Here is a 56,949-nt window from a genome sequence, read left to right as displayed (position 1 = left end):
ACGACGAGACTCGCCTCGAGGCCTTCGCGGAGGCCGATGAGGTAGTTGCCGAGGGGGAAGGACGTCATAGCGCGGCTCCTGACAGGTAAGGCTTGCCTAATCAAGGTAGCCGGGCCGGGTCGTGCCACGCAACGCCGGTCCACCGTGCCGCACCTCACGCCGCGGGCGGGACGCCTGCGAGAAGCGCCGGAGGGGATCGCGCGTGCCCCAGGCCAGAGTCGAACTGGCGACCTTTCGCTTAGGAGGCGGCTGCTCTATCCACTGAGCTACTGGGGCGTCCGCGGCATCTTGTCACGGAGGCGTCCTGGCGCGATCTTCAGGCGCGGCACAGGTGCGCGTGCCAGAATGACCCGGCCCCGGGTGCGCCCGCCCGCAGGAGCCTGCCCGTGAACAGTGGAGGAACGCCCGTGTCCGACGTCGAGACCGTACGCCCCGAGAAGGGTCGTTCGCGTCGGCGTCGCATCCTCACGCGTGTCGCCATCGGGTTCCTGGTGCTGGCGCTGGTGGTGGTCGGCTTCCTCGTCTTCACCTACAACAAGCTCGAGAACAACATCAACGCCATCGCGCCCGACCTCGGCGACAACCGCCCGGCGCAGGTCGAGGTGGAGGGACCCGAGGAGCCGCTCAACGTCCTGGTCATGGGCTCCGACGACCGCAGCGGCACCGACATCGGCGGCGAGACGCCCGGGCTGTCCGACACCACGATGCTGCTGCACCTCTCGGCCGACCGGAGGCGCGCCTACGGCGTCAGCCTGCCGCGCGACCTGATGGTCCAGCGCCCCGCCTGCCCCGGCAAGAACGGCAAGACGATCCCCGCGGGTCTCACCCAGTTCAACGAGGCGTACGCCGACGGCGGCCCCGCCTGCACCGTGCGCACCGTCGAGGCGATCACCAAGGTGCGCATCGACCACTTCGTCGTCATCAACTTCGCCGGGTTCAAGGACATGGTCAACGCCGTCGACGGGGTCAAGGTCTGCGTGCCCAACGAGGTCAACGACACCATCGGCAACATCTACCTGCCGGCGGGCACCTACAAGGTCAACGGCAACCAGGCGCTCGACTACGTGCGCGTGCGCCACGGCCTCGGACTGGAGAACGGCGACATCGGCCGGATGAAGCGCCAGCAGGCCTTCATCGCCGCCATGGTGGCCAAGGTCGTCAGCCGCGGCACCCTGGCCAACCCGCTGCGCCTCTACCGCTTCCTCGACGCCGCCACCAGCTCGCTGACCACCGACCGCGGCTTCGCCAAGCTGCGCGAGCTCGTCTCGCTCGGCACCTCGCTGCAGGACATCGGCCTGGACAACATCGCCTTCGTGACGGTGCCCAACGAGGAGTACCAGCCCGACCCCAACCGGCTCCAGCTGGCGCCCGAGGCCACCGGCCTGTGGCGCAAGATCCGCTTCGACAAGGCGCTGGGCAGCTACGGCGCCGACGCGCTCGTCCCGGGCCGCAAGCCCGGCGAGCTGCCGACCGACGGCGCCTCCGGCTCGCCGTCCGCGTCGCCGTCCGGCTCGGCGTCCGCCTCGCCCAGCCCCACGACCACCCCCGACCAGGCGGCCGCGCGCGCCGCCGCCGAGGCCGCCCGCAAGCAGGCCGCCGAGGACGCCGGGCTCTGCGCCTGACCCTCGCCCGACGAGGCGCCGCCGGGGGTGACCCCGGGGGCCTGGAGCCGGCGCGGCGTACACTCGAGGGGATGGGAGTACCCACGAACGCCTCGCCCGACACCGCCGCGTCGAGTTGCCGTCACCGGATCGTTATCGGATCATGTCGGCCGTGAGGATCGTTCTGACCGGCGGCACCGGCGTGATCGGGCGGGCTGCCGTGCCGTCGCTGCTGGCGGCCGGGCACGACGTCCGGCTCGTCACCCGCTCGGCGCGCGCCGACGCCGTCGCCCACCAGCTGGGCGTGCGCTCCGTGCGCGGCAACGTGCTCGACCTCGACAGCCTCGAGGCCGCCTTCGCCGGGGCCGACGCGGTGGTCAACCTGGCCAGCCACGTGCCCGTGGGCCACAGCGCCTTCCTCGCCAGCGCCTGGCGGCGCCAGGACCTGCTGCGGACCGCGGGGGTGCGCCACGTGGTCGAGGCGGCCCGCCGCGCCGGCGTACGACGGGTGGTGCAGGAGGGCGCGAGCTACCTCTACGCCGACCAGGGCGACGACTGGATCACCGAGCAGAGCCCGCTGGAGATCACGGCCATGACCGAGCCCGCCGCGGTGGGGGAGTCGCTGGTCCAGGACTTCAGCTGCGGCTCGCGCACCGGGGTCGTGCTGCGCTTCGGCACGATCGTCGGCGACGACCCGCAGACCCGCTACTGGCTGCGCGCCGTGCAGGCCGGACGCCGCATCGGCATGGGCCACCCCGAGGGCTGGTCGCACGTCGTGCACACCGACGACCTGGGCGAGATCGTGCGCTGCGCGCTGCACGCCCCCAGCGGCGTCTACAACGTCGGGGCCGAGCCGGTGCAGCGCCACGAGCTGGTGCAGGGGTACGCCGACGCGATGGGCGTGGAGTCCCGCTCCTTCATCGGCCCGGTCGGCCGGTGGTGGATCGGCCCGCGCTTCGAGCCGCAGGCGCGCTCCCTGCGGGTGTGCTCCGACCACTTCGCCTCGATGACGGGCTACCAGCCGCACCGCCCGAAGTTCGACGCGGGCTGGTTGGACGCCGCCCTGCAGCGATGCACCAGCGCGAGCCACTGACCGCCGCGGAGCGCGAGGCGCGACGCCGCCGGCTGGCCGAGGTGTTCGGCGACGTGCTGCCCGAGCAGACCCGTGACGACCGGGTCGAGGTGGAGCGCACCGAGACCGCCGAGGACCGGCTGCGTCGCGACGTGCCCCCGCACCACGGCCCGGTGGGCTGAGCCGACCGGACCGCGGGCGGGCCGGTCAGACCGAGCTGGTGCCGCCGGGAGGGGTGCCGGGGCGCGTCGAGCCGCCGGCCGCGGTGGCCTGGGCGGCCAGCAGGTCGCGGATCTCCTCGAGCAGGGCGATGTCGGCCGGGGTGCCGGGGGCCTCGGCGGGGAAGTACTTCTCCTTCGCCTTGGTGTAGGGCAGCACCACGAAGAAGTAGACGATCGCGGCCAGCAACACGAAGGAGATCACGGCGTTGAGGAAGGCGCCGAAGCTGTTGGCGGTGTTCTCGAAGTACTTCGACGCCGTGTCGGGCAGCAGGGCCGTCAGCCAGTTGGTGAACGTCGTCACGACGGCCCCGAAGGCCGAGCCGATGATGACCGCGACCGCGAGGTCGATCAGGTTGCCGCGCAGGATGAAGTTCTTGAAGCCGTTCATGTCGCTGGGCTCTCCGTTCCGAGGGCGGGGGGGCGCGGGATCGGCCCGCGCACGAGGCTAGTCCCTCCAGACGGGGATGAGAATCGACGTCGCCGCGCGTGCCGCGACGTCGGCGGCCTCCCCGTCGGGCACGGCGACCACCACCAGTCGTCCCGAACCGCCCGCCACCCCGCCGAGACCTGCGGAGGCCCGCGGCACGGCGACCACCGGCACGTCCTCGACGAGCAGCTGCGGCTCGCCCCGGCCGTCGGGGTCGGCGACCACGAAGCTGACCCGGTCGCCGACGCGCAGCAGCGAGACGACCTCGCCGTCGGTCACGCGCAGCGGCACGGCGGTGCTCCCGGGGTAGCCGCGCAGCAGACCGCGGCGCACGACACGCAGGGTGGTGACCGTCTCGCCCCGCGCCACCGGGGCCGCCAGCACCCGCCCCACGACCTCGCGCGGGTCGGTGACCGCGTCGTCGGGCACCGCCTCGGGCGGCAGCTCGCGGGGCGCGAGGTCCGACCCGGTCAGCACCACCCCGCCCGGCAGCGCGCGTCCCGCCGTCCACACCGCCACGGTCGGCGCAGGTGGCGGCGAGGCCACCTCGAACCCGACCAGCACCGCCGCCGCGGCGCACAGCGCTGCCAGCGACCGCCGGTGCAGCAGGACCCGCCGGCGGAGCCGGCGCAGGGGAGCGAGCAGGCGGGCGAGGGTCATGGCCGCGACGCTAGGCGGCCGCCGCGATCCGTGCGTCGCGTCGTCCACAGGCCCTTCGAGACAGGACTCCGTCCTTCCTCAGGGACCGAGGGGCGTCAGGCCGGCTTGGAGTCGCTGCTGCTCGAGGTCGAGGCGGTCGAGGAGCTGCTGCTGCCCGAGTCCGAGGAGGACGAGGTGGACGACGTGGAGCCGGAGTCCTGGGCGGCGGGCTTGGAGGGGGTGCTCGACCCGGTGCCGCCCTTGGACTCGCTGCGGCTGTCGTTGCGGTAGAAGCCGGAGCCCTTGAACACCACGCCGACGGCGTTGAAGACCTTGCGGAGCTTGCCCTCGCACACGGGGCAGACGGTCAGGGAGTCGTCGGAGAAGCTCTGCACCACCTCGAAGAAGTGGCCGCATTCGGTGCAGGAGTACTGGTACGTGGGCACGGCTGGATCCTCCGGGGAAGTCACACGGACAAGGGGTCGGCACTCGTCGACGTCGCGGCCAGATGCTACGGCACAATGCTCCGAGTGACGTCCCCGAGCCGCCCGGCCAGCACCGTCGCGACGTTCCGGGGCTGGCCCGGGTGGGCACGCGCCACGACGTACGCCGTCGCCGCCCTGGTGCTGCTCGTCGTGGTCGCCCTGGTGGCCACCCTGGCGATGCTGCGACGCCCGCTGCCGCAGACCGAGGGCACCCTCACCGTGCCCGGTCTGTCCGCCGACGTCGAGGTGCTGCGCGACGACCACGGCGTCCCCCAGGTGTACGCCGACGAGCCCGGCGACCTCTTCCTCGCCCAGGGGTTCGTGCAGGCGCAGGACCGGTTCTACGAGATGGACGTGCGTCGCCACGTCACCGCCGGCCGGCTCGCCGAGCTGGTGGGGGAGCGGGCGGTCGAGTCCGACCTGGTGGTGCGGACGCTGGGCTGGCGCCGCGTGGCCGCGCAGGAGTACGACCTGCTGGCGCCCAGCACCCGCAGCTACCTGCAGTCCTACAGCGACGGGGTCAACGCGTGGCTGCGCGGCCGTCCCACCACCCAGCTGTCCGCGGAGTACACCGCGCTGGCGCTGGGCGGGCTCGACTACCAGCCCGAGCGGTGGACGCCGATCGACTCGCTGGCCTGGCTCAAGGCGATGGCGTGGGACCTGCGCGGCAACATGCAGGACGAGATCGCCCGCACCCGCCTGGCCGTGAACCGCACGCCGGAGCAGGTCGACGAGCTGTGGCCGCGCTACGACTACGACCGGGCGCCGATCCTGCCCGACGAGGACGTCCCGCCCGCCCGCCCGGCGCCGCGGGTGGCCCCCGGAGCCGGCGGCGGGGGCGACGGGAGCCGTGCCGCGGCCCTCGACGCGGTCGCCGCGAGCCTGGAGCAGGTTCCTCACCTGCTCGGCACAGGTGACGGCCTGGGCTCCGACAGCTGGGTGCTCTCGGGCGAGCACACCGTGACCGGCCAGCCGCTGCTGGCCAACGACCCCCACCTCGGGGTCTCGCTGCCCGGGGTCTGGACCCAGGTGGGGCTGCACTGTCGCACCGTCGACGAGAGCTGCCCCTTCGACGTCTCGGGCTTCAGCTTCGCCGGCATGCCCGGGGTGGTGATCGGCCACAACCGCGACATCGCCTGGGGGCTGACCAACCTCGACCCCGACGTGAGCGACCTCTTCCTCGAGAAGCTCGAGGGCCGCACCTACCAGTACGGCGACCAGCAGCTCCCCCTCACCGAGCGCGACGAGACCATCCGCGTGGCGGGCGGCACGCCCCGGCTGTTCACGGTGCGCTCCACGCGCCACGGCCCGCTGCTCTCCGACGTCTCGGCCGAGCTGTCCAGCGTGGGCGCCAACGCCCAGGTCGGGCCGGAGGCCCCCGAGCGCGGCAACGGGTACGCCGTCGCGCTGGCCTGGACGGCGCTGACCCCGCGCCCCACCGCCGACGCGATCTTCGCCCTCGACCGGGCCGCCGACTGGACGCAGTTCCGCGCGGCGGCCGAGTCCTTCGCGGTGCCGAGCCAGAACCTGGTGTACGCCGACCGGCAGGGCAACATCGGCTACCAGGCGCCGGGCGCGATCCCGATCCGCAAGGGCGGGCGCGACGGCCGCTACCCGGCCGCCGGCTGGGACCCCGCCGACGACTGGACCGGGCGCACCATCCCCTTCGACCGGCTGCCGAGCCGGCTCAACCCCGCCGAGGGGTTCGTCGTGGCGGCCAACCAGGCGGTCACCGGGCCGTCGTACCCCTTCCTGCTGACCGACGAGCCCGACCACGGCTACCGCAGCGAGCGGATCCGCCGGCTGCTGACCGCGCGTCTCGCCGACGACGCCCGGCTCGACGTCCGCGACCTCGAGGCGGTGCAGCGCGACACCCGCCACCCGATGGCGCCGGTGCTGGTGCCCTACCTGATGCGCCAGCTGATGACCTCGCAGTACGACGCCGACGGCCAGCGCCTGCTCCTCGACTGGGACGGCCGCCAGGAGGCCGGGTCGGCGGCGGCCGCCTACTTCAACGTGGTCTGGCGCACCGTGCTGGAGGAGACCTTCCACGACGACCTCCCCGAGGCGCAGTGGCCCGACGGTGGGCAGCGCTGGGTGGCCGTGGTGTCCAACCTGCTGCGCCAGCCCGACAGCCCCTGGTGGGACGACTCCCGCACGGAGGGCGTCATCGAGGACCGCGACATGGTGCTCGCCGCGTCGCTGCGCGCGGCCCGCGACGAGATCACCCGCCGCGAGTCGGTGCGGCCCGAGGACTGGAGCTGGGGCCGGCTGCACCGCCTCGACCTCGAGAACGCCACCGTCGGCCAGAGTGGCTTCGCCCCGCTGCGGTGGCTGTTCAACCGCGGGCCGTGGGCGGTCGGCGGGGGCGGCACCAGCGTGGACTCGACCGCGTGGGACGCCGCCGAGGGGTACGACGTCACCACCGCGCCGTCGATGCGGATGGTGGTCGACCTCGCCGACCTCGACGACTCCCGCTGGGTGACCCTGGGCGGCGCCTCGGGCCACGCGGCGTCCTCCCACTACACCGACCAGGTCGACCTGCTGGTCGAGGGCCGCTCGCTGGCCTGGCCGTTCAGCCGCGACGCCGTCGAGGCCGCGACCTCGGACCGGCTGGTGCTACGCCCCTCCGGCGGCGAGGGGTAGCCGCACCACGCCCTCGTCGGTGACGACCGCGTCGACGGACAGGTCGTGGGGCTCGGCGGGCACGGCGTCGAGCAGCTCGCCGCGGTGGAGCAGCACGCAGCGCAGGGTGCCGGCCGGGACCCGGGCCAGCGCCCGGTCGTAGGAGCCGCCGCCGCGGCCCATCCGGGTGCCGTCGCGCCCGACCGCCAGCCCGGGCACGAGCACGACGTCGGCGCCGGCGACCGCGTCCGGCCCCAGGGCGGCGGTGCCCGGCTCGAGCAGGCCGCGCCGGGCCGAGCGCAGGTCGCCGGACCCGGCGTACGGCGCCCAGTCGAGGTCGCCGTCGGGCTGCAGCAGGGGCAGCAGCACCCGGACCCCGCGGTCGTGGAGCCGGTCGAGCAGGGGACCGGTGCCGGGCTCGTGGCCCACCGAGACGTACGCCGCGACGGTCGCCGCGCGGCGTACCTCGGGGAGGTCGAGGAGGTGGTCGGCGCTGGCCCGGGCGCGCTCGCCCAGCTCCAGCAGCCCGATCCGGCGCCTCCCGGCGAGCAGCTGGTCGCGCAGGGCGAGCTTGGCCGCCTTCACGGTCCCTGTGTGGTCGAGCACCAGGTGAGCCTACGATCGGGAGCATGAAGTCGAAGGGACTCACGCAGGCCCGCGAGAAGATGACCGCCGAGGGTGTCGACCCGGTGGCGATCGAGGTGTTCTCGCACTACTACCGCCAGCTCGAGCACGGCGAGACCGGCATGATCGCCGAGGACACCATCGAGCCGGTCGGCATGGACTCCCTCGCCGACGTCGAGGTGGCCGACGACGTGGCCGCCGAGGCCATCGGCGCGACCGTCGTCATCAAGCTCAACGGCGGGCTCGGCACCTCGATGGGCATGGAGCGGGCCAAGTCGCTGCTGTGCGTGCGCCGCGGGCTGTCCTTCCTCGACGTCATCGCCCGCCAGGTGCTCCACCTGCGCCGCGAGTACGGCGCCACGCTCCCGCTCGTGTTCATGAACAGCTTCCGCACCTCGGCCGACACCCTGGCCGCGCTGGCCCGCTACGACGACCTCGCCGTCGACGGCCTGCCGCTGGAGTTCCTCCAGAACAAGGAGCCCAAGCTCCGCAAGGACGACCTGACCCCCGTCACGTGGACCAAGGACGCGGCGATGGAGTGGTGTCCGCCCGGCCACGGCGACCTCTACACCGCGCTCGTCGGCACCGGTCTGCTCGACCGGCTCATCGACCAGGGCTACCGCTACGCCTTCGTCTCCAACTCCGACAACCTCGGGGCGGTGCCCGACGCCCGGGTCGCCGGCTGGTTCGCGAGCAGCGGGGCGCCCTTCGCGATCGAGGCGGTGCGGCGTACCCCCTCGGACCGCAAGGGCGGCCACTTCGCGCGCCGCAAGGCCGACGGCCGGATCGTGCTGCGCGAGACCGCGCAGACGCCCGCGGCCGACCAGGAGGCGCTGCAGGACCTCTCGCGCCACCAGTTCTGCTCCACCAACAACCTGTGGTTCGACCTGGAGCGGATGCGCGCCGAGATCGCCCGCCGCGAGGGCGTGCTGGGGCTGCCGCTGATCCGCAACGAGAAGAACGTCGACCCGGCGGACAGCAGGAGCCCCGAGGTCATCCAGGTCGAGACGGCCATGGGCGCTGCGATCGAGGTCTTCGAGGACTCCACCCTCATCGAGGTCACCCGCGAGCGCTTCGTGCCGGTCAAGACGACCAACGACCTGCTGGTGCTGCGCTCGGACGCCTACGAGCTCGGCCAGGACTTCGTGCTCGACCAGCAGGCCGCCGAGCTGCCCTTCGTCGACCTCGACGCCGAGCACTACAAGCTGGTCGGGGACTTCGACAAGCGCTTCGCCGCCGGCGTCCCGTCGCTGCGCGAGGCCGAGTCGCTGGTCGTCCACGGCGACTGGAGCTTCGGCGAGGGCGTCAAGGTCACCGGCCGGGCGACCCTCGAGGGCCAGCGCGGCCGCGTCGACGCCGGCTCCACCCTGGGTGAGGCGAGCCCCGCCCGCACCCGGGACCGAGGCACCGGCGACTAGATTCGCGCCATGGCCACGGACCCACCCCGCCCCACCGACGTCGCGCCGCTGTCCATGGAGGACTACCGGCGCCGGGTCCTGGAGCAGATCACCCCGCTGACGCCGTCGCAGCGCCCGCTGCTCGACGCCATCGGCCTCCCCCTCGCCGACGACGTGGTGGCCGAGGTGGCGCTGCCGGGCTTCGACAACTCCAGCATGGACGGCTACGCCGTGGCCTTCGCCGACGTCGCCGAGGCCACCGCCGAGCGTCCGGTGCACCTGCCCGTGGTGGGCGAGATCGCCGCCGGGCAGACCACCATCCACAGCCTCACCCCCGGCACCGCGGTCCGGATCATGACCGGCGCGCCCGTCCCCGCCGGCGCCACCGCGGTGGTGCCCTTCGAGTGGACCCACGAGGAGGGCCGCGAGGTCGTCGTCGCGCAGGCGCCCGACGAGGGCCAGCACGTCCGGCGCGCGGGCGAGGAGGTGCAGCGCGGCGACGTGCTGATGCGCCGCGGCCAGGTGATCGGCACCCGCCACGTCGGGCTGCTCGCGGCGCTCGGCAACGGCAGCGTCACCACCGCCCCGCGCCCCCGCGTCGTCGTGATGTCGACCGGCTCCGAGCTCGTCGAGCCCGGCAAGCCGCTGGCGGGCGACCAGATCTACGACGCCAACAGCTTCCTGCTCGCCGCGGCGGTGCGTGCCCACGGCGGCATCGCCTACCGCGCCCGGGCGACCACCGACGACCCCCGCGAGTTCGCCGACGCGCTCTCCGACCAGCTGCTGCGCGCCGACCTGGTGGTCACCAGCGGCGGGGTCAGCAAGGGCACCCACGACGTGGTCAAGGAGGTGCTGCGCGAGCTCGGCACCGTCGACTTCCTCGAGGTCAAGATGCAGCCCGGCAAGCCGCAGGGCTTCGGCGTCGTGGGGGAGGACCGCACCCCGATCTTCACGCTCCCCGGCAACCCGGTCTCGGCGTACGTCTCCTTCGAGGTGTTCGTCGCCCCTGCGCTGCGCCGGCTCACCGGCCAGGCCGGCACCGACCCGGTGCTGCGCCCGGCCGTGCTGACCGAGTCGGTCCGCTCGATGCGCGGCAAGACCCAGCTGCTCCGGGTCGCGGCTGAGCACACCGGCGGCCAGCTGCGGGTGACGCCGGTCGGCGGGCCGGGGTCGCACCTGATCGCGGGGCTGGCCCAGGCCGACGGCCTGGTCGTCCTGGCCGAGGACGTCGCCGCCGTCTCCCAGGGCGACCTGGTGCCGGTGCTGCTGCTCGACCGGCCGCAGGAGGGCCGGTGAACGGCCCGGTGAGCAGCCCGGTGGGCGACCGGCTCACCCACGTCGACGAGCACGGCGCGGCCCGCATGGTCGACGTCTCCGAGAAGCAGGTGACCGCCCGCAGTGCCACCGCGAGCGGCCGGGTGCTGGTCTCGGCGCAGGTGGTGGCGCTGCTGCGCGGGGAGGGCGTGCCCAAGGGCGACGCGCTCGGGGTGGCGCGGGTCGCCGGCATCATGGCCACCAAGCGCACCCCCGACCTGGTGCCGCTGTGCCACCCGCTGGCGGTCTCCGGCGTCACCGTCGACCTCGAGGTCCTCGACGACGCGGTCGTGATCGCGGCCACCGTGCGGACCACCGACCGCACGGGCGTGGAGATGGAGGCGCTCACGGCCGTGTCGGTCGCCGCGCTCACGGTCGTCGACATGGTCAAGGCCGTCGACAAGGGCGCGGTCATCACCGACGTCCGCGTGGAGGAGAAGACCGGTGGCAAGAGCGGCACGTGGCGCCGTGGCTGAGTCGCTGCAGGCCGCCGTCGTGGTCGCCTCCAACCGCGCCGCGGCCGGGGTGTACGACGACACCACCGGCCCCCTCATCGTCGAGGCGCTCCGGGCCGACGGCTGGGACGTCGCCGACCCCGCGGTCGTGCCCGACGGCGACCCCGTCGGCGAGGCCGTCCGGGCGGCGATCGCGGCGGGGGCGCGCGCCGTGCTGACGACCGGTGGCACCGGCCTGACGCCCACCGACCGCACCCCCGAGGCGACCCGCCCGCTGCTCGACCGCGAGGTGCCCGGCATCGCCGAGGCGATCCGCGCCCACGGCACGGCCAAGGGCGTGCCGACCGCGGCGCTCTCGCGGGGTCTCGCGGGGGTCTCGGGCCAGGCGCTCGTGGTCAACCTCCCCGGCTCGCGCGGCGGGGTCAAGGACGGCCTCGCGGTGGTGGTGCCGCTGCTGCGCCACGCCGTGGAGCAGATCGTCGGGAGCGACCACTGAGCCCCGGCTGGCCGGCCGTGCTGACCTCCGGGCGGGTGCGGCTGCGGCCGCTGACCCAGGCCGACCGGCACACCTGGCGCCGGCTGCGCCACGCCAACGCCGCCTGGCTGGGCCCCTGGGACGCGACCGCACCCTCGCAGACCCAGGTCCAGCCCCGCTCGTTCGCCGCGATGGTCCGCACCATGCGGCGCGAGGCGCGGGCCGGGCGGCAGCTGCCGTTCGTGGTCGAGCACGACGGCCAGTTCGTCGGGCAGCTGACCGTCAGCAACGTGGTGCGCGGGTCGGCGCAGTTCGCCTCGATCGGCTACTGGGTCGACCAGGGCCACGCCGGCCGCGGCATCATCCCGCGCGCGGTCGCCCTGGCGGTCGACCACTGCTTCGGCCCGGTCGGGCTGCACCGCGTCGAGGTGGCGATCCGGCCCGAGAACGCCTCCTCGCTGCGGGTGGTGGAGAAGCTGGGCTTCGAGGAGGTCGGCTACGCCCGCCGGTTCCTGCACATCGACGGCGACTGGCGCGACCACCGGCTGTTCGCGCTGACCACCGAGCAGGTCCCGGGCGGGCTCCTCGCCCGGCTCGACGCCCGGGCGTCCCCGGGCGGCACCCCGCCCCTCGGCCCCTGAGGAGGGCCGCCGGGCCCGTCTCGAAGGGCAAACCACACCCGTCACACGAGTGAACTGGCGACACACCGCCCCGGGTCCGGTTCGCCGCCTCCGCCCGCTCGTATCGTCCTGCCTGTGGACCTGTCAGCTGTCATCTTCGTCGTGCTGGCCCTCGCGTGGGCCGTCTATCTGATCCCCAAGGCGCTCCAGCACCACGACGAGGTGGCCGGCGAGCGGCTCGAGGAGGGCCACACCGAGAAGGTGCGGATCCTCACCCGTCGCCGCCACACCGACGCGTCCGCCACGACGCCGGCCCACGACGAGGTCGACACGGTCGTCGAGGTGTCCTCGGAGGACACGGTCGTGCGCCGCCCGGTCGTCGAGCTGACCCCCACCGCCCGCGCCGCGCGCAACCGCCGCCGGGTGCTGGGCGTCCTGCTCGGCGCGCTGGTCCTGGTGGCCGTGCTCGCCGGTGCCGCGGTCGTCCCGTGGTGGTCGCTGGCGGTCCCCGGCGTCCTGACGCTCGCCTTCCTCGTCATCGCCCGGCTCTCGGTCAGGGCCCAGCAGCGCCGCCGCACGGCGCCCGTCCGGACCGCCCCCGTCGCCGTCCCCGAGGTGGCCCCGCACGTCGAGCCCGCGGCCCACGCCGCCCCGCAGGTCGAGCGGCCCACCCCTGCCGCTCGCCCCGCGTCGCCGGTCGCCCGACCCGCGACGGTCGAGCCCGTCGAGGTCCCCCTCGACATCGACGCCGAGCTCGAGCGGCTGCTGTCCTCCGGGACCAGCCCGGAGGAGCGCGTCGAGGTCGAGGCCGCCCTGGCCGACGACGGCTCGCTGTGGGACCCGCTGCCGCTCACCCTCCCGACGTACGTCGGCAAGGCGACCGCCCGCCGCACCGTGCGCACCATCGAGCTGACCGGCGTCACCAGCTCGGGCCACGACGAGTCGGACACCGCGCTGGCCCGCGAGGCCGAGGAGCAGGCCGAGCAGGACCGCGCCGACTCCGAGCAGGCGCGCAGGGCCGCCGGCGCCTGACCCGATTCGGGACCTGCGGGGTCCCGGTGGTAACTTCTTCCTCGCGCTCGCGGGCGCACTGGGGCTGTGGCGCAGTTGGTAGCGCGTCTCGTTCGCAATGAGAAGGCCAGGGGTTCGAATCCCCTCAGCTCCACCAGACCGACCCCCACCGGCACTGCGCCGGTGGGGGTCGTCGCACGTCCGGGGTCGTGGGTGCCACCGGGCGCCCCGGCGCCCTCTCACCCACACGACCAGGTCGGTGCGGGGTGCAGCGGGTCTCAGCGTGGCGCGCCGGGTCCGAGCAGTCCGACGGCGGCCAGGGCGCAGCCTGCGGCGAGGGTGGACAGCGTGGCGACCAGGCCGACCCGGGCCAGCTGCCAGGCCAGCGGGGGCAGCCGCAGCGAGCGGCGACCGATCCGGTGCGGGGTGACGGCCAGCCAGATCGAGGCCACGAGCGCGAGGGCGCCGCAGCCGACGACCGTGACGGTCAGGGCGTGGGTGGTGGGCATGGGGCCCCTCTCCTGGAGTGGACGCGGCCCCGGAGCCGCGACGACCGGTTACCGCTCGAGCGCGACTCATGCTGCTGTGGCCCAGCCCGCGCTTGCTAGCCTCTTGTGCCAGGGCCGGCCGAGCCGGTCCCCGGACGAGGGAGCCGTACCCGGAGCGCGACAAGACGGCCACGAGGAGTCGTCATGTCGTGGTGGGTGCTGGTCGTGTCCGGTGTGCTGGAGGCCGTCTGGGCCACGGCGCTGGGGAGGTCCGAGGGGTTCACCCGGCTGCTGCCGTCGGTGGTCTTCGGCGTCGCCATCGTGGCGAGCATGGGCGGCCTGGCGTACGCCATGCGCGAGCTGCCGGTCGGGACGGCGTACGCCGTGTGGGTGGGCGTCGGCGCCTCGCTCACCGTCGCCTGGGCGATGGCCACGGGGGAGGAGCCGGTCAGCCTCGTGCGCGTGCTGCTGATCCTGGGCCTCGTCGGCTGCGTCGTGGGCCTCAAGCTCGTCCACTGAGGCCGACCCGGCGGTCGCGTCAGCGGGGGTAGGTGGCGGCGAGGTCGCGGCGCACGACGCGGCCGCGGGCGACCAGCTGGAGCACGACGGCGGTGGTGACGGCCTGGCCGGCCATCAGCCCGAAGAGCACCAGCACCTGGGCCGAGGCCGCCTCGAGCGGGGTGCCGCCGCCGAGCAGGACGCCGACGAAGGCGCCGGGCAGGGTGACCAGGCCGACGGTGCGGGTCTGGTCGAGGCCCGGGAGCAGCGCCTCGCGCGCGGAGGGCTGCACGACCTCGAAGGCGGCCTGCTGCTGGGTGAGACCCAGCGCCAGGCCGGCCTCGTAGGAGCCGAAGGCGCCGCGGAGCTCGTCGCTGGCCCGCCGGCCGGTGAGCGTCGCCGCGGTCATGGTGCCGCCGATGACGATGCCCGCGACCGGCACGATCCCGGCCCCGTCGAAGGGCACCACCCCGGAGCCCAGGCTCAGCGCCAGCACCGGGAGCGCCCCGGCGGCCACGGCCAGGGCCAGCCACGGCACCTGCCGCGCCGGCACGTCGATCCGACGGGCCGAGGTGGCCACGGCGACGGCGTACATCACCGCGACCACGAGCAGCGACCAGCCGACCGAGCCGAGCGCCGCCGCGATCACCAGCGAGACCACGCCGAGCTGGACCACCGCGCGCACCCCCGCGGTCACGTGGTCGCGAGCGACCCCGAGCCCGGCCAGCAGCGAGACGACCACGCCGAGCACCAGCAGCGCCAGCAGCACCAGGGCGAGGCGCCAGTCCGGGGCCGGGGCGGTGGTGGCGGCCAGCGCGGGTCCGGGGCCGTGCAGGAGACCGGTCATGGGGGGAGCGTGCCAGGTGGGTGACCCGGGCCAGGTCTGGACCAGTTGTCTCGGCATGTGTCGTTGACGGGTCGCCGCTGCGGGTGCTGCTCACGGTGCGTCTGCGCAGCGCGCTGCCGCAGATCATCACCGGCATGCGGCTCGCCATGGGCGGGGCGTGGACCAGCATCGTGGCCGTGGAGCTGATCGCGGCCGACAGCGGGCTGGGCTACCTCATCAACAACGCCGGCGTGAACCTGCAGACCTCGCTGGTGCTCAGCGGCATCGTGTCGATCTCCATCCTCGGCATCCTGCTCGACGCCCTGCTCCGGCTGCTGCACCGCCGGGTGGACCCCACCGGTCGCTGAGGGGAGGCGCGCCCGCACGGTGGGGCGGCGACGATGGGGTACGCCTACCCCTGCCGGTCGCCATCGGGACGGCCGGCCCGGCAGACGGGGGAGACCCATGACCCAGACCGAGGCACGCAGGGACCAGGGGGACGACGCCCACGAGGGCGCCCTCAACGGGCTGATGCTCGCGGTGGCGGTGGTCTCGGCCGTCAGCGGGCTGCTCTACGGCTACGACACCGGCATCATCTCCGGGGCGCTGCTCCAGATCTCCGAGGAGTTCGACACCGGCAACGGCCTCGAGCAGTCGATCGCGGCCGGGATCCTGCTCGGCGCGGTCATCGGCGCGCTGGTGTGCAGCCTGCTGTCCGAGCGCTGGGGCCGGCACCGCACCATCCTGCTCATCTGCTGCGTGTTCGTGGCCGGCAGCCTGCTGTGCTCGATCGCGCCCAGCGCCGTGCTGCTGGCCCTGGCCCGGGTGCTGCTCGGCTTCGCGGTCGGAGGCGCGACCCAGACCGTCCCGATGTACGTCGCGGAGATGGCGCCGGCGCGGCTGCGCGGCCGCCTCGTGCTGTGCTTCCAGCTGGCCATCGGCGTCGGCATCGTGATCTCGACCCTGGTCGGGGCCACCGAGGCCGTCGACTGGCGGATCTCGATCGGCGCGGCGGCGGTGCCGGCGCTGCTGATGCTGCTCCTGCAGCTGCGACTGCCCGAGAGCCCCCGGTGGCTGGTCAAGCGCGGTCGGCGCGACGAGGCGGAGGCGGTGCTGCGGCGGGTCCGACCCGACGGCTACGACATCGCCACCGAGCTCGAGGAGATCGTCGAGGTCGAGGAGCGCAAGCAGGAGACCCGGGCCCGCGACCGCGGCTGGAGCGGCCTGCGCCGGCCGTGGGTGCGCCCGGCGCTGGTCGTGGGCTGCGGCGTCGCGGCGTTCACGCAGCTGTCCGGGATCGAGATGATCATCTACTACGCCCCGACGATCCTCACCGACAACGGGTTCTCGACCACCGCGGCCCTGCGGGTCAGCGTCGCGCTGGGCCTGACCTACCTGGTGATGATGATCGTCGGCCTGGCCATCGTCGACCGGGTCGGGCGTCGGCGCCTCACCCTGGTGATGGTGCCGGGGGCCGCCGTGGCGCTGTTCGTGCTCGGCGCCTTCTTCGTCACCGGCAACGCCGGCAAGGACAGCGTGCCGTTCATCGTCGCCTGCCTGGTCGTGTTCATGTTCTTCAACGCCGGCGGGCTGCAGCTGATGGGCTGGCTCACCGGATCGGAGATCTACCCGCTCGCGGTCCGCGGCGCCGGCACCGCCGCCCAGTCGGCCACGCTGTGGTCGACCAACCTGCTCATCACCCTGACCCTGCTGACGATGATCGACCTGCTCGGGGTGGGCCAGGTGTTCTGGCTCTACGGCCTGTTCAACGTGGCCGCCTGGGTGTTCGTGTGGCGCCGGATGCCGGAGCTGACCGGGCACAGCCTGGAGGACATCGAGTCGCGCCTGGCCGAGGGGAAGTTCGCCCCGTCCGACTTCGCGGGCAGCCGCGCCGGCTGAGCCGCCCGCGGGTCGCCACCACCGCCCCGTAGGTTCGGGGCGTGGCGACGACGACACGAGCACCCGGCAGCCCCACCACCGACCGCTGGGTCGGACCGACGACGGCGGGGGTGCTCAGCGCCCTGCCGGGCCTGGCGCTGATGGCGGCAGGCTACTTCCACCCCGAGCGCCTCGACGAGGGCACGGCCCACCGCTGGTGGACGCTGCACGTGCCCGGGATGCTGGTCTTCCCGCTCGTGGGGGTGGCCCTGATGTGGCTGTTCAAGGGGCGCCGCGACCCGCTGGCCGTGGTCGCGGTCCTGGCGGCCTTCGTCTACGCGATCTTCTACAACGCCCTCGACATCCTCAGCGGCATCGGCGCCGGCTGGGTGACCTCGCGGCTGCCCTCGGGCGCCGCGCGCCCCGACGAGGTGCGCTCGATCTTCGCGATCGGCACCCCGCTCGGCGAGATCGGCTCGTGGGGACTGCTGGTGGCCGCGGTGGTGGTCGCGCTGGACGCCCTGCTGCGCCACCGGCTGGCGGGCCTGCCCGGGCTGCTGCTCGTGCCCGGCGCGGTGCTGCTGCACCTCGACCACATCTACTGGCCGCAGGGCGCCCTGGGCATCGGACTGGTCGGCCTGGCGACCGGCTGGCTGGCGTACGTCGGCCGACGGTCCGGGTCCGTGATGTCAACTCATCGGGGATGAAGGATCAATCTGATCTAGTCCAGAAGAACTATGTCCGTTTTGCTGGCGGCGGCGTACGGTAGGTCACATCGGGGGTTCACCGGGGAACGTGGGAGGACGTCACCATGGGAGCAATCGCACCGCTGTCAGTGCTGCTGATGGGTCTGCTGGGTCTGGTCGTCGTCGCGGGAGCGCTGCTGCGCATGTCCGTGCTCGAGCGCCGGCTGCACGCACCTGTCTCGACGGTCGTCGCGCCGGTCGCGCAGGAGCCCCTGGCGGGCGCTGCCGCCGCCTGACCACGGACCGCCGCACCCCTCGGGGGCGGCCGTCCCGCTCAGCACCCTCCGCCGCTGGTCGGACCCGACACCCGGGTCAGATCCAGCGGCGGAACCACATCCGGTCCAGCCACTGGCCGTTGGTGAGCAGCTCGTCGGTCCAGATGGGCCAGAACCACGCGAACGCCAGCGCCGTCAGGCCGACCACCCCGCCCGCGACCGCGGCGCCCACGAGGCGCCTCCGGCGCGGCGCGCCGGGGCCACCGACGACCGCCCCGACGGCCAGGGTCAGCGACAGCACCAGGAACGGCAGCGAGACCGACGCGTAGTAGCTGAAGATCGGCCGGTCGTCGTAGCGGAACCACGGCAGCCAGGTCGCCGCCAGCCCGACCAGCACCAGCACGTGGCGCCAGTCGCGCTTCGCCACGCCCGCGACCACCGACCAGAGCGCGGCCAGCGTGCCCAGCCACCACACGACCGGGTTGCCGAGCAGGAGCACCTGGCGCAGGCAGGTCGAGCCCGCCGCGGCCGCACAGCCCTGCGACCCCGGCGCGATGTCGAGCTCGGTGGAGATGCCGACGGGGCGGTTGAGCACGAACCAGCCCCACGGGCTCGACTGGTAGGCGTGGGTGGCGTCGGTGAGGAACTTGGTGTGGAACGAGTAGACGTCGTGGTGGTAGTGCCACAGCGACCGCAGCGACTGCCACAGCTCGGGGAAGAAGCCGGTGGCGTCCTTCTCCAGGTAGCTGCCCCAGTAGGGGCCGTACTGCGTGTCCGAGAGCGCCCGCTCGTAGACGTCGGCGTGCAGCAGCCAGCCGGTCCAGCTGACGACGTAGAGCACGAGCGGCAGCGCCACGACGTACAGCAGGGCCGGGGCGGCGTCGACGACCGCCGACTTCAGCAGCGCCCACCGGACCCCGAAGGAGCGCCTCGCCCCGGCGTCCCAGGCCCACATCAGCAGGCCGAGGGCCGCGAGCGGGAACAGCGCCGTCCACTTGGTGGAGATGGCGGCGCCCCACATCAGGCCCGCGGCGAGCCGCCAGGGCCGCCACAGCAGCAGCGGGCCCCACGCGCCGGCCCGCAGGCGGGCGCCGTCGAGCCGCTCCTCGACCAGGTCCGCGAGCCGCGCCCGGCCCCAGTCGCGGTCGGCGACCGTGCACGCGACCGCGCAGAGCACGAAGAAGGCGAGGAACACGTCGAGCAGCGCGAGCCGCGACAGCACCAGCTGCTGGCCCTCCAGGCACAGCAGCAGCCCGGCGAACAGGCCCAGCGCGGTCGAGCGGGTGAGCCGCCGCGCGAGCCGGACCATCACCATCACCATCAGCGCGCCCACGATCGCCGAGGAGATCCGCCAGCCGAAGGGCGTCATCCCGAAGGCCGCCTCGCCCAGCGCGATGATCCACTTGCCGAGCTCGGGGTGGACCACCATCGACGGGTCGCCGGTCCACACCCCGGTGGTCTGCCCCGACAGGATCAGCTGGTCGGCGCCGTCGACGTAGGTCTGGGCGTAGCCGAAGTGCAGCAGCGACCAGGCGTCCTTGGCGTAGTAGGTCTCGTCGAAGGAGAACGACCGCGGCTTCGACAGGTCCCACAGGCGCAGGAACAGCGCCAGCAGCGTCACGGCCAGGGTGCCGGTCCACGCCAGCACCGGGTCGCGGTCGCGGGCCCGGAGCCGCGCGCGCAGCGAGGCGCGGGGCACCGGGCTGGTCGCGGGGGCTGCCTCGCGGTCGAGCAGGGTGCTGGGGAGGCTCACGCTGCCCAAGGCTACGGCTGCGATGATCGACCGGTGAGCCAACCGGACCTCCCTCGTGCGGGTGTCGCCGCGACCGGCGTCCTCATCCTGGCCGGCACGCCGATCGGTCGCCCCGAGGACGCCTCGCCACGCCTGGCCCGCGAGCTCGCGGAGGCCGACGTGGTGGCCGCGGAGGACACCCGGCGGCTGCGCCGGCTCACCTCCGACCTCGGCGTGGAGCTGACGGGTCGGGTGGTGTCGTACTTCGAGGGCAACGAGCACCTGCGGACCCAGGCGCTGGTCGACGCCCTGCTGGCGGGGGAGCGGGTGGTGCTGGTGACCGACGCCGGCATGCCGAGCGTCTCCGACCCGGGCTACCGCCTGGTCGCGGCCGCGGTCGAGCAGGGCGTGCGCGTCACCAGCCTGCCGGGGCCGTCGGCGGTGCTGACCGCGCTGGCGGTGTCGGGCCTGCCGGTCGACCGCTTCTGCTTCGAGGGCTTCCTGCCGCGCAAGGGGGGCGAGCGCTCGCGTCGGCTGGCCTCGGTCGCCCGGGAGGAGCGCACGCTGGTCTTCTTCGAGGCGCCCCACCGCACGGCCGCGGCGCTCGCCGCGCTGGCCGAGGCCTTCGGTCCGGAGCGCCGCGCGGTGGTGTGCCGCGAGCTGACCAAGACCCACGAGGAGGTACGCCGCGGCACGCTGGCCGAGCTGGCCGCGTGGGCCGACGACGGCGTCCGCGGCGAGGTCACCCTGGTCGTGGAGGGCGCCGCCCCGCCCGAGGCCGTCACCGACCCGGTGGCGCTGGCCGCCCTGGTGGAGGTCGAGGAGTCGACCGGCGTGCCCCGCAAGCAGGCCATCGCCGAGGTCGCCAAGCGCTCCGGCGTGCCCAAGCGGCTGGTCTACGACGCGGTGCACCGCCCGTGAGCGCCGCGACCGCCGGCCGGGTCCCCGAGGGCCGGCCCGGCCTGCCCGAGCCGCTGCCGCACCCGGTCGTGGACAACCACTGCCACCTCGACGTCACCCGAGGCGAGGAGGAGGCCCTCGCGGTCGCCGACGCGCTGGCGCTGTCGGCCTCGGTCGGGGTGCCGCGCGTGGTGCAGGTCGGGTGCGACCTCGAGGGCTCGGCCTGGGCCGTGGCCACCGCCGAGGCCCACCCGCAGGTGGTGGCCGCGGTGGCGCTGCACCCCAACGAGGCGCCGCTGCTCGCGGAGCAGGGCCGCCTCGACGACGCGCTGGCCGAGATCGAGCGGCTGGCCCGCAGCAGCGACCGGGTGCGCGCGGTCGGCGAGACCGGCCTCGACCGGTTCCGCACCGGACCCGAGGGCACGGCCGCCCAGCAGCACTCCTTCCGGGCCCACGTCGAGCTGGCCCGCCGTCTCGACCGCACCCTGGTGATCCACGACCGCGACGCCCACGACGACGTGCTCCGCGTGCTCGACGAGGTCGGGGTCCCGGACCGCTGGGTGATGCACTGCTTCTCCGGCGACGCGGCGTTCGCCCGCGCCTGCCTGGACCGCGGCGCCCACCTCTCCTTCGCCGGCACCGTCACCTTCAAGAACGCCGCGTCGCTGCGCGAGGCGCTGCGGGTGGCGCCGCTCGACCGGGTGCTCGTGGAGACCGACGCGCCGTACCTGACGCCGGCGCCGCACCGGGGTCGCACCAACGCCAGCTACCTCGTCCCGCTGACCGTGCGGGCCATGGCCGAGACCCGCGGCGACGACCTCGAGGAGCTGTGCCGAGCGCTCGACGCGAACACCGAGACGGCCTTCGGTGGCCCCTGGGGCTGATGGGGTGGGTGGGGCGTCACGTCCACCTCGTGGACCCCGCCCCCCGGTGTGACGCGGCCGACGTCGGTTTGCTAACGCTCCCGCGCGCCACCTAGGGTCGACGGCTGATGGCCGGGAGCGGGACTGCTGCTGCAGCGCTCGGCATGCGTCCCAGGGGGTCCGCCAGCACCAGCGTCGGTGCGATCGCGCGGGGGGACGACGCCGCCCGTGGTCCGGGAAACGCGAACACTGGAGAACTGTGCGCGCACGCCTCGAACACCTCAGCAAGAGCAAGACCCTTCTCGTCGGACTGACCCTCGCGGTCGTCCTCGCCCTCGTCGGCACCGCCACGGCGTACGCCGCCATGAGCCGCACCGTGACCCTCTCGGTCGACGGCCAGCGCAGCGAGGTCCGCACCTTCGCCAGCTCGGTCGGCGACGTCCTCGCGGCCGAGGGCATCGAGCCCGGCCAGCACGACTCGGTCGTGCCCAGCGTCGACACGCCCGTCAACGACGGCACCGAGATCGCCGTGCGCGTCGGGCGTCCGCTGGCCCTGAGCATCGACGGCGAGGAGAAGACCGTGTGGACCACCGCGACCCAGGTCTCGACCGCCCTGTCGCAGGTCGGGCTCCGCATCAGCGGCGCCGCCCTGTCGGTCAGCCGCAGCGCCACCATCGACCGCTCGGGCATGGCCCTGTCGATCGTCACGCCCAAGAAGGTCTCCCTCAAGGTCGGCACGAAGAAGGCCGTGCGGCACGACGTGCCCGTCGCCACCGTGGCCGACCTGCTGCGCGAGACCGCCGCCGACGTCGACCGCGACGACCTCGTCCGCCCCTCCCGCAGCGCCGCCCTCGAGGACGGCGACCGCGTGGTCGTGGTCAAGCGCGCCGTCCAGACCCAGCGGGTGCCCCGCCAGGTCATCGACGCCGGCACCGTCACCCGCGAGGACGACTCGATGACCGAGGGCGAGACCCGCACGGTCCGTCCCAGCCGCGACGGCGTCCGCGACGTGACCTACAAGAAGTTCTGGCGCAACGGCGAGGTCGTGCGCACCACGGTCGTGAAGTCCCGCGTGCTGCGCGCCCCGGTCGACGCGATCGTCCGGGTCGGCACCAAGCCGGCCGCGCCCGCGACCCCCACCGCCAGCGTCGGCGGCGGCAGCGTCTGGGACGCCATCGCCGCGTGCGAGTCGGGCGGCAACTGGGCGGCCAACACCGGCAACGGCTACTACGGCGGCCTGCAGTTCAGCCTCGGCACCTGGCAGGCGTACGGCGGCTCCGGCCTGCCCAGCGCCAACAGCCGCGAGCAGCAGATCGCCATCGCCGAGCGCGTGGCGGCGGCCGAGGGCGGCTACGGCGCCTGGCCGCACTGCGGGGCCGGTCACTGACGGCCTCTACGCTCGTCCCCGTGACGACTTCCTCCGCCGGACCGAGACTGCTCGGTCCGGCGGAGGTGCGTCTGCTCGCGGACGGGCTCGACCTGCGCCCCACCAAGCAGAAGGGGCAGAACTTCGTCATCGACCCCAACACGGTGCGGCGGATCGTGCGCGACTCCGGCATCGGGGCCGACGACGTCGTGCTCGAGGTCGGTCCCGGACTGGGGTCGCTGACCCTGGCCCTGCTCGAGGTGGCCCGCCGCGTGGTGGCGCTGGAGATCGACCCGCTGCTCGCCGGCCTGCTGCCCGCGACCGTGGCCGAGCGCGCCCCCGACCACGCCGACCGCTTCGAGGTGGTCCTGGCCGATGCCCTGCGGGTCAGCGAGGTGCCCGGCCCCGCGCCCACGGCGCTGGTGGCCAACCTGCCCTACAACGTCTCGGTGCCGGTGCTGCTCCACCTGCTCGGCCTGCTGCCCTCGCTGGAGCGCGGGCTGGTGATGGTGCAGTCGGAGGTGGCCGACCGGCTGGCCGCCCGCCCCGGCTCCAAGATCTACGGCGTGCCCTCGGTCAAGGCCGCGTGGTACGCCGACGTCCGCCGCGCCGGCGCCGTCGGTCGCAACGTGTTCTGGCCCGCGCCCAACGTCGACTCGGGGCTGGTCGCCTGGACCCGTCGCGAGCCGCCGACCACGGCGGTCACCCGCGCGCAGGTGTTCGCCGTCGTCGACGCCGCGTTCGCCCAGCGGCGCAAGGCCCTGCGGGCCGCGCTGCGCACGCTCGCCGGCTCCGCGGAGGCCTCCACGGCCGCCCTGGCGGCCGCCGGCATCGACCCCCTCACCCGAGGCGAGCAGCTCGAGCTCGCCGACTTCGTCCGGATCGCAGAGGCCCTGGCCTGATGGCACCCACCGCCGCACCCGTGACCGTGCGCGCCCCGGCCAAGGTCAACCTGGTCCTCCGGGTCGGCCGGCCGCGCCACGACGGCTTCCACCCGCTCAACACCGTCTACCAGGCGATCAGCCTCTACGACGACGTCCGCGTCGAGGACGCCGGGCGCTGGCAGGTCAGCGTCACCCCGCTCGGCGACGTCGACTGCTCCACCGTGCCGCTCGACCAGCGCAACCTGGCCGTCCGCGCCGGGCAGGCGCTCGCCGCCCACCACGGGCTGCGGCGCGCGGCCTCGATCGAGATCGGCAAGGGCATCCCCGTCGCGGGCGGCCTCGCCGGCGGCAGCGCCGACGCCGCCGCGACCCTGGTCGCCCTGGACCGCCTGTGGGACCTGCACACCCCCGACGACGAGCTGCTCGCGCTCGCGGCCGAGCTCGGCAGTGACGTCCCCTTCTCGCTGCTCGGCGGCACCGCCCACGGCACCGGCCGCGGCGAGCAGGTCGTGCCCGTCCCCGACGCCGGCAGCCACTGGTGGGTCGTGGTGCCCGACGCCACGGGCCTGTCCACCCCCGCGGTCTACCGCGAGTTCGACCGGCTCCACCCCGACGTGCCGCTCGGCTCCCACGTGGCCGACCCCGTCGGGCTGCTCGCCGCGCTGCGGGTCGGCGACGTCCCCCGCGTCGGCGCGGCCCTGACCAACGACCTCGAGGAGCCCGCCCTGAGCCTGCGACCCGAGCTGGCCGAGCGCTGCGCGCTCGTCCGCTCCCACCACGACGGACCCGTCCTGCTGTCCGGCTCCGGCCCGACGCTGCTGGCGCACGCGTGCAGCCACGAGGCCGCCACCGCGACCCGGCTGGCCCTGCTCGAGGCAGGCGTGCCGGTGGTGCACGTCGCGACCGGCCCCGTCGCCGGCGCCCACGTCGTGGAGCTGGCCGGATGAGCCAGCGCGCCAACCTGGTCAACCTCGAGCGGGTCACCAAGTCCTACGGCGTCAGGATCCTGCTCGACGAGGTCAGCCTCGGCGTCGGGGAGGGCGACCACGTCGGCATCGTCGGTCGCAACGGCGACGGCAAGACCACGCTGCTCGACCTCATGGGCGGCCGCGCCGAGCCCGACTCCGGACGCGTCTCGCGCACCCGCGGCCTCCAGGTCGGCTACCTCTCCCAGCGCGACGACCTCGACGAGGCCGCCACGGTGCGCGAGGTCGTCCTCGGTGGCCGCGCCGACCACGAGTGGGCGGCCGACCCGCGCTCGCGCGAGGTGGTGGCCGAGCTGCTCGTCGGCATCGACCTCGAGCGCACGGTCGCGGGCCTGTCCGGTGGCGAGCGGCGGCGCTGCTCGCTGTCGCACCTGCTGCTCGGCGAGCACGACCTGCTGCTCCTCGACGAGCCCACCAACCACCTCGACGTCGAGGCCGTCGCGTGGCTGGCCGGCTTCCTGCGCGCCCGTGCCGCGTCGCGGCGTACGTCGGCGATGGTGGTGGTGACCCACGACCGCTGGTTCCTCGACGAGGTCTGCACCACGACCTGGGAGGTCCACCCCGGGGCCGACGGCGCGGGCGTGGTCGACGCCTACGACGGCGGGTACGCCGCGTTCGTGCTGGCCCGCGCCGAGCGCAGCCGTCAGGCGGCCGCCTCGGAGTCGCGCCGCCAGAACCTGATGCGCAAGGAGCTGGCCTGGCTGCGCCGCGGCGCCCCGGCCCGCACCTCGAAGCCGAAGTTCCGCATGGACGCCGCCAGCGCCCTCATCGAGGACGAGCCGCCGCCGCGCGACCGCCTCGAGCTGCAGAAGTTCGCCACCCAGCGGCTGGGCAAGGACGTCGTCGACCTCGAGGACGTCGACCTGGTCCGCGGCGAGCGGCGGCTGCTCTCGGGCGCGACCTGGCGCCTCGGCGCGGGCGACCGCGTCGGCGTGGTCGGCGTCAACGGCGCCGGCAAGAGCTCGGTGCTGGCGCTGGTCGCCGGCGACCTGCAGCCCGACCACGGCCGCGCCAAGCTCGGCCGCACCGTCTCGCTGGCCCACCTGACCCAGCAGGTGCCGATCGAGGACCCCGAGGCGCGGGTGCTGCCGACCATCGAGGGTCTCAAGCGGATCACCCGCACCGCCACCGGCCAGGAGCTGACCGCGAGCTCGCTGCTGGAGCGCTTCGGCTTCACCGGCGACAAGCTGACCGCCCGCCTCGGCGACCTCTCGGGCGGGGAGCGGCGCCGCTTCCAGCTGATGCGGCTGCTGATGTCGGAGCCCAACGTGCTGCTGCTCGACGAGCCGACCAACGACCTCGACATCGAGACCCTCAACGTCCTCGAGGACTTCCTCGACGCCTGGCCCGGGACGCTGGTCGTGGTCAGCCACGACCGCTACTTCCTCGAGCGGGTCACCGACTCCACCTGGGCCCTGATGGGCGACGGCACGCTGTCGATGCTGCCGGGCGGCATCGAGCAGTACCTCGAGCACCGGCGCGCCGGGGGAGGGGCGCCGGTGTCCGTGGCCGGCGTCGGCACCGCAGCCGGGTCCGGGTCCGGTGCGGCTGCGCCGGGGTCGGCTGGGTCGGGCGCGGGGTCGGGTGCGGCGTCGGCCGCCGGCTCCGGTGACGAGCGGTCGCTGCGCAAGACCATGGCGCGGGTCGAGAAGCAGCTGGCCCGGATCGACGCCCGCGAGGCCCAGCTCCACGCCGAGATGCTCACCCACGCCCAGGACCACGCCCGCCTCACCGACCTGATGGCCGAGCTCACCTCGGTCACCGCCGAGAAGGAGGCCCTCGAGCTGGAGTGGATGGAGGCGGCGGAGCAGGTCGGGTAGCTGGGTCAGTTTCCCCGGTCGACCGGGGAAACTGCCCGCGGAGCCGGGCAAAGCGGACGTCGGCGGGCAGTTTCGGCCGCCCAGCGCGCCCGATTCGTCCGTACGACGCCCCGCCGGCTCGACCCCGACGGTCAGCCCAGCGGGGCCATCAGCTGCTTGAGCGCCAGCGCCAGCCGGTCGCGCTCGGGCGCCGGGATGACGCTCAGCAGCCGGCGCTCGCTGTCGAGCAGCGACTCGAAGGCGCCGTCGACGCTGCGCTTGCCGGTCGCCGTCAGCCGCACCAGCACGCCGCGTCGGTCGCTCGGGTCGGGGCGCCGCTCGACGAGGTCGCGCTCGACGAGCCGGTCGACGCGGTTGGTCATGGTGCCGCTGGTGACCATGGTCTGGCGCAGCAGCGACCCCGGCGTCAGCTCGTACGGCGCGCCCGCCCGACGCAGCGCCGCCAGCACGTCGAACTCCCACGGCTCGACGCCGTGCCCGGCGAACGCTTCGCGTCGCAGGCCGTCCAGCAGCCGGGCCAGCCGGGCCACCCGGCTGAACACCTCGACGGGGGCCAGGTCGAGGTCGGAGCGCTCGCGCCCCCAGGCGCGCACCAGCTCGTCGACCTCGTCGTGCTCCACGTCGGGACTGTAGCGCGAGAATCTGTGCTCGCAAGATTCTCGATGTCGAGATAACTTGGGGCGATGGCCTTCAGCTGGGACCCCGCCCGCTACCTGGGGTACGCCGACCACCGCGCCCGCCCCTTCCACGACCTGCTCGCGCAGATCGGCGCCGAGGACCCGTCCCTGGTCGTCGACCTCGGCTGCGGGGCGGGCAACCTGACGGCGCTGCTGCCGCGCCGCTGGCCCGGCGCCCGCGTCCTCGGCAGCGACAGCAGCGAGCAGATGGTCGAGGCCGCCCGCGGAGCGGTGGGCCCGGGCGTCGAGCTCGAGGTCGGCGACGTGCGTGACTGGCCCGACCGCGGTCTGCGCCCCGACGTGCTGGTCAGCAACGCGGTGCTGCACTGGCTGCCCGACCACCTCGACCTGCTGCCCGGCCTCGCGGGCACGGTCGCGCCCGGTGGTTGGCTGGCCTTCCAGGTGCCGGGCAGCTTCGGTGCTCCCAGCCACACCCTGGTGACCGAGCTGGCCGGGCGGGCGCCGTACGCCGCGCACACCGGCGAGGTGGCCACCATGGCCAGCCACGACCCGCAGACCTACCTGCGGCTGCTGGCCGACCTGGGGTGGGAGGTCGACGCGTGGGAGACGACGTACAGCCACGTGCTGACCGGCGAGGACCCCGTGTTCGGCTGGATCAGCGGCACCGGGCTGCGGCCGACCGTGCAGGCGCTGCCGCCGGAGCTGCGCGAGCAGTTCGAGGCCGAGCTGCGGCCGCTGCTGCGGGCGGCGTACCCCGAGCACGGTGGGGTGACCGTGATGCCGTTCCGCCGGGTGTTCGTGGTCGCGCGACGTCCCTGACGGGGCCGGCCGGGCGACCAGGCAGGATGCCCCCGTGCCCCTCTCCTTCTTCGTGCCCGCCCCCGACCCGGACGCCGGCGCCGTGGTCCCCACCGATGCGGCGTGCAGCCTGTGGAGCAACGACCACCTGCACGGCGTCGCGGTCAGCGGGCTGCTGGCGCGGGCGGCCGAGGCGCAGGTCGCCGACCTGGGCCGCGAGGACCTGCGGCCGGCGCGGTGGACGGTCGACCTGTTCCGCCCCGCCCGCCGCCGGGTGACGCGGACCCGGGCCAGCGTCGTGCGGGCCTCCGCGCGGCTGTGCCTGGTCGACGTCGTGATGGAGCAGGACGTCCCGCCGGAGGAGGGCGGGTCCGACGGCGGCGTCGAGACGGTGGCCCGGGCGAGCGGGCTGTTCCTGCGCGTCGGCCACCCGGCGCCGGGCAAGGTCTGGGAGCCCGACGACGCCCCGCAGCCGCCGCCGCTCGACCTGGCGCCGCCGACCGACCGGCCGCGGCTGCCGCTGTTCCGCAGCGAGGGCGTCGGCTGGCACTCGTCCTTCGCCGAGCACCAGAACGCCGGCCGCAAGGCGACCTGGCAGGTCGGCGTGCCCGTCGTCGCGGGGGAGCGGCCCTCGGGCTTCGTGGCCGCCGCGTCGATCGCCGACGTCACCAGCATGACCACCAATTGGGGCGACGGCGGCATCGAGCAGATCAACACCGACATCACGCTCACGCTCGCCCGTCAGCCCGACGGCGTCGAGATCGGCCTCGAGGCCCTCGACCGGGTCTCCGCCAACGGCATCGCGGTCGGCACCGTGACGGTCTTCGACCGCCGGGGCCGGCTCGGCACCGCCGTGGTCACCTCGGTGTCGAACACCCGCCGCACGGTCGACCTGACCGGCAGCGACCCGGCCGAGGACACCCGGCTGCAGCGCGGCGTCTGAGCGGCGGCCGGGCGGTCGTACGCAGCGCCGCGCTGGGCGGCGTACGGACGAATCGGGCGGCCTGGTCGGCCGAAACTGCCCGTTCGTGTCCGTTTCGCCCGGCTCCGCGGGCAGTTTCCCCGGTCGACCGGGGAAACTGCCCGCCGCTGAACGGCCCCCTACGCCACCCTCCGCGCCGACCGCACCCAGGCATCCCGGGCAGCGACGCCGATGTCGGAGTTGTCGGTGAAGAACCCGTCGATGCCGGTGTCGAGGAACGCCTTCACCTCGGCGGCCATGTTGCCGGGCGCGTTGGGGTCGGTGCCCTGCTGGAAGTTGGCGGCCATGAACTGGTTCTCCCGGCGCAGCGTGAACACGTGCACCAGCAGGCCCTGGCGGTGGGCGTCGGTGACCAGCGCGCTGGGGGCGCCGACCCGGTTGTTCGCGTCGCGGGGCAGCACGAGGTCCTTGTTGGGGCCGATGCCGTCGGCGTACCGCGCGATGAACCTCAGGCCCGCCGGCTTGGTCAGGTCGGCCCAGGTGCGGGGGTCACCCTCCGCGACCAGGTCGTACGGCGCGCCCGTGGCGTCCATGAGCTGGATCAGCGGCAGGTCGGTCTTCTTGTCCAGCTGGCGCAGGTTGCGGGTCTCGAAGCTCTGGAGGAACACCTTGGCGTTCCTGCGGTCGAGCCCGTGGTTGCGCAGCTCGCGCAGCATCGGGCGCTCGAGGGCCAGCCCGATCGAGGCGAAGTACGTCGGGTGCTTGGTCTCCGGGTAGACGCCGATGTCGCGCGCGGTGCCGGGGCGCTTGCGGTTGGTGCGGTTGACCAGGTCGAGGACCTCGTCGAAGGTCGGCACCAGGAAGCGGCCGTCGTACTGCGTGTTGTTGGGCCTCACCTGCGGCAGCCGCTCCTTGGCGCGCAGCGTGCGCAGCTCGGCGAGCGTGAAGTCCTCGGTGAACCAGCCGGTGATCGGCTTGCCGTCGATGGTCTTGGTCGTCCTGCGCGCCGCGAACTCCGGGTGGGCGGCCACGTCGGTGGTGCCGCTGATCTCGTTCTCGTGGCGCGAGACCAGGACGCCGTCCTTGGTCGAGACGAGGTCGGGCTCGATGTAGTCGGCGCCCATCCGGATCGCCAGCTTGTACGACGCCAGCGTGTGCTCGGGCCGGTAGCCCGACGCGCCGCGGTGACCGATCACCAGCGGCTCGGAGGCCCGCACCCCCCGGTCGGGACCGGAGGAGTCGGAGGCGCGGGCGGCGGTGGTGCTGGGCGAGGTCGCCTGGGCGGGGCCCACCAGGCCGGGGGCCGAGAGGGTGAGCGCGGTCATCAGGGCCAGCACGACGGTGTGCCGGGTCGTTCCGAGAGGAGTCATGCCTGCCAACCAACCCCGAGAAGGTGACGGGAGGCAAGGGGCAGGTGGCCGGCAGGTGACAGGAGGGGTCCGCGCGGGCCGGCGCGCGCCGGTAGCCTGACGCCGTCTTCGGACATTCCCCGGTTGGTCTGCCGGCAGGGCCCGCCTGACTTTGAATCAGGACAAGCGACGTAGGTTCGACTCCTACCCGGGGAGCGTGAGCACCCCTGGACCCACCCCTGCCGTGACCGTCGTCGTCCTCGCCGCGGGCGGCGGCACCCGGATGAAGAGCAAGACCGCCAAGGTGCTGCACCCGCTGGCGGGTCGCAGCATGGTCGGCCACGTCCTGGCCGCCGTCGCCGAGCTGCAGCCGCGCCGCGTGGTCGCCGTCGTGGGCCACCAGCGCGAGCAGGTCGCGCCCCACGTCTCCGAGGCCATGCCCGAGGCGCTGATCGCCGTCCAGAAGACGCAGGACGGCACCGGCCACGCCGTCCGCATCGCGTGGGAGGCGCTGCCGGAGGCCGACCGCGAGGGCACCGTCCTGGTGGCGTACGGCGACACGCCGCTCCTCGAGGGCCGCAGCCTGGCCGCCTTCCTCGAGGACCACCAGGGCGCCGGCCGCGCGGTGAGCATCCTGTCGGGCATCGTGGCCCGGCCCCACGGCTACGGCCGGGTGGTGCGCGACGCCGACGGCGGCGTGACCGGCATCGTGGAGCAGAAGGACGCCAGCCCCGAGCAGCTCGCGGTCAACGAGATCAACAGCGGCATCCTGGCCTTCGACGCGGCCTTCCTGCGCGAGGCGCTGCCGCGGCTCTCGGCCGACAACGCGGCGGGGGAGTACTACCTGACCGACACCGTCGCCCTGGCCCGCCAGGACGGCCTCGGCGTCGGCGCCTTCCCGCTCGACGACGTGCTCCAGACCGAGGGCGCCAACGACCGCGCCCAGCTCGCCGAGCTCGGCCGCGAGAAGAACCGCCGCATCGTGGCCGACTGGATGCGGGCCGGCGTGACCGTGATGGACCCCGCGACCACCTGGATCGAGGTCGACGTCCAGCTCGCCCCGGACGTGACGATCCTGCCCGGCACCCAGCTGCTCGGCGCCACCGTGGTCGAGGAGGACGCCGTGATCGGCCCCGACTGCACGCTCCAGGACGTCGAGGTCGGCGCGGGGGCGCGGGTGGTGCGCACCCACGGCCAGCTCGCCGTCATCGGGGCCGGCGCGACGGTCGGGCCCTTCTCCTACCTGCGGCCCGGCACCCGGCTCGGCGCCGGCGGCAAGATCGGCGCCTTCGTGGAGACCAAGAACGCCCAGATCGGCGACGGCGCCAAGGTCCCGCACCTGTCGTACGTCGGCGACGCCGAGATCGGCGAGGGCACCAACATCGGGGCCGGCACGATCGTGGCCAACTACGACGGGGTCCACAAGCACCGCACCGTCATCGGCAAGCACGCCCGGACGGCCAGCAACAACACCTTCGTCGCGCCCGTGACCGTCGGCGACGGCGCCGCCACGGGAGCCGGCTCGGTGATCCGCGAGGACGTGCCCGCGGGCGCGCTGGCCGTCACCGCGGGTCCGCAGCGCACCATCTCCGGGTGGGTGCTGCGCCGCCGCGAGGGCACCGCCCAGGCCGACGCCGCCCGGGCCGCGGGCGCCGCGGACGAGCAGGCGCAGGAGATCTGAGCCACAGGGGTCGTCCGACGGCCGACCCTGGTTCCGCGAAACCGCTCCCGTGGGCGAGGATGGACCCGCAGGCGCGACCGGCGAGATGGGCACGGCCCCGAGGAGCAGTCAGCAGTGAGCGGAATGAAGCGCACCACCGAGAAGAACCTGATGGTCTTCACCGGACGGGCCCACCCGGCGCTGGCGGACGAGGTGGCCAGCCTCATGGGCACCGAGCTGGTACCCACCTCGGCGTACGAGTTCGCCAACTCCGAGATCTACGTGCGCTACGAGGAGTCCGTGCGCGGCTCCGACGCCTTCGTGATCCAGAGCCACACCGCTCCGGTCAACGAGTGGATCATGGAGCACCTGATCATGGTCGACGCGCTCAAGCGCGCCTCGGCCAAGCGGATCACCGTGGTGCTGCCGTTCTACGGCTACGCCCGCCAGGACAAGAAGCACCGCGGCCGCGAGCCCATCAGCGCCCGCCTCATGGCCGACCTGTTCAAGACCGCCGGCGCCGACCGGCTGATCGCCGTCGACCTGCACGCCGACCAGATCCAGGGCTTCTTCGACGGCCCCGTCGACCACCTGATGGCGATGCCGATCCTGGCCGACTACGTCAAGGAGAAGTACGGCGACCAGCGGCTCGCCGTCGTCTCGCCCGACGCCGGCCGGATCAAGGTCGCCGAGCGCTGGTCGGCCCGCCTCGGCGGCGTCCCGCTGGCCTTCATCCACAAGACCCGACGCGAGGACCGGCCCAACGAGACCGTCGCCAACCGCGTGGTCGGCAAGGTCGAGGGCCGCATCTGCATCCTCACCGACGACATGATCGACACCGGCGGCACGATCGTGAAGGCCGCCGAGGCCCTCATGGCCGACGGCGCGGCCGGCGTCATCATCGCCGCGACCCACGCGATCCTCTCCGACCCCGCGGTCGACCGGCTCAAGAACTCCCCGGCCACCGAGGTCGTGGTCACCAACACGCTGCCGATCCCCGACGAGTGCCTCTTCGACAAGCTGACGGTGCTCTCGATCGCCCCGCTCATCTCCCGGGCGATCAAGGAGGTCTTCGAGGACGGCTCGGTGACCTCGATGTTCGACGGCCACGCCTGAGGCCGGTCCGGTGCAGGTCCGGCTGGCGCGCACCGACGAGCTCGGCGAGGCGCGGCTGGCCGGCGTGCGCCTGCTGATGGACGCCGCCTTCCCCGACGACTTCGACCAGACCGACTGGGACCACGCCCTGGGCGGCACCCACGCCCTGGTCGAGGAGGGGGATCGGGTCGTCGCGCACGGCTCGGTCGTGTGGCGCGAGCTGCTCGTCGACGACCGGCCGGTCCGCACGGCGTACGTCGAGGCCGTGGCCGTCGCGCCCGACCGCCGCCGCCGTGGCCTGGCCGCCGCCGTGATGGCCGCCCTGGAGGAGCGCGCCCGCGCCGAGGGGGCCGAGCTGCTCGCCCTGGGCAGCAGCGACCAAGGGATGCCGCTCTACCTCGCCCGCGGCTGGGTGCCCTGGCCCGGCCCCACCGGCGTCCGCAGCCCGTCCGGTGGCGGGTCCTGGGAGCCCACGCCCGACGACGACGGCGCCGTGCTGGTCCTCGCCGGCACCCGCCCGGTGCCGGCCGGCACCCGCCTGGTCTGCGACCCCCGTCCGGGCGACGTCTGGTGAGCCGGCGACCGCCGCCACCCGATTCGCCGACCGCTGCCGCCACCCGTTAGGATCGTGCGGTTGCCTCGGCGAGGGAGCGGACCTCGAGGGTCGTTCCGTGATCGACGTGGTCGGCTCGTGATCCCATGCGCCGTGCCCGTCCGGCTCGCGTTCGCACAGTGAGGTCCCCGACCCGCGGCAACCACCCCCTGACGCAACCCGCACGCCCGAACCACTGAGGAGCACCACATGCCCGAAGAGCTGATCAAGGCCGAGACCCGCACCGAGTTCGGCAAGGGTGCCGCCCGCCGGATCCGCCGCGAGTCCAAGGTGCCTGCCGTGATCTACGGCCACGGCAACGAGCCCGTGCACGTCACGATGCCCGGCCACGACACGATGATGGCGCTCAAGCACGGCGGCTCCAACGCGCTGCTGAGCATCGACGTCGAGGGCAAGAAGTACCTCGCGCTGACCAAGCAGGTCCAGAGCGACCCGATCAAGGGCTTCCTCGAGCACCTCGACTTCGTCGAGGTCCGCAAGGGCGAGATGGTCACCGTCGACATCCCCGTCGTGGTCGTCGGCGAGTCCAAGTCCGACGCCCTGACCGTGACCGAGCTCAACACGGTCTCCGTCGAGGCCGACGCCACCGCGATCCCCGAGTCGTTCGAGATCTCCGTCGAGGACGCCGAGGTCGGCTTCCAGGTGTTCGCCAAGGACCTCCAGCTGCCCAGCGGCGCCACCATGCTCACCGACGAGGACCTGCTCGTCGTCAACGTCATCCACGCGCCCACGGCGGCCGAGGTCGACGCGGAGCTGGAGGAGGCCGAGGCCGAGGCCGGCATCGAGCGCGACGAGTCCGACGAGGAGGCCGCCGAGGCCACCGAGGGCAGCGAGTCCGAGAAGGCCGGCGAGGGCGACACCGTCCCCGAGACCGACGCCAACGACGGCCAGCGCTGATCTCCTCCGGTGGTCGATGACGCGGTCTGGCTGGTCGTCGGGCTGGGCAACCCCGGTCCGACGTACGCCGGGACGCGGCACAACATCGGCTACCTCGTCACCGACGAGCTCGCCCGGCGCACGGGCGGCTCGTGGCGCAAGCACAAGACCGGGCGCGCCGACGTCGTCGAAGGACGGCTCGGCGCGCCCGGCTCTGCGTCACCGCGGGTCGTGCTGGCGCGACCCCGCTGCTACATGAACGAGTCCGGGGGACCGGTCAAGGCGCTGGCCAGCTTCTACAAGGTCGCCCCCGACCACGTCGTGGCGATCCACGACGAGCTCGACATCGCCTTCGGCACGCTGCGCACCAAGCTCGGCGGCGGCGACAACGGCCACAACGGCCTGAAGTCGATGCGCGCCTCGCTCGGCACGGGCGACTTCTACCGCGTGCGCGCCGGCATCGGCCGCCCGCCGGGTCGCCAGGAGCCCGCCGACTTCGTGCTCTCGGCGTACTCCAAGGTCGAGCAGAAGGAGCTCCCCTTCCAGGTCGACTCCGCGGCCGACGCCGTCGAGTCGCTGGTGCGCGAGGGCCTCGAGGCCACGCAGCAGAGGTACAACTCCTAGCCACGCACCGGCTCACTAGGGTGGTCGGCGTGACTGACTTCGCCGATGACCACGAGCTCGCCGCCTGGGCCGCGACCTCCGCCGGAGAGCTGCTGCTCGACGTACGCCGCCAGGGCCTGGAGGGCCGTGCCCTCAAGGACGCCGGCGACATGGCCGCCCACGAGCACCTCATGAAGGTGCTCGCCGAGCACCGGCCCGACGACGCGATCCTGTCGGAGGAGTCGTGGCGCGGCACCGAGTCGGCTCACGACCGCAGCCTCACCGACCGGGTCTGGATCATCGACCCGCTCGACGGCACCCGGGAGTTCTCGGAGCCGCCTCGCGACGACTGGGCCGTCCACGTCGCGCTGTGGCAGCGCGGCGCCGGCGACGGCTCCGGCGGCCTGGGCGACCTCGTCGCCGGCGCGGTCGCCCAGTCGGCGCTGGGGGAGACCTTCCACACCGGCCGCCCCCCGCTCGTGCCCCCGTCGAGCTCCAGCCGAACCCGCATCGTCGTCAGCCGCACCCGCCCGCCGGCCTTCGTCGAGGCGTTCGCCGCCGAGATCGACGCCGAGCTGGTCCCGATGGGCTCCGCCGGCGCCAAGGTGATGGCGGTCGTCCGCGACGTCGCCGACGCCTACATCCACGCCGGGGGACAGTACGAGTGGGACTCCGCCGCCCCCGTCGCCGTCGCCCGCGCCGCCGGTCTGTTCACCAGCCGCGTCGACGGCTCGCCTCTGCGCTACAACCAGGACGACGTCTCCCTGCCCGACCTCATCGTGTGCCGGCCGGAGCTGTCGGAGACGATCCTGGAGTTCGTACGCCGCCACGGGACGGACTGACCGTGTCCTAGCGGACAGGAGGATTGCGCAGGGCAACCCGCATACCTCCATTTGATTGGAAGCACAACTCGAGTGACGGGCCCCCAGCAGCGACCATTCCGAGGCCCAGAGCAATCGCGGGGTGGACAGTGGGACAATCGGTCGCGCGGCAAGGAACGGAGCGAGGGACACCCAGATTGGGCCTGTGTAGCCCGTTAGGAAGCAGTGGTGCCGGGCCCCGCGCGGCGAGCCGCCACCTTGGCAGGCAGTCTGCGCGCCCACGTATGAGGGGAATTAGTCGCACAAGCGATGGCCACTGCAGACAGCGGCGATTCGGGCTCCATCATGAGACACGCTTCCTCCATCCAGTCCTCCGCAGTCTTTCCATCTCGGGGGCGGAAGTCGCTCGCTGTTACGCTGAGCGCAGCAAGGGCATTCGTCAAATGGCGCTCACAACGGCGCCAGACTTCCTGTCGTGCAGCCACCATGCGAGGACAATCCAGATGGAGAAGTTTTATGCTGTCTCGAACCCGCTCTGCGTTCCACCCTAATGCAGCCGACTTTGGCAGCCCCGTCTCGTCAAAGTCGAGCAGTAACGCATCCGTTTCACTTACAGGGTCCAACAATACTGAGATCTCAAGCGAGATGTCTTCGCCCGGGCGTCGGCAGACCGGACTCGTGGGGTGGAGCGGAAAGGCGTCGTCCTTACCCTTTCGAACCTTGTCGACCTTGTGACCAGAATTGACCCAACCAACAGCTAGACGATAATTAGTCCACTCGAAGGCCAACCACCAGTATCCATCGCGGTCAGGTTCACCTGAATTTCGAACTCGCAATTTTGGTCTGAAGTGATCCACATGATAGTCCGATCCATCATCACGCAATTCTGAATACCAGCACTTTTGGTGGGACCAGCCCATGAGAATGGGCTTGAGTTCCGACCAAAGATTGCCGCTGCTATTCATAATCTGCGCCTGCTTCTGATGCCGCGTCCTCCGTACGTCCTCCGCAACTGATTCGTCGTCATCTACACACGCGTCCAATTGACGGGTGACGGCTGCGGCGCGCTCAATCCAATCATTGGAGATCTCGTCTGGCCGGGTGCGTATAGGGATCATGTTTCTTGACCAAACATCCGATCGAAGATGTCATCCATCAGCCGTTCCTGCTCGGCAACGGGCAGCGTTTTCAACGCCCGTGCATGCGCATTCTCCCACTCATGAAGATGCCGAAGATACTGGCGATAGTCTGGGTCGCGCGACTCATACGCTAGACCGAGCGCAGAGAGTTCAGTGGCGAGTTTGTCAAGTTGGGTTTCTTGATGCGGTGTACGCATATCAAGGCGGGCTAGCTCATTTCGACGATCAATTTTGTCCTGCGTTTCAAGGTCGAGAGTAGTGGGCAGCCCGAACATCTGGATAAGTACACCTGCAACTCCTAAACCACGAGGGTCCTCTTCGGGAGATCGCACAGTTGTCTTGCCGTCAGCCCTTTCAAACATCTGAACTTGGTTGGCTGAAAGGCCCGCAATAGTGAGGGGGTCGTGGGTTGCCAAGATCATCTGACTGGTGCCATCCACCCAATCGTCAATCTCACCCTCGCCCGTGGCCAAGCCTGCTTGCCTCGAGATTTCCCTTAGGTACCGCAACTTCCATTTGGGGTTAAGGTGGGTATCCGGTTCATCAAGAAGAAACAAAGATTCGTCATGGCGCGTGAACTGCATCAAGCCGATAACGGTAAGCAGCTGTTTCTCGCCTTCGCTAAGTGCCGTGAATAGTATCGGTTCTCCGTTTCTCATGACGCGAACGCGAACGTCTCGCACTAAGTTAGAAATGTCCGTACTTTCCAGTGCGGCGAATAGGGCGGCTTCATCGTGGTAAGCGGCCTGAAGGCGTTGGAGCGTTTCGACGTCAGGGATATAGAGGTACAAACGCTCTTCGTTAACGTCTTGACTGCGAAAGTCTTCCCGGTGGCCTTCTGACACAGCAAGCGGCGTTAGCGATAGATCCCACAAACGCTGGAGGAACGTCTTGACGACTCCACGTGACCACCAGAATCGTCCATCGGAATGAGCTGCCACAGATGCTGGGGGCGGCCGCCGCTGAGACCATTTGTTTGCCCACTCTGGCTTGTGCAGCACGAGCAGTGCTGAGTCGAAACCCTCAATCTCAAAGTTCTCCATGAGAAATTTAGGAGGCTGGCTCGAGCGAAGAAAATAAGCCAGGAGCACCCACCGACTGTGTTCGGGCATGCAGTAAAAGAGACGGCGGATAGGTGGCGGTTCTCCGGTGGTGTCTTTGATGATTGCGTTATAGAAGTCCCGCTGATGTTGCAGAAAGTGACTTTGAAGCCGGTTCGAAGGCCCCGAATAGTAGGCGAAAACATAGCGCGGAAGGAGGTCGTCTTTCTCGCGCTCGAAGCGTGCCCAGGTGTACTCCTCGACCTCATCACCTTCTCCAACGCTGATGGACGGGCGTTTCTCAGGGGTGCCGATTATGGTTATTCGATTTCCTCGACAGGTGTAGATTAGCGAATAATGGAATTTAGGGCGCTCGCTGTTGTCGAGGTCGGCAAAAATTTCTGCGATAGCCTCGAAGAGATTCGACTTTCCGGTTCCGTTCTCCCCAACGAGCACGGTTGCAAATTCGGTCTCGTCGAAGTCGATGGTGAAATCATTCAAGCTCTTGTAGTTCTTGAGGTACAGCCGTTCGATTCTCACGGAGACACCGACAGAGTGCGGGATTGGTTGCTAGCGGCGCTCTCTATCAACTCGCCGCGAGCCACCGCGTGCCGGAGCGCGACGTAGAAGGCGTCGACAGAAGCCGCTCCACAAGCGGCAAGTAGTTCGGCAGCGGTTGCCGTTCCGCCGAGAGCCGTCAGGGCGGAACCCAGATCAATTCCGTCCGCGTCAGAGTAGGCAGCCTCAGCGCTGCCGCGTGCAGAGAAGCGGGGGTACTCCAAGGGGTTCTCCTGGCCTGTGATGACGCGAACAGATCGATTGGTCGCCTCGATCTTGTCAGTGTGAAGTTGAGGGGGGGAAGTGTGACGGGCCAATAGTGCTTGGTAGGCCAAGCCTGCACTATCTGCAGTCGCGGATAGAAGGCGAAGTGTCTGTTCAGACTTTGTGAAGACCTCATCGATGATCGCGACGCGCGCCGACTGTTCGGCTATGGAGGGAATCAACAGCGGCAGCTTGGCGAGAGATGAACCAGTGAGGTGGAGAATGCCAGTTCCAGTGAGATACGGCGCGAGCGTGCCTTGAGCGGTCATAGCCTGGAGAGCGAGAACTAGCCAGGATGGTGACAGGTCCGACGAGCAGCGCACTCGGTGGAGTGCCTTCTGGAAGTAGACCTCGCCTTCACCCGTCCAGACCGCCGCGCGGCCTGGCGCCCCCCCCTCGCATATCAGAACATCATTCGCGAGCACGCGGAAGCGGTCCGCCTCTTCATCAGTGATCCGCATATGCTGTATGTCGTCTAAGACGAAGCGTCGCCATTGCACGTTCGCGTTGCGTAAGTACGGTCGAGGCGTCCCGCGGTTTTTGGCCTGGTCCAGCATTTTTCCAAGCGAGGAGGATGCAACTTCTCCCAGGGGTTGTGTAGAGGACGACGCGGTGCTGGCCCCGTTATAGAGGGTTCTGACTGCCGAAGACTGGGCGGCGTCCACATGGGAGGTTGCCTTGGCAACTTCGCTTAAGGCAGCGTCTCGCAAGTCGCGAGCATTCTCCAAGGCGGTGAGCCTACGGGAGAACTCACGTGCGGGCGGCAGCATGACAGCGACAGTCGCTAGATCCTTGAGATTGAGCGCCGCCCGGGTAGACCCGCTCGACTTCCTGGCGAACTCAGCCTGCAGTCTTGGCGATTCAAAGTTGATCTGAACCCAGCGCGCCAACTCGGCGTCTGAGAAGCGTAATACTGCAACAGATCGCGTTATGTTTGCGCCTTCGAGTTCGCTGGGAACAACGGCGCTCCGGCGCAGATTGCCCTGAATGGTGAGTAGGACATCATCTGTCTTCAGGGTTGATCGTGCGTACTGACCGGCGACCTCGGGTGAAACGCAGAGTAGGTCAGAGGTGTCAATGAAGCCATCCCGTACGTCTGTCACTCTGACGGCCGGAACGCCCCCAGGAACGGACGGGCCGGTTTTCACAATGCCGTAAGTCAAAGGATGTGAGACGAGATCGTGTAGCCGCCATTCTGACCAGTCGTCGCCAAGGGGTGAGTCAACGCTGATCATTGCGCTCCTCAGTCCTCAAAAGCCGCTCAAGGGAACGGAGATGTTTCGCGGCTCGGTCGACGTTGTCCAGCGCCGCACCAATTTGTGCTAGCGGGTCGTCTGTTGTCAGTTCACGGGCTAAGTCTAACCAGCGGAACGACGCAAATTGATACTCTGCATCGATTATTTCATCAATGGCGAACTCGCGCCAGCGCTTATGGACATGTGCCCCGCGATTGTTTCCATCCGGGTCGCTGCCGAAACACCGTTCAAAACTATGGAAAGTATCGTCCAGCAACTTCCGGCTTCGCTTGTTTATCTTGGGAACCCCTGCGCGGGCGTCGTAGATCCAGGTAGACCGCGTGCTAGGTCCCTTTGTGAAGAACAAGACGTTCGTGCGCGTGCCCTCGGTGTATGGACTAAAGGTGCCATCAGGGCAGCGAAGAATGGTGTGCAGATTGCATGTTGTTGTCAACGACTTAAATAGGGTCTGGGCTTGAGCCCCAAAAAGCACATTGTCTGGCACGACGACGGCCGCGCGTCCGCCGTCCTTAAGGATTGAAACTATATGCTGCAGAAAATTGATCTGTTTATTGTTGGTGGCTATCGGGAAGTCGTCTCGCGCAGGGCGCTCTGCAGCGCCTTTGGTGCCAAACGGGGGATTAGTTAACACGACGTCAAACCGCTCGGCCGGAAGCGGGCTGTAGATGGCGTCGCGCAATTGGATATGGGCTTGAACGCCGTGTAGGAAAAGGTTCATCAGCGCGAGACGTCGTGGGCGCTGAACCAGTTCGGTTCCGTGAAATGCTAGAGGTGCGGCGTCGACTTCATGCTTGCTGGCATGCGCCTTTGCCCATTCGACCGCGGCAACTAAGAATCCACCTGTGCCCGTGGCTGGATCGCAGACTTGGTAGTCGTCGAGTCCGTTCAATCCTGGCTTAACGCAGCGCACGACGGACTCGATGAGTGGCCGTGGGGTGAAGTACTGTCCCGCGCCTTTTTTTCCTTCGGCGGCTGCTCGCTCAAGCAAGCCCTCGAACACAGCCGCCTGGACGTCGACGCCGAGTTTGCTCCAATTCACCTGGTCGATCAGGTGGAGTAACTTCATAAGACTGGACGGGTTGCTGACTTTATTGGAAGCGCCGGAAAACACCTCGCCTAGCACGCCCGGAGAGTCAACGAGGCTCCGGAGGCACGCGTTGTAGACGTTGATTAGGTCCTGTTCATCTTGTTGAAGTAAGTGGGCCCAGGTGCAACGGGGCGGAAGCTCTAGAGACCTCTCGTCGGCCATCTTGATGAAGAGCAGGTAGGTGAGTTGCTCAATGTAGTCACCATAATCAACACCGTCGTGGCGAAGGATGTTGCAAAATCCCCACAACTTGTTCGCAAGTTCGGAAACGTTCGATCCCGCTTGTTCTGCCACTCGTCACCTTTGCTTTCCGACTCTTGAGTGCGTCGCATCGTGTAATAGCGACTACTGTCGTATTCCACGAATCCTTCTGTTACTGCATTTGCGCGTGGTCCGCTCACCCAACTGTGCTGGGTCACCCCCTCGGTGGCGTCGGCCAGTCCCGTAACACCATCACATCGCCTGCCGACAACCCACGGGTGGATCGACCTGGTGTCTCGTCCGCGTCTGCGGCTCCGCACAGCTCCTGCGTGCCTGTGTCACACATTGGTTTCGGTCGCATGGCCTCGAGGACGCCGGAGATCGAGGTCGACGAAGGTCGTACGGGTGTCCAACCCCGACCGGGTCTACTTCCCGGCGCGGGGCGAGACCAAGATGGACCTGGTCGAGTACTACCTGTCGGTGGGCGATGGCATCGTCAACGCGCTGCGGGAGCGGCCGTGCATGCTGCACCGGTTCCGGACCGGGGTGTCGGGTAGAAGGTGCACCAGAAGCGGCTGCCCAAGGGGGCGCCGCCGTGGATGGAGAAGACGATGCGGATGCACTTCCCGTGCTGGAACCGCACCGCCCACGAGCTGTGCGTGACCGAGCTGGCGCAGGTGATCTAGGCGGTGCCCCACCGCGCGAGCCATGCCTAAGCTGTCTCACGCAGTCAGCTGGTCGTCTTCTTGGCGGGGGCCCTCTTGGCTAGAGCCTTACTGGCCAGAGCTTTCTTGGCCGCGCTCTTCTTGGCCGGCGCCTTCTTCGTGGCGGCCTTTTTCGCCGGCTTGTCCAGCGCAGCACGTGTCGCGGCCGAGCGGCCCGATCGGGCCTTCTGGGTGGGCTCGTCGGACGCGTCAGACGAACCGGTGTCGTCGCCTCCGAAGGGCAACCCGAGGCCTTCCTCGAGCGCGGTCAGCGCCTCACCGGTGTGGACGGCCAGCCGCTGCAGGTGGGGTACGGCGTCCCGGTCGCCGATGAAGCCGAAGTTCATGGTGCCGGCGTACGTCTCCAGGGTGATGTTCAGCGCCATCCCGTGCGCCGGGATGGACACCGGGTAGACCGCCTCCAGGCGCGAGCCGTGCAGCCAGAGCGTCTTCTTCGGCCCCGGCACGTTGGAGAGCACCAGGTTGAAGGTGGTCGGCAGCGGGTTCTTGACACCGGCGATCGCGGCCGAGGTCTGGGCGATGCTGGGCGCCAGCAGGTAGCCGGAGTACGCCAGGGCGGGCAGCTGGCCCAGCCCGGACATCTGGCTCTTCGCCTGGCTCGTCGAGTCGATGACCGCCTCCAGCCGCTCCACCGGGTCCTCCACGTGGGTGCCCATCGAGGCCATCAGCACGGCGACCTTGTTGCCGCCGCCCTCGTCGCCGTCGTCGCGGATGTTGACCGGCACGAACGCCACCAGGGGCTTGGCCGGCAGCTCGCCGAGCTCGTCGAGGTAGGTGCGGAGCCCGCCGCCGCAGACCGCCATCACGACGTCGTTCAGGGTGCCGCCCGACGCCTGGGCGACGGCCTTGAAGCGGGAGGTGGCGAACTGCTGGGTCGCGAAGCGACGGGTGCGGCTGGTGCGCTGGTTGAAGATCGAGTCGGGCGCGCTCCAGCCGCCCTTGAGGTTCTTGTGGTCCTCGCCGCGGCTGGTCTCGAGCTTGATGACGGCCTTGGCGACGCCGGCCGCGGAACCCGCCGCGCCGATCGCGCCCTTGGCCACCCCGGTCGCGGTGCCGGCGACGGCGCGGACCAGCGACGCGGACTCCTTCGGCGGCTTCGAGCGCTTCGGCGGGTCGAGGCTGAAGAAGAACTTGCCCTTGCTCTCCGGGTCCTCCGAGAGCGAGCGCCCCAGCAGCTTCACCGCGCTGTAGCCGTCCACCAGGGCGTGGTGCACCTTCGTGTAGAGCGCGAACCGACCCCCCTCGAGACCCTCGATGACGTGCAGCTCCCACGGCGGCCGGGTGAAGTCGAGCTGGTGGCTGTGCAGCCGCGACACCAGGATGCCGAGCTCGCGCTCGTCGCCCGGGCTGGCCAGCGCGGAGCGGCGCACGTGGAAGTCGAAGTCGAAGTTCTCGTCCTCGACCCAGGCCTGGCGCGGGTGTCGCAGCAGGAACGGGTGCGTCAGCTTCTGGTTCCACGGCGGCAGGACCGGCTGGTGGCGCGCCTCGTCCAGGATGTCGCGCAGGTACGTCGGTCCGGCGTCGGCCGGCGGCGTGAACGGCATCAACGACGCGACGTGCATCATCGTCTCCGGCGTCTCGATCCACAGGAACATCGCGTCCTGCGGGGGGACCCTGCGCTTCTTGGCCATGGGGGCGATCCTGCACCACCCGCCCGGGGCGTTCAGCCGAGTTCACCAAGGGGCGGACCACTAGGTTGGCGCCATGGCGTCCAAGGCGACGGAGATCGAGGTCGACTCGCACGTCGTGCGCGTCTCCAACCCCGACCGGGTCTACTTCCCGGCGCGGGGGGAGACCAAGCTCGACCTGGTCGAGTACTACCTGTCGGTGGGCGACGGCATCGTCAACGCGCTGCGGGAGCGGCCGTGCATGCTGCACCGCTTCCCGACCGGGGTGTCGGGGGAGAAGGTGCACCAGAAGCGGCTGCCCAAGGGGGCGCCGCCGTGGATGGAGACGGTGCGGGTGCACTTCCCCCGGTGGAACCGGACCGCCGACGAGCTCTGCGTGACCGAGCTGGCGCAGGTGATCTGGGCGGTGCAGATGAGCACCGTGGAGTTCCACCCGTGGAACAGTCGCCGCGCCGACGTCGAGAAGCCCGACGAGTGGCGCATCGACCTCGACCCGGGGCCCGACTGCCCGTGGTCGACGGTGCAGCGGGTCGCCCACGTCGTCCACGAGGTGCTCGACGAGCTCGGCGCCACCGGCTTCCCCAAGACCAGCGGCGGCTCGGGGATGCACGTCTACGTGCGGATCCCGCCCGACCACGGCTTCGGCGACGTACGCCGCGCCGCGCTGGCCTTCGCCCGCGAGGTCGAGCGCCGCAGCCCCGAGGTGACCACCGCGTGGTGGCGCAAGGACCGCGACCCGGCCGACCTGTTCGTCGACTACAACCAGAACGCCCGCGACCACACCATCGCCGCGGCGTACTCCGTGCGCGGCAACCCGCTCGGCACCGTCTCCACGCCCATCCGCTGGGACGAGGTCGACGCCTGCGAGCCGGACGACTTCACCATCGCCACCGTGCCCGCGAGGTACGCCGAGCTCGGCGACCTCCACGCCGGCATCGACGACGCGCCCTTCGACCTGGCGCCGCTCCTGGAGTGGGCCGAGCGCGACGAGGAGCAGGGCGCCGCGCCGCCGGTCGACCCGGAGGAGACAGCCGGCTGACGGATCGACACGGATCTGTCAGCGCTTTACATCACGTTCCCTGGTGTCTAGTTACCGACCGGTTTAGTGTGACCGGCATGACTTCCCAACCCGGCGCAGCCGGCCCCGGCGGTGCGCCCGCGTCCGCTCCCGGCCCCGCCGACCCGGAGCACGACGTCACCGCGAGCTACGCCCTCGACCCGGCCCGCGTCCGCGCCCTGACGCGGCGCCTGGTCGCCACCACCGGGCAGGTCGTCGTCACCCGCACGCCGCTGACCGGGCAGCCGCTCGCGTCCGTGCCGCAGTCGGGGGAGGCCGACGTCGAGGAGGCCTTCGCGCGCGCCCGCCGCGCCCAGCAGGCCTGGAGCCGGACCCCGCTCGCCGAGCGCGCCGCGGTCCTGATGCGCCTCCACGACCTGGTGCTCGACCGCCAGGACGAGATCCTCGACCTGATCTGCTGGGAGTCCGGCAAGGCCCGCAAGGACGCCTTCGACGAGCCGCTGCACATCGCGCTCACCGCCCGCTACTACGGCCGCACCGCCAAGGCCCACCTCGCGACCTCGCGCCGCGCCGGCGTCGTGCCCGGCCTGACCCGCATCGACGTCAACCGCGTCCCCAAGGGCGTCGTCGGCATCATCTCGCCCTGGAACTACCCCTTCACGATGGCGCTGTGCGACGGCCTGCCCGCGCTGCTGGCCGGCAACGCCGTGGTCACCAAGCCCGACGCGCAGACCATGCTCACCGCGCTGTACGGCGCGCAGCTGCTCGAGGAGGCCGGCCTGCCCGAGGGCCTGTGGAACGTCGTCGCCGGGCCCGGCCGCGAGCTCGGCACGCCGATCATCGACCGCTCCGACTACGTCTGCTTCACGGGCTCGACCGCGACCGGGCGGATCATCGCGCGGCAGTGCGCCGAGCGGCTGATCGGCTGCTCGCTGGAGCTGGGTGGCAAGAACCCGATGCTGGTGCTGCGCGACGCCGACGTCGACCGGGCCGCCGAGGGCGCCGTGCGCGCCAGCTTCTCCAACGCCGGCCAGCTGTGCGTGGCCATCGAGCGGCTCTACGTCGCCGACCAGGTCTACGACCGGTTCCGCGACCGGCTCGTGGAGCGGGTCGGGGCCATGCACCTGCGGCCCGGCCTCGGGTGGGGCAACGACATGGGCTCGCTCATCTCCCAGGACCAGCTCGACACCGTGCAGGCCCACGTCGACGACGCCGTCGCCAAGGGCGCGCGGGTGCTGGTCGGCGGGAAGGCGCGACCCGACCTGGGCCCCTTCTTCTTCGAGCCGACCGTGCTCGAGGGCGTCAGCCCCGACATGACCTGCTTCGGCGAGGAGACCTTCGGCCCGGTCGTCTCGCTCTACCGCTTCCACGACGAGGCCGACGCCGTGGCCCGCGCCAACGCGGGGGAGTACGGCCTCAACGGCTCGGTCTACAGCCGCGACACCGCCCGCGCCCGCGCCATTGCCGCGCAGGTCCGCTGCGGCACGGTCAACGTCAACGAGGCGTTCGCCGCGACGTTCGCCAGCCTCGCGGCGCCGATGGGCGGCATGCGCCAGTCGGGGATGGGGCGTCGCCAGGGCGGCGAGGGCATCCTGCGCTACACCGAGACCCAGTCGGTCGCCACCCAGCGGCTGCTGCGCTTCGGCCCCGTCCTGGGGATGAGCGACCGGGCGTACGCCCGCACCATGACCACCAACCTGCGTCTGCTGAACAAGCTGGGGAGAGCATGAGCTTCGACTACGACGTCCTCGTCATCGGTTCCGGTTTCGGGGGCTCGGTCAGCGCGCTGCGCCTGACCGAGAAGGGCTACTCGGTCGGCGTGATCGAGGCGGGCGCCCGCTTCGCCGACGAGGACTTCGCCAAGACCTCCTTCGACGTCAAGAAGTTCCTCTACCGGCCCGAGATCGGCTGCTACGGCATCCAGCGCATCGACGCCGTCCGCGACTCGCTGATCCTGGCCGGCGCGGGCGTCGGCGGCGGCTCGCTCGTCTACGCCAACACGCTCTACGAGCCCCTCGAGGCCTTCTACAAGGACCGCCAGTGGGCCCACATCACCGACTGGAAGACCGAGCTGGCGCCGTACTACGACCAGGCCAAGCGGATGCTCGGCGTCGTCGAGAACCCCCTGCGCACGCCGGCCGACGACGTCATGGAGAAGGTCGCCAGCGAGATGGGCGTCGCCGACACGTTCCACCCGACCCCGGTCGGCGTGTTCTTCGGCCGGCCCGACCAGCAGCAGGGCGAGACGGTCGCCGACCCCTACTTCGGCGGCGCCGGGCCGGAGCGGCGTACGTGCGTGGCGTGCGGCGACTGCATGACCGGCTGCAACTACAACGCCAAGAACACCCTGGTGAAGAATTACCTCTACCTCGCCGAGCAGCAGGGCGCGAAGGTGATGCCGCTCTCGACGGTGACGAAGGTGGCGCCGCGCGAGGGCGGGGGGTACGACGTCACGATCCGCTACACCAAGGCCAAGCGCGCCACGAAGGCCACGACCCGCACGCTGAGCGCCGAGCACGTGATCTTCGCCGCCGCCGCGATCGGCACCCAGAAGCTGCTCCACAAGCTCAAGGCCCAGGGCCACCTGCCGGCGCTCTCCGACCGGCTCGGCGAGCTCTCGCGCACCAACTCCGAGTCGATCCTCGGCGCGATCGCGCCCGACACCTCGATCGACTACAGCTACGGCGTCGCGATCACCTCCTCCTTCCACCCCGACGAGGACACCCACGTCGAGCCGTGCCGCTACGGCGCCGGCAGCAACGCGATGTCGCTGCTGCAGACGGTGCTCACCGACGGCGACGTGCCCGGCCGCCGCTGGCAGCAGTGGCTCAAGGAGCTGTGGGTGCAGCGCAAGAACGTCAGCAGCCTGTACGACGTCAAGCACTGGTCCGAGCGCACCGTGGTCGCCCTGGTGATGCAGACGCTCGACAACTCGATCACCGTCTACCCCAAGAAGGTGCCCGGGACCAACCGCTACCGGCTCACCTCCCGGCAGGGCCATGGCGAGCCCAACCCGACCTGGATCCCGATCGCCAACACCGTGGTGCGCAAGATGGCCGCCATCATGGGCGGCACCGCCGGCGGCTCCATCGGCGAGCCGTTCAACATGCCGATGACCGCGCACTTCATCGGCGGCTGCACCATCGGCGACTCCAAGGAGACCGGCGTGGTCGACCCCTACCAGCGGGTCTACGGCTACGACAACCTCCACATCGCCGACGGCTCGGCCATTACCGCCAACCTGGGCGTCAACCCGTCGCTGACGATCACCGCCCAGGCGGAGCGCGCGATGTCGTTCTGGCCCAACAAGGGCGAGGCCGACCCCCGCCCGCCGCTGGACGCGGCGTACGAGCGGGTGGCGGCGGTCGCCCCCCGCCACCCCGCCGTCCCCTCCCACGCCCCCGGCGCGCTCCACCTGCCGATCGTCGGGGTCAGCTGAGACACCCCCGGTCCCGCTCCTCTCGGTCCCTGAGGGCCGCCACCCTCGGTCCCTGAGGGCCGCCACCCTCGGTCCCTGAGGAGGTCGCGCCAGCGACCGTCTCGAAGGGCCGCTCGTCTCGGTCCCTGAGGAGGTCGCGCCAGCGACCGTCTCGAAGGGCCGGCCCTCCTCGGCCATCGACAGAGGCGCGCGTGCGACAGGTGCCCGGTCGGCGTGTGCGGGCGTGCGACAAGTGCCCGGTCGGCGTGTGCGGGCGTGCGACAAGTGCCCGGTCGGCGTGTGCCCGCGTGCCGTGCGCCCGGCGCCCTGCACCCGGCCCGGAACGACGACAGCGGATGAGCCGAGGCCCGACCGGGGAGGGAGGGAGGTCGGGCCCCGGCTCATCCGCTGCGCCGGGTGTGGTGCTGGTGGTGCGCGGAGCCCGGCGCGGGGAGGGAGGGGGTGCGCCCGGATCCATGCACCTCAACGAGGTGGCAGGGGGGTGGTTACGCCGGGTCCGAGGAAAATCTCAGAGCGTGGTTCTGGCAGACTCAGCGGTCCGCCGTACCCCATCGGAAGGCCGCTCGTGACCGACCACGACCTCGTCCTCGTCGTCGACTTCGGCGCCCAGTACGCCCAGCTCATCGCCCGTCGGGTGCGTGAGGCGCGGGTCTACTCCGAGATCGTGCCGCACACCATGCCGGTGGCCGAGATGCTGGAGCGCCGGCCCGCGGCGATCATCCTGTCGGGCGGTCCCAGCAGCGTCTACGCGCCGGGCGCCCCGCACGTCGACGGCGACCTCTTCGAGGCCGGCGTCCCCGTGTTCGGGATGTGCTACGGCTTCCAGGCGATGGCGCAGTCGCTGGGCGGCGAGGTCGCCCGCACCGGCTCCTCGGAGTACGGCCGCACCCCCGTCACCGTCACCGCTCCGGGCACCCTGCTGGCCGACCTGCCCGCCGCCCACCGCGTGTGGATGTCGCACGGCGACTCGGTCCAGACGGCGCCCGCGGGCTTCGACGTGCTGGCCTCGACCACCAAGACCCCGGTCGCCGCCTTCGAGGACACCGAGCGCCGCCTCGCGGGCGTGCAGTGGCACCCCGAGGTGCTGCACACCGAGCACGGCCAGAAGGTGATGGAGCACTTCCTGCTCGACATCGCCGGCTGCCGCCCCACCTGGACGATGGTCAACATCGTCGAGGAGCAGGTCGAGCGCATCCGCGAGCAGATCGGCGAGGACGGGCTGGCGATCTGCGCGCTGTCCGGCGGCGTCGACAGCGCCGTGGCCGCGGCCGTGGTGCAGCGCGCCATCGGCGACCGCCTGACCTGCGTGTACGTCGACCACGGGCTGATGCGCAAGGGCGAGTCGGAGCAGATCGAGCGCGACTTCGTGGCCGCCACGGGGGCCGACCTGGTCGTGGTCGACGCCGAGGAGCAGTTCCTCGACGCCCTGGCCGGCGTCTCCGACCCGGAGACCAAGCGCAAGATCATCGGCCGCGAGTTCATCCGCGTCTTCGAGGCCGCCGAGGCCGACATCCTGGCGCCCAAGATCGCCGCCGGCTCCCACGCCGAGGGCGTCAAGATGGCGTTCCTCGTGCAGGGCACGCTCTACCCCGACGTCGTCGAGTCGGGCGGGGGAGCGGGCACCTCCAACATCAAGTCGCACCACAACGTCGGCGGCCTGCCCGACGACCTCGAGTTCGAGCTCGTCGAGCCGCTGCGCACGCTGTTCAAGGACGAGGTCCGCCTCGTCGGCGAGCAGTTGGGCCTGCCCGCCGAGCTGGTCTGGCGCCACCCGTTCCCCGGCCCCGGCCTGGGCATCCGCATCATCGGCGAGGTCACCCGCGAGCGCCTCGACATCCTGCGCGAGGCCGACGCCATCGCCCGCGAGGAGCTCACCCGCGCCGGCCTCGACCGCGACATCTGGCAGTTCCCGGTCGTGCTGCTGGCCGACGTCCGCTCGGTCGGCGTCCAGGGCGACGGCCGCACCTACGGCCACCCCGTCGTGCTGCGCCCGGTCACCTCCGAGGACGCGATGACCGCCGACTGGGCCCGCGTGCCCTACGAGGTCCTCGAGACGGTCTCCACGCGCATCACCAACGAGGTGCCGGAGATCAACCGCGTCACCCTCGACATCACCAGCAAGCCGCCGGGCACCATCGAGTGGGAGTGACCGCTCCGGTCACCAGCGGCGGCGGCTGACGAACGCCCCGCCGACCCGGCGCTCGCGTCCCCTCGTGCCCGCGCCGGGCCAGCACACGCCCCTGACCGGTATCGGCAGGTCTGCCGATACCCGACCCGGCCCGCGGCGAGTGCAATGGAGGTCTCCGGATGACCCCGGCACCGGGGCCGCCACGACGAGGGAGGCAGCATGAAGGCAGTGGTGTACGAAGGTCCGCGCAACGTGAGCGTGACCGATGTGCCCGATGCGAGGATCGAGCGATCGACCGACGTCCTGGTGGAGATCACCTCGACGAACATCTGCGGCTCCGACCTCCACATGTACGAGGGGCGGACCGACTTCGAGCCCGGTCGCTGGTTCGGCCACGAGAACCTGGGTCGGGTGGTGGAGGTCGGTGACGGCGTCGACCGGGTGCAGGTCGGCGGGTACGTGGTGCTGCCGTTCAACATCGCGTGCGGGCACTGCAAGAACTGCGAGCGGCAGCTGACCAACTACTGCCTGAGCGCGCAGCCGGAGCCGAGCATGGCCGGTGCGGCGTACGGCTTCGCCGACATGGGGCCCTGGGCCGGGGGGCAGGCCGAGCTGCTGCGGGTGCCGTGGGGTGACGTCAACTGCCTGCGGCTGGGCGAGGACGCCGAGGAGCGGCAGACCGACTACGTGATGCTGGCCGACATCTTCCCGACCGGCTACCACGCCACGGAGATGGCGGGCGTCGAGCCGGGTGACCAGACGGTGATCTACGGCGCGGGTCCGGTCGGGCTGATGGCTGCGCTCTCGGCGACCATCCGAGGGGCGAGCAAGGTGATGGTCGTGGACCGTCACCCCGACCGCCTGCGGCTCGCGGAGTCGATCGGTGCGATCGCGATCGACGACTCGAAGGTCGACCCGGTGGAGGCGGTGCTCGAGGAGACGATGGGCCTCGGCGCGGACAACGGCTGCGAGTGCGTCGGCTACCAGGCGCACGAGCCCGACGGCCAGGAGCAGGCGAACCTGACGATGAACCGGCTCGTGGCCTCGGTGCGGTTCACCGGGAGGATCGGCACCGTCGGGGTCTTCGTGCCCGAGGACCCCGGGGCCGCGGACGAGCTGGCGAAGCAGGGCAAGCTCGCCTTCGACTTCGGCACGTTCTGGTTCAAGGGCCAGCACCTCGGCAGCGGGCAGGCGCCGGTGAAGAGGTACAACCGGCAGCTGCGCGACCTGGTCGCCGCGGGCAAGGCCGAGCCGTCCTTCATCGTCAGCCACGAGCTCCCGCTCGACCAGGCACCGGAGGCCTACGAGCACTTCGACCGGCGCGACGACGGCTGGACGAAGGTCGTCCTGCACCCGGCGATGGCCGGGGCGGGTGGCTGACGTGCGGGCCACCGCCAGTGCGGTGGCGCGTCCGTGACGCCGGTGCACGTGGGGCTGGTGGCCGACCCGGCCGCTCCGACGGCGGTCGCGCGCCGCATGCGCGACCTCCGGCCGACGGGTGACCGCGACCGCGACGCCTGGGACGTCGAGGTGGTGAGCGAGCCCTTCACGACGGGGTGCGAGGACGTCGCAACGGCCCTGGCCCGACTGGTCGAGCAGGCGCAGGGGCAGCACTGGGGACGTCGTCGTGGGCCTGACCGAGCTGCCGCTCCACGACGGCGGTGGTCGCGTCCTGCTGGCGGAGAGCGACCCGGAGCGGCGGGTGGCGGTGCTGTCGCTGCCGGCCCTGGGAGGGCTCCGGACGCGCGCGCGCACCCGGTCCGCGGTGCACGGGCTGGTCAGCAGCCTGGCCGACCCGGCTGCCACGCCCGACGACCACCGCAAGGAGCTCCCCCGGCGCGGTTGCCGGACGCGGCTGCTCCTGGGGATGGTGGCGGCAAACCGTCCCTGGCTGCTCGTGCCCGGCCTGAAGACGGCGCTGGTCACCGCGCTCGCCACGGGCGCCATCGCGACCATCAACTCCACGGTCTGGCTGCTGGCCGGGTCCTTGTCCTGGTGGCGCCTCAGCGTCGCGACCCTGGTGTCGATCGCGCTGGTGGTCGCCTGGTTGGTCGTCGACGGAGAGCTGTGGGACCACGCCGACGACCCGTCGGACGAGGCGCGGTGGAGATCGCGGCTCTACAACACCTCCACGGTCCTGACCCTGACGATCGGGGTCAGCATCTGCTACCTCGCGCTGTACGTCGTCAACCTGGTGTGGGCGCTGTTCGTCCTCGACGCCGACGTCATGAGCGCCTCCCTGGGCACCTCGCTCGGGTCGGGCGACCTGTTCGTGCTGGCCTGGTTCGTGGCGTCCGCGGCCACGGTGGGGGGTGCCCTCGGCAGCGGGCTCGAGAGTGACGACGCGATCCGAGCCGCGGCGTACTCCAAGCGCGAGGAGGAGCGCCGTCGCCGCATCACCGAGGAACGCGGCGGGGCGCGCGGCTGGTCCGGCCAGGGGGAGCGCCCCTCGGGTCGGGGGGACGACGCACGATGACGGCCACCGCGCAGCGCCCACAGCACTCCTCTCGTACGCCTTCGGCACGGGCGTGCTGGCGGGTGCGCCGGCTGGTGTGACCGTTACGCGGCCTTCGCCTGACGTGACGCAGGTCACACGCGCCACTTCGAAATCCCTGCGCTTTCACTTCCTTTCGTCCCGTTGACGCTTTGGTTGCCCTGGTGACAGGTTTCACACCGCGCCGGGCAACCGGTCGGAGGTGGGACGGAGGGCAGGCTCGTGGAGGGTCTCGACGAGTACCAGCGGGAGCAGGCGATCCTGCTCGAGCTGGAGTCCCACGGCCGGGTCCTGGTCAGCGACCTCTCCGCCCGCTTCGGCGTCTCTGCCGTCACCGTCCGCAAGGACCTCGACGCCCTGGAGCGCCGCTCGCTGCTGCGCCGGATCCGCGGGGGAGCGGTGACCGTGGGCGCCGTCGACGAGGGCGCCTGGAGCATGCGGGTGCGCCACTCCGCCGACGCCAAGCGCGCCATCGCCCGCGCCGCCGCCGAGCTGGTCCGCGACGGCGACACCCTGGCCCTCGACTCCTCGACGACCAGCCACTACCTGGCCGAGGAGCTGCTCGACCGCCGCCACCTGACGGTGGTGACCAACGGGCTGCGCACCGCCCAGCTGCTGATGGAGCGCAGCACCGCGATGGTCGTGCTGCCCGGCGGCGTGCTGCGCCGGTCCTCGGAGTCGATGGTCGGCCCGATCGGCGACCTGCTGACCGGCCGGGGCCGGATCCGCAAGGGCTTCTTCGGCCTGGTCGGGCTCTCCCCGGAGCTGGGCCTGCTCGACGTCAGCGTCGACGAGGCGCACACCAAGTCGCTGCTCGCCGCCGCCTGCGACGAGGTCCACGCCGTCTTCGACTCCTCCAAGTCCGACCGGTTCGCGCTGCACTCCTTCGTGCCGACCGAGCGGGTCACCAGCCTGGTCACCGACGAGGGCATCGACGCCGACTTCGTGGCCACCTGGCAGGCGGCCGGCGTGCCGACCCGCGTCGTCGCCGCGTCGGCCGCCAACGTCCGCCCGCTGCACGAGGAGGGCGCATGAGCACGGGCGTCCCCGCAGCCGTGCGTCGTCGGGTCGCCGCCGTCGACCTCGGCGCCGAGAGCGGCCGGGTCGCCGTCGTGGCGTACGACGGGCAGCGGCTCCACCTCGAGGTCGCCCACCGCTTCACCCACGTCCCGTCGGTCCGCGACGGCCTGCTGCGCTGGGACCTCGACCACATCTGGGCCGAGGTCCAGCGCGGCCTCGCCCTCGTCGACGCCGGGCCCGGGCCCGTCGACTCGGTCGGGGTCGACGCCTGGGGCGTGGACTACGGCCTGCTCGACGCCGACGGCACCCTGGTCGACACCCCCACCTGCTACCGCGACGAGCGCAACGTCGCCACCATGCGCAGCGCGCTGCGGACCGTCGGCGCCGCTCGCCTGTACGACGCCTCCGGGGTGCAGATCATCCCCATCAACACGCTGTTCTCGCTGCTCTCCGACGTCCGCGACCACGCCGCCCGGATCGACGCCGCCCGGACGCTGCTGATGCTGCCCGACGTGGTCCACCACCTGCTCAGCGGCAGCACCGTCACCGAGTTCACCGCCGCGTCGACGACCGCCGCGATGGACATGCGCACCGGCCGCTGGGCCACCGACCTGCTCGACGAGCTCGGCATCCCCGCGCGGCTGATGCCCGAGGTGGTGCCCCCGGGCACCGACGTCGGCCCGCTGCTGGGCGACTTCACCGGCGCCCTGGCCGGCGCTCGCGTCGTGGTGCCGCCCGCCCACGACACCGCCAGCGCCGTGGTGGCCACACCCCTGGCCGGACCGCACGAGCTGTTCATCTCCTCGGGCACCTGGTCGCTGGTCGGCGTCGAGGTCCCCGAGGCCGTCGTCAGCGCCGCCTCCCGCGAGGCCAACCTCACCAACGAGGGCGGGTACGCCGGCACGGTGCGCCTGCTCTCCAACGTGATGGGCCTGTGGCTGCTCCAGAGCTGCCGCCGCCAGTGGGCCGCCGAGGGCCACGACCTGAGCTACCAGGAGATCGCCGACCTCGCCGCCGCGGAGCCCGGCCTGCGCAGCGTCGTCAACCCCGACGCCGACGAGTTCCTCGCGCCCGGCGACCTGCCCGGCCGGATCCGCGACTACTGCGCCCGCAGCGGCCAGCCGGCTCCCGAGGGGGTGGGCGCCGTCGCCCGCTGCGTCATCGACTCGCTGGCGCTGGGCTACCGCGGCGTGGCCGCCTCGATCGCCGAGGTCACCGGGCAGGCGCCCACCGCGGTCGTGGTCACCGGCGGCGGTTCCAGCCACCGCCTGCTCTCGCAGCTGACCGCCGACGCCACGGGCCTGCCCGTGCGCTGCGGTCCGGTCGAGGCGACCGCCCTGGGCAACGGCGCGGTCCAGCTGGCCGCGCTCGGCGAGCTCGACGGGCTGCCCGAGATCCGCCGGGTGGTCGCGGCCTCGACCGAGATCGTCGGCTACGAGCCGAGCACCGACGCCGCGACCCGGGACGCCTGGGCCACCGCGGCCGCGACCTTCGCCCGGCTGCGCCGCCGCGACCAGACCGAGTCCGGCCTGGTCCACGCCGACGCCACCACCTGACCCGCACCACCGCACCACCCGCACCGCCCCGCAGCACCCCGCACCATCCACGTCCCCACCGGGGCCGGCCACCAGGAGAGAACATGCGCACACCCAGGAAGACCACCGCCCTCGCGGTCCTCGCGGTCTCGGCCCTCATGGCCGCGACCGGCTGCAGCCAGAAGGGCTCGGGAGGATCGGGCTCCGGCTCCGGTTCGGACTCCGGCTCGGGCTCCGAGTCGGCGACGGTCGCCTTCGTCCCCAAGCTCCAGGGCATCCCCTACTTCGAGGCGATGAACGCGGGCGGCAAGGCCGCCCAGGACGAGCTCGGCAACGTCACCTGGGAGTACCAGGGCCCCACCCAGGCCGACGCCGCCGCCCAGGCGCAGATCGTGCGGTCCTACATCCAGAAGAAGGTCGACTCCATCGTGGTCGCCCCCAACGACCCCAACTCGATGGCGCCGATCCTGCAGCAGGCCAAGGACGCCGGCATCGCGGTGCTCACCTCCGACACGGACGCCCCCGACTCGGTCCGCGAGGCCTTCGTCAGCCAGGCCTCCACCGAGGGCATCGGCGAGGCACTCACCGACTCGCTCCTCGAGGCCATGGGCGGCAAGGGCAAGTACGCCATCGTCTCCTGCGGCGAGACGGCCGAGAACCTCAACTCCTGGATCGACGTCCAGAAGTCCTACACGGCCGAGAAGTACCCCGACGCCGAGATCGTCGACATCGTCTACGCCGGCGAGGACCAGGCCAAGGCCACCCAGATGGCGACCGACCTGATGAACGCCAACCCCGACCTGACCGGTCTCGTGGGGGAGTGCACCTCCTCGGCGCCCGGCGTCGCGCAGGCGGTCAAGGACGCCGACAAGATCGGCAAGGTCTTCACCGTCGGCCTCGGCACGCCCCAGTCGATGAAGCCCTACCTGGCCGACAAGTCGTCCTCGGCCTCGATCCTGTGGAACGTCGAGGACCTCGGCTACCTCACCGCCTGGGCCGGCCAGCGGGCCGCGGCTGGCGACGGCTTCGAGCCCGACGACGCGCTGAAGAAGAAGCTGCCCGACGTCACCTGGGACGACAGCACCAAGACCCTGCTGCTCGGCCCGCCGCTGAAGATCACGAGCGACAACGTCGACGAGTTCGACTACTGACGCATCCCCCACCGAGCCCGGTCACCCCCGCGGCTCGCACCACCCGGACGCGGTGGTGGCCGACGCCCGACCCGTCGGCCGCCACCGCCTCCACCCCCAGGTGCACCACCGCCCCACCCGTCCCGTCCAGCCGCCCGAGGAGCCCCGCGTGAGCAGCACCCCCCGCACGGACACCGCCACCGGACCCGGTGCCACGGACGCGCCCCTGCGACTGGCGATGCACGGCATGGCCAAGCGGTACGGCGCCGTCCGGGCCATCCGCAACGCCGACTTCGAGGTCCGCCCCGGCACCGTCCACGCCCTCGTCGGCGAGAACGGCGCCGGCAAGTCGACCCTCATCAAGATCCTGGCCGGGGCCGTCACCCCCGACGCCGGGACCCTGGCCATCGACGGCGAGACCGTCTCCATCGCGAGCACCGGCGACGCCCTTGCGCTCGGGGTCGCCACCGTCTACCAGGAGCCGCAGCTGTTCGCCGAGCTGTCGGTCGCGGAGAACATCTACCTCGGCCGCGAGCGCCGCAAGGGCCCCCGCATCGACTGGGCGGCGCAGAACGCCGAGGTCGTCGAGCTGCTCGAGCTCCTCGGCCTGCCCGCGTCCATGAGCACCCGCCCCGTCGGGCAGCTCAGCATCGCCCAGCAGCAGCAGGTCTCGATCGCCAAGGCGCTCTCCCGCGAGGCGCGGGTGCTCATCCTCGACGAGCCCTCGGCCATCCTGACCGACGC

Annotated in this window: 54 protein-coding genes, 3 tRNA genes, 1 pseudogene and 1 riboswitch (2 of these 59 running past the window's edge); of the genes and pseudogenes, 43 read left to right on the top strand and 15 right to left on the bottom strand. The window is 71.7% G+C overall.

From position 1 onward, the window contains the following. On the bottom strand, positions 1-68 hold the beginning of the coding sequence (gene efeU, locus BLU55_RS09175; RefSeq protein WP_091728712.1) for an iron uptake transporter permease EfeU. The gene continues 805 nt to the left of window position 1, outside the view; only the first 68 of its 873 coding nucleotides appear in the window; the start codon lies at positions 66-68; the stop codon falls past the left edge of the window. Positions 69-203: 135 nt separating this feature from the next. Beyond that, positions 204-276, bottom strand: a tRNA-Arg gene (locus BLU55_RS09170). Positions 277-407: 131 nt separating this feature from the next. On the opposite strand from BLU55_RS09170, the gene BLU55_RS09165 reads away from it, so the two are divergent. The 3 genes from BLU55_RS09165 to BLU55_RS09155 all read left to right on the top strand — a co-directional run bounded on the left by BLU55_RS09165 (position 408) and on the right by BLU55_RS09155 (position 2,855). After that, positions 408-1,622 carry an LCP family protein gene (locus BLU55_RS09165; protein WP_091728709.1) on the top strand — a complete coding sequence of 405 codons (1,215 nt, stop codon included), beginning with the start codon at positions 408-410 and terminating at the stop codon, positions 1,620-1,622. 151 nt (positions 1,623-1,773) lie between these two features. Continuing rightward, a complete protein-coding gene (locus BLU55_RS09160) occupies positions 1,774-2,694 on the top strand; it encodes an NAD-dependent epimerase/dehydratase family protein (RefSeq protein ID WP_172833891.1) in 921 nt (306 codons plus the stop codon). Then, entirely contained in the window at positions 2,673-2,855 is a 183-nt protein-coding gene (locus tag BLU55_RS09155; protein ID WP_091728703.1) for a hypothetical protein, read from the top strand. Before BLU55_RS09160 ends, BLU55_RS09155 begins: the two co-directional genes overlap by 22 nt. Before the next feature lie 25 nt (positions 2,856-2,880). Here the strand turns inward: BLU55_RS09155 and BLU55_RS09150 are convergent, their stop codons facing one another. From BLU55_RS09150 to BLU55_RS09140, 3 genes are all read right to left on the bottom strand, one after another. Next, positions 2,881-3,282 (bottom strand): MscL family protein, encoded by a 402-nt coding sequence (locus tag BLU55_RS09150; RefSeq protein WP_091728701.1) that lies wholly within the window; start codon positions 3,280-3,282, stop codon positions 2,881-2,883. Positions 3,283-3,339: 57 nt separating this feature from the next. After that, positions 3,340-3,981: an SAF domain-containing protein gene (locus BLU55_RS09145; RefSeq protein WP_091728697.1), complete on the bottom strand. Its 642-nt coding sequence runs from the start codon at positions 3,979-3,981 to the stop codon at positions 3,340-3,342. 95 nt (positions 3,982-4,076) lie between these two features. After that, the gene (locus BLU55_RS09140) at positions 4,077-4,406 is read right to left on the bottom strand and encodes an FmdB family zinc ribbon protein (RefSeq protein WP_091728694.1); all 330 of its coding nucleotides are present in this window, start codon (positions 4,404-4,406) and stop codon (positions 4,077-4,079) included. Positions 4,407-4,490: 84 nt separating this feature from the next. Here BLU55_RS09140 and BLU55_RS09135 point away from each other — a divergent pair, with 84 nt between their 5' ends. Then, positions 4,491-7,091, top strand: coding sequence for a penicillin acylase family protein (locus tag BLU55_RS09135; RefSeq protein WP_231917127.1), 2,601 nt, complete (start codon positions 4,491-4,493; stop codon positions 7,089-7,091). On the opposite strand, the gene BLU55_RS09130 is transcribed toward BLU55_RS09135, so the two are convergent. Then, positions 7,065-7,676 (bottom strand): 5-formyltetrahydrofolate cyclo-ligase, encoded by a 612-nt coding sequence (locus BLU55_RS09130; protein ID WP_231917126.1) that lies wholly within the window; start codon positions 7,674-7,676, stop codon positions 7,065-7,067. The two genes, BLU55_RS09135 and BLU55_RS09130, sit on opposite strands and share 27 nt — an antisense overlap. A gap of 23 nt (positions 7,677-7,699) precedes the next feature. On the opposite strand from BLU55_RS09130, the gene BLU55_RS09125 reads away from it, so the two are divergent. The 7 genes from BLU55_RS09125 to BLU55_RS09095 all read left to right on the top strand — a co-directional run bounded on the left by BLU55_RS09125 (position 7,700) and on the right by BLU55_RS09095 (position 13,123). After that, positions 7,700-9,112, top strand: a complete 1,413-nt coding sequence (locus BLU55_RS09125) for a UTP--glucose-1-phosphate uridylyltransferase (protein ID WP_091728686.1) — start codon at positions 7,700-7,702, stop codon at positions 9,110-9,112. Positions 9,113-9,121: 9 nt separating this feature from the next. Further along, positions 9,122-10,387 (top strand): molybdotransferase-like divisome protein Glp, encoded by a 1,266-nt coding sequence (gene glp, locus BLU55_RS09120; protein WP_231917125.1) that lies wholly within the window; start codon positions 9,122-9,124, stop codon positions 10,385-10,387. A 65-nt stretch (positions 10,388-10,452) separates the two neighbouring features. Beyond that, a complete protein-coding gene (moaC, locus tag BLU55_RS09115) occupies positions 10,453-10,881 on the top strand; it encodes a cyclic pyranopterin monophosphate synthase MoaC (protein ID WP_172833964.1) in 429 nt (142 codons plus the stop codon). Continuing rightward, positions 10,874-11,356, top strand: a complete 483-nt coding sequence (locus BLU55_RS09110; RefSeq protein WP_091728683.1) for a MogA/MoaB family molybdenum cofactor biosynthesis protein — start codon at positions 10,874-10,876, stop codon at positions 11,354-11,356. Before moaC ends, BLU55_RS09110 begins: the two co-directional genes overlap by 8 nt. A 17-nt stretch (positions 11,357-11,373) precedes the next feature. Then, on the top strand, positions 11,374-11,976 hold the full coding sequence (locus BLU55_RS09105) for a GNAT family N-acetyltransferase (protein ID WP_231917124.1): 603 nt from the start codon (positions 11,374-11,376) through the stop codon (positions 11,974-11,976). Between the two features lie 114 nt (positions 11,977-12,090). Continuing rightward, on the top strand, positions 12,091-12,987 hold the full coding sequence (gene sepX, locus BLU55_RS09100) for a divisome protein SepX/GlpR (protein WP_091728678.1): 897 nt from the start codon (positions 12,091-12,093) through the stop codon (positions 12,985-12,987). A gap of 60 nt (positions 12,988-13,047) precedes the next feature. Continuing rightward, a tRNA-Ala gene (locus BLU55_RS09095) sits at positions 13,048-13,123 on the top strand. Between the two features lie 121 nt (positions 13,124-13,244). Here BLU55_RS09095 and BLU55_RS09090 read toward each other — a convergent pair. Then, the gene (locus BLU55_RS09090; protein WP_091728675.1) at positions 13,245-13,475 is read right to left on the bottom strand and encodes a hypothetical protein; all 231 of its coding nucleotides are present in this window, start codon (positions 13,473-13,475) and stop codon (positions 13,245-13,247) included. A 108-nt stretch (positions 13,476-13,583) separates the two neighbouring features. Then, positions 13,584-13,648, top strand: a riboswitch (guanidine-III (ykkC-III) riboswitch). A gap of 10 nt (positions 13,649-13,658) precedes the next feature. On the opposite strand from BLU55_RS09090, the gene BLU55_RS09085 reads away from it, so the two are divergent. Beyond that, positions 13,659-13,973: a DMT family transporter gene (locus tag BLU55_RS09085; RefSeq protein ID WP_091728672.1), complete on the top strand. Its 315-nt coding sequence runs from the start codon at positions 13,659-13,661 to the stop codon at positions 13,971-13,973. A 19-nt stretch (positions 13,974-13,992) separates the two neighbouring features. Here BLU55_RS09085 and BLU55_RS09080 read toward each other — a convergent pair whose 3' ends face one another. After that, entirely contained in the window at positions 13,993-14,799 is an 807-nt protein-coding gene (locus BLU55_RS09080) for an ABC transporter permease (RefSeq protein WP_091728670.1), read from the bottom strand. 20 nt (positions 14,800-14,819) lie between these two features. On the opposite strand from BLU55_RS09080, the gene BLU55_RS09075 reads away from it, so the two are divergent. The 4 genes from BLU55_RS09075 (at position 14,820) to BLU55_RS19450 (ending at position 17,638) form a co-directional block, all read left to right on the top strand. Next, positions 14,820-15,146, top strand: coding sequence for an ABC transporter permease (locus BLU55_RS09075; protein ID WP_331713801.1), 327 nt, complete (start codon positions 14,820-14,822; stop codon positions 15,144-15,146). 97 nt (positions 15,147-15,243) lie between these two features. Further along, positions 15,244-16,677, top strand: a complete 1,434-nt coding sequence (locus tag BLU55_RS09070; protein ID WP_197681144.1) for a sugar porter family MFS transporter — start codon at positions 15,244-15,246, stop codon at positions 16,675-16,677. Between the two features lie 41 nt (positions 16,678-16,718). Next, entirely contained in the window at positions 16,719-17,363 is a 645-nt protein-coding gene (locus BLU55_RS09065; RefSeq protein ID WP_157682811.1) for a hypothetical protein, read from the top strand. 104 nt (positions 17,364-17,467) lie between these two features. After that, a complete protein-coding gene (locus BLU55_RS19450) occupies positions 17,468-17,638 on the top strand; it encodes a hypothetical protein (RefSeq protein ID WP_157682810.1) in 171 nt (56 codons plus the stop codon). A 76-nt stretch (positions 17,639-17,714) separates the two neighbouring features. On the opposite strand, the gene BLU55_RS09060 is transcribed toward BLU55_RS19450, so the two are convergent. Next, positions 17,715-19,370 carry a dolichyl-phosphate-mannose--protein mannosyltransferase gene (locus BLU55_RS09060; protein WP_231917123.1) on the bottom strand — a complete coding sequence of 552 codons (1,656 nt, stop codon included), beginning with the start codon at positions 19,368-19,370 and terminating at the stop codon, positions 17,715-17,717. A 33-nt stretch (positions 19,371-19,403) separates the two neighbouring features. Between BLU55_RS09060 and rsmI the strand changes: the two genes are divergently transcribed. From rsmI to BLU55_RS09030, 6 genes are all read left to right on the top strand, one after another. Further along, a complete protein-coding gene (gene rsmI / locus BLU55_RS09055) occupies positions 19,404-20,270 on the top strand; it encodes a 16S rRNA (cytidine(1402)-2'-O)-methyltransferase (RefSeq protein ID WP_091728665.1) in 867 nt (288 codons plus the stop codon). Then, complete coding sequence (locus BLU55_RS09050; RefSeq protein WP_231917122.1) at positions 20,267-21,133, top strand: TatD family hydrolase; 867 nt, start codon at positions 20,267-20,269, stop codon at positions 21,131-21,133. Before rsmI ends, BLU55_RS09050 begins: the two co-directional genes overlap by 4 nt. A gap of 238 nt (positions 21,134-21,371) precedes the next feature. Next, positions 21,372-22,499 carry a resuscitation-promoting factor gene (locus BLU55_RS20020; protein ID WP_091728662.1) on the top strand — a complete coding sequence of 376 codons (1,128 nt, stop codon included), beginning with the start codon at positions 21,372-21,374 and terminating at the stop codon, positions 22,497-22,499. A 20-nt stretch (positions 22,500-22,519) separates the two neighbouring features. Further along, complete coding sequence (gene rsmA, locus BLU55_RS09040; protein WP_091728660.1) at positions 22,520-23,380, top strand: 16S rRNA (adenine(1518)-N(6)/adenine(1519)-N(6))-dimethyltransferase RsmA; 861 nt, start codon at positions 22,520-22,522, stop codon at positions 23,378-23,380. After that, positions 23,380-24,309: a 4-(cytidine 5'-diphospho)-2-C-methyl-D-erythritol kinase gene (locus BLU55_RS09035; RefSeq protein WP_091728658.1), complete on the top strand. Its 930-nt coding sequence runs from the start codon at positions 23,380-23,382 to the stop codon at positions 24,307-24,309. Before rsmA ends, BLU55_RS09035 begins: the two co-directional genes overlap by 1 nt. Beyond that, on the top strand, positions 24,306-26,168 hold the full coding sequence (locus BLU55_RS09030) for an ABC-F family ATP-binding cassette domain-containing protein (protein WP_091728656.1): 1,863 nt from the start codon (positions 24,306-24,308) through the stop codon (positions 26,166-26,168). The genes BLU55_RS09035 and BLU55_RS09030 overlap by 4 nt, the downstream gene beginning before the upstream one ends. A 131-nt stretch (positions 26,169-26,299) precedes the next feature. Here BLU55_RS09030 and BLU55_RS09025 read toward each other — a convergent pair whose 3' ends face one another. Next, positions 26,300-26,788, bottom strand: coding sequence for a MarR family winged helix-turn-helix transcriptional regulator (locus BLU55_RS09025; protein ID WP_091728653.1), 489 nt, complete (start codon positions 26,786-26,788; stop codon positions 26,300-26,302). Between the two features lie 63 nt (positions 26,789-26,851). On the opposite strand from BLU55_RS09025, the gene BLU55_RS09020 reads away from it, so the two are divergent. Together BLU55_RS09020 and BLU55_RS09015 are read left to right on the top strand one after the other, a co-directional pair. Beyond that, complete coding sequence (locus tag BLU55_RS09020) at positions 26,852-27,625, top strand: methyltransferase domain-containing protein (protein WP_091728649.1); 774 nt, start codon at positions 26,852-26,854, stop codon at positions 27,623-27,625. A gap of 34 nt (positions 27,626-27,659) precedes the next feature. Then, positions 27,660-28,547: an acyl-CoA thioesterase domain-containing protein gene (locus BLU55_RS09015; RefSeq protein WP_231917121.1), complete on the top strand. Its 888-nt coding sequence runs from the start codon at positions 27,660-27,662 to the stop codon at positions 28,545-28,547. A 158-nt stretch (positions 28,548-28,705) separates the two neighbouring features. Here BLU55_RS09015 and BLU55_RS09010 read toward each other — a convergent pair whose 3' ends face one another. Then, the gene (locus tag BLU55_RS09010) at positions 28,706-29,896 is read right to left on the bottom strand and encodes a glycerophosphodiester phosphodiesterase (RefSeq protein WP_231917120.1); all 1,191 of its coding nucleotides are present in this window, start codon (positions 29,894-29,896) and stop codon (positions 28,706-28,708) included. Between the two features lie 116 nt (positions 29,897-30,012). Between BLU55_RS09010 and BLU55_RS09005 the strand changes: the two genes are divergently transcribed. The 7 genes from BLU55_RS09005 to BLU55_RS08975 all read left to right on the top strand — a co-directional run bounded on the left by BLU55_RS09005 (position 30,013) and on the right by BLU55_RS08975 (position 35,564). Beyond that, positions 30,013-30,091: transfer RNA gene (locus BLU55_RS09005), tRNA-Gln, on the top strand. 1 nt (position 30,092) lies between these two features. Next, entirely contained in the window at positions 30,093-31,556 is a 1,464-nt protein-coding gene (gene glmU / locus BLU55_RS09000; RefSeq protein WP_331713797.1) for a bifunctional UDP-N-acetylglucosamine diphosphorylase/glucosamine-1-phosphate N-acetyltransferase GlmU, read from the top strand. A 123-nt stretch (positions 31,557-31,679) separates the two neighbouring features. Next, positions 31,680-32,651: a ribose-phosphate diphosphokinase gene (locus BLU55_RS08995; RefSeq protein WP_091728646.1), complete on the top strand. Its 972-nt coding sequence runs from the start codon at positions 31,680-31,682 to the stop codon at positions 32,649-32,651. Positions 32,652-32,661: 10 nt separating this feature from the next. After that, the gene (locus BLU55_RS08990) at positions 32,662-33,204 is read left to right on the top strand and encodes a GNAT family N-acetyltransferase (protein WP_197681142.1); all 543 of its coding nucleotides are present in this window, start codon (positions 32,662-32,664) and stop codon (positions 33,202-33,204) included. A gap of 228 nt (positions 33,205-33,432) precedes the next feature. Then, positions 33,433-34,140, top strand: coding sequence for a 50S ribosomal protein L25/general stress protein Ctc (locus BLU55_RS08985; RefSeq protein ID WP_091728643.1), 708 nt, complete (start codon positions 33,433-33,435; stop codon positions 34,138-34,140). A 9-nt stretch (positions 34,141-34,149) separates the two neighbouring features. Continuing rightward, on the top strand, positions 34,150-34,743 hold the full coding sequence (gene pth, locus BLU55_RS08980; RefSeq protein WP_091728641.1) for an aminoacyl-tRNA hydrolase: 594 nt from the start codon (positions 34,150-34,152) through the stop codon (positions 34,741-34,743). Between the two features lie 29 nt (positions 34,744-34,772). Next, the gene (locus BLU55_RS08975; protein WP_091733666.1) at positions 34,773-35,564 is read left to right on the top strand and encodes a 3'(2'),5'-bisphosphate nucleotidase CysQ; all 792 of its coding nucleotides are present in this window, start codon (positions 34,773-34,775) and stop codon (positions 35,562-35,564) included. Between the two features lie 1,093 nt (positions 35,565-36,657). Here the strand turns inward: BLU55_RS08975 and BLU55_RS08970 are convergent. From BLU55_RS08970 to BLU55_RS08965, 3 genes are read right to left on the bottom strand one after another with little or no spacing between them, the layout of a single operon-like run. Next, complete coding sequence (locus BLU55_RS08970) at positions 36,658-38,262, bottom strand: AAA family ATPase (protein WP_091728638.1); 1,605 nt, start codon at positions 38,260-38,262, stop codon at positions 36,658-36,660. Then, positions 38,259-39,779: a restriction endonuclease subunit S gene (locus BLU55_RS19445; protein WP_157682809.1), complete on the bottom strand. Its 1,521-nt coding sequence runs from the start codon at positions 39,777-39,779 to the stop codon at positions 38,259-38,261. Before BLU55_RS19445 ends, BLU55_RS08970 begins: the two co-directional genes overlap by 4 nt. Next, a complete protein-coding gene (locus BLU55_RS08965) occupies positions 39,766-41,181 on the bottom strand; it encodes a type I restriction-modification system subunit M (RefSeq protein WP_091728635.1) in 1,416 nt (471 codons plus the stop codon). Before BLU55_RS08965 ends, BLU55_RS19445 begins: the two co-directional genes overlap by 14 nt. 360 nt (positions 41,182-41,541) lie before the next feature. On the opposite strand from BLU55_RS08965, the pseudogene ligD (BLU55_RS20185) reads away from it, so the two are divergent. Together ligD (BLU55_RS20185) and BLU55_RS20180 are read left to right on the top strand one after the other, a co-directional pair. Then, positions 41,542-41,640, top strand: a pseudogene (gene ligD / locus BLU55_RS20185) (non-homologous end-joining DNA ligase LigD); the annotation flags it as partial. An 8-nt stretch (positions 41,641-41,648) separates the two neighbouring features. Next, a complete protein-coding gene (locus tag BLU55_RS20180; protein ID WP_269457944.1) occupies positions 41,649-41,774 on the top strand; it encodes a hypothetical protein in 126 nt (41 codons plus the stop codon). Between the two features lie 44 nt (positions 41,775-41,818). Here BLU55_RS20180 and BLU55_RS08955 read toward each other — a convergent pair whose 3' ends face one another. Further along, a complete protein-coding gene (locus BLU55_RS08955; protein ID WP_091728633.1) occupies positions 41,819-43,444 on the bottom strand; it encodes a WS/DGAT/MGAT family O-acyltransferase in 1,626 nt (541 codons plus the stop codon). Positions 43,445-43,517: 73 nt separating this feature from the next. Between BLU55_RS08955 and ligD (BLU55_RS08950) the strand changes: the two genes are divergently transcribed. From ligD (BLU55_RS08950) to BLU55_RS08905, 10 genes are all read left to right on the top strand, one after another. Beyond that, the gene (gene ligD, locus BLU55_RS08950) at positions 43,518-44,480 is read left to right on the top strand and encodes a non-homologous end-joining DNA ligase (protein ID WP_091728630.1); all 963 of its coding nucleotides are present in this window, start codon (positions 43,518-43,520) and stop codon (positions 44,478-44,480) included. A 77-nt stretch (positions 44,481-44,557) separates the two neighbouring features. Further along, positions 44,558-46,189 carry a succinic semialdehyde dehydrogenase gene (locus BLU55_RS08945; protein ID WP_091733664.1) on the top strand — a complete coding sequence of 544 codons (1,632 nt, stop codon included), beginning with the start codon at positions 44,558-44,560 and terminating at the stop codon, positions 46,187-46,189. Beyond that, positions 46,186-47,898, top strand: coding sequence for a GMC oxidoreductase (locus BLU55_RS08940; RefSeq protein ID WP_091728627.1), 1,713 nt, complete (start codon positions 46,186-46,188; stop codon positions 47,896-47,898). Before BLU55_RS08945 ends, BLU55_RS08940 begins: the two co-directional genes overlap by 4 nt. Positions 47,899-48,463: 565 nt before the next feature. After that, a complete protein-coding gene (guaA, locus tag BLU55_RS08935) occupies positions 48,464-50,047 on the top strand; it encodes a glutamine-hydrolyzing GMP synthase (protein WP_407938417.1) in 1,584 nt (527 codons plus the stop codon). Positions 50,048-50,245: 198 nt separating this feature from the next. Continuing rightward, positions 50,246-51,406: a glutathione-independent formaldehyde dehydrogenase gene (locus tag BLU55_RS08930; RefSeq protein WP_091728624.1), complete on the top strand. Its 1,161-nt coding sequence runs from the start codon at positions 50,246-50,248 to the stop codon at positions 51,404-51,406. A gap of 247 nt (positions 51,407-51,653) precedes the next feature. Further along, complete coding sequence (locus BLU55_RS08925; RefSeq protein WP_197681140.1) at positions 51,654-52,502, top strand: hypothetical protein; 849 nt, start codon at positions 51,654-51,656, stop codon at positions 52,500-52,502. Between the two features lie 240 nt (positions 52,503-52,742). Beyond that, positions 52,743-53,555 (top strand): DeoR/GlpR family DNA-binding transcription regulator, encoded by an 813-nt coding sequence (locus BLU55_RS08920; RefSeq protein WP_091728621.1) that lies wholly within the window; start codon positions 52,743-52,745, stop codon positions 53,553-53,555. After that, positions 53,552-55,096: a rhamnulokinase gene (locus BLU55_RS08915; protein WP_091728618.1), complete on the top strand. Its 1,545-nt coding sequence runs from the start codon at positions 53,552-53,554 to the stop codon at positions 55,094-55,096. The genes BLU55_RS08920 and BLU55_RS08915 overlap by 4 nt, the downstream gene beginning before the upstream one ends. Before the next feature lie 83 nt (positions 55,097-55,179). Continuing rightward, a complete protein-coding gene (locus tag BLU55_RS08910; protein ID WP_091728616.1) occupies positions 55,180-56,226 on the top strand; it encodes an autoinducer 2 ABC transporter substrate-binding protein in 1,047 nt (348 codons plus the stop codon). Between the two features lie 148 nt (positions 56,227-56,374). Further along, positions 56,375-56,949: the 5' portion of a sugar ABC transporter ATP-binding protein gene (locus BLU55_RS08905; RefSeq protein WP_197681139.1), read on the top strand. It continues 994 nt past the right edge of the window; only the first 575 of its 1,569 coding nucleotides appear in the window; it begins with the start codon at positions 56,375-56,377; its stop codon lies off the right edge, out of view.

Origin of the sequence: Nocardioides scoriae, assembly GCF_900104965.1 — a bacterium.
Taxonomy (GTDB): Bacteria; Actinomycetota; Actinomycetes; order Propionibacteriales; family Nocardioidaceae; genus Marmoricola; species Marmoricola scoriae.
The sequence above is the reverse complement of the archived record's forward strand: the minus strand, read 5'-3'. Positions and strand labels throughout refer to the sequence as shown.

Coding starts and splice junctions, on each gene's coding strand:
- BLU55_RS09090 (WP_091728675.1), bottom strand. CDS start 13,475: ATGCCCACCACCCACGCCCTGACCGTCACGGTCGTCGGCTGCGGCGCC.
- BLU55_RS08915 (WP_091728618.1), top strand. CDS start 53,552: ATGAGCACGGGCGTCCCCGCAGCCGTGCGTCGTCGGGTCGCCGCCGTC.
- BLU55_RS19450 (WP_157682810.1), top strand. CDS start 17,468: ATGGGAGCAATCGCACCGCTGTCAGTGCTGCTGATGGGTCTGCTGGGT.
- BLU55_RS09125 (WP_091728686.1), top strand. CDS start 7,700: ATGAAGTCGAAGGGACTCACGCAGGCCCGCGAGAAGATGACCGCCGAG.
- moaC (WP_172833964.1), top strand. CDS start 10,453: ATGGTCGACGTCTCCGAGAAGCAGGTGACCGCCCGCAGTGCCACCGCG.
- BLU55_RS08945 (WP_091733664.1), top strand. CDS start 44,558: ATGACTTCCCAACCCGGCGCAGCCGGCCCCGGCGGTGCGCCCGCGTCC.
- BLU55_RS09035 (WP_091728658.1), top strand. CDS start 23,380: ATGGCACCCACCGCCGCACCCGTGACCGTGCGCGCCCCGGCCAAGGTC.
- BLU55_RS19445 (WP_157682809.1), bottom strand. CDS start 39,779: ATGATCAGCGTTGACTCACCCCTTGGCGACGACTGGTCAGAATGGCGG.
- BLU55_RS09150 (WP_091728701.1), bottom strand. CDS start 3,282: ATGAACGGCTTCAAGAACTTCATCCTGCGCGGCAACCTGATCGACCTC.
- BLU55_RS09030 (WP_091728656.1), top strand. CDS start 24,306: ATGAGCCAGCGCGCCAACCTGGTCAACCTCGAGCGGGTCACCAAGTCC.
- BLU55_RS09145 (WP_091728697.1), bottom strand. CDS start 3,981: ATGACCCTCGCCCGCCTGCTCGCTCCCCTGCGCCGGCTCCGCCGGCGG.
- BLU55_RS09010 (WP_231917120.1), bottom strand. CDS start 29,896: ATGACTCCTCTCGGAACGACCCGGCACACCGTCGTGCTGGCCCTGATG.
- BLU55_RS08910 (WP_091728616.1), top strand. CDS start 55,180: ATGCGCACACCCAGGAAGACCACCGCCCTCGCGGTCCTCGCGGTCTCG.
- BLU55_RS08940 (WP_091728627.1), top strand. CDS start 46,186: ATGAGCTTCGACTACGACGTCCTCGTCATCGGTTCCGGTTTCGGGGGC.
- BLU55_RS09070 (WP_197681144.1), top strand. CDS start 15,244: ATGACCCAGACCGAGGCACGCAGGGACCAGGGGGACGACGCCCACGAG.
- BLU55_RS08955 (WP_091728633.1), bottom strand. CDS start 43,444: ATGGCCAAGAAGCGCAGGGTCCCCCCGCAGGACGCGATGTTCCTGTGG.
- BLU55_RS08995 (WP_091728646.1), top strand. CDS start 31,680: ATGAAGCGCACCACCGAGAAGAACCTGATGGTCTTCACCGGACGGGCC.
- BLU55_RS09080 (WP_091728670.1), bottom strand. CDS start 14,799: ATGACCGGTCTCCTGCACGGCCCCGGACCCGCGCTGGCCGCCACCACC.
- BLU55_RS09155 (WP_091728703.1), top strand. CDS start 2,673: ATGCACCAGCGCGAGCCACTGACCGCCGCGGAGCGCGAGGCGCGACGC.
- BLU55_RS08985 (WP_091728643.1), top strand. CDS start 33,433: ATGCCCGAAGAGCTGATCAAGGCCGAGACCCGCACCGAGTTCGGCAAG.
- BLU55_RS08930 (WP_091728624.1), top strand. CDS start 50,246: ATGAAGGCAGTGGTGTACGAAGGTCCGCGCAACGTGAGCGTGACCGAT.
- BLU55_RS09085 (WP_091728672.1), top strand. CDS start 13,659: ATGTCGTGGTGGGTGCTGGTCGTGTCCGGTGTGCTGGAGGCCGTCTGG.
- ligD (WP_091728630.1), top strand. CDS start 43,518: ATGGCGTCCAAGGCGACGGAGATCGAGGTCGACTCGCACGTCGTGCGC.
- glp (WP_231917125.1), top strand. CDS start 9,122: ATGGCCACGGACCCACCCCGCCCCACCGACGTCGCGCCGCTGTCCATG.
- BLU55_RS09020 (WP_091728649.1), top strand. CDS start 26,852: ATGGCCTTCAGCTGGGACCCCGCCCGCTACCTGGGGTACGCCGACCAC.